Here is a 54,764-nt window from a genome sequence, read left to right as displayed (position 1 = left end):
CGCTGCAACAGATCATGGCGTCGATGCACGCGATCACGTCGGGCAATTACGATCGCGCCGTGCAGGGCACGTCAGCCAAGGACGAGGTCGGCGCGATGGCGCGCGCGGTGGAGGTGTTCCGCGAAAACGCCATCGCCAAACGCAAGACCGAGGACGAGCTGCGCGCGTCGAAGGAAAAGGCCGAGGGCGCGCTGCTGGAACTCAATGCCGCCCAGCAGAACCTGATCGACGCCGAACGGCTGGCGGCGCTGGGCGGCCTGGTTGCCGGCGTCGCCCACGAGGTCAACAACCCGATCGGCATCAGCCTGACGGTGGCATCGAGCTTCGCGCGCCGCGCGGAAATCTTCGAATCGGACCTGCGCACCGAGCCGCTGCGCCGCTCCAAGCTCGACGAGTTCGTCAAGAGCGCGCGCGACGCCGCCGGGCAATTGGTGGCCAATCTGCATCGCGCCGGCGAGCTGATCCAGTCGTTCAAACAGGTCGCGGTGGACCGCTCGCATGCCGAGCGCCGACAATTCAGCCTCAGCGAGGCCACCGACCAGATCGTCGCCAGCCTGCGCCCGGTGTTGAAGAAGGCGACGATCACGCTGTCGGTCGACGTGCCGGAGGGCCTCCTGATCGACGGCTATCCCGGCTCCTACGGGCAGATTTTAACCAATCTTTTCCTCAACGCCGCCAATCATGCCTTCGCCGACGGCCGTTCCGGGGCGATCTCGCTGTCGGCCCGGGCCCGCGGCAATGACGATGTCGAGATCATCTTTGCCGACGACGGGGCCGGCATGACGCCGGACGTCCAGCGGCAGGCGTTCGACCCGTTCTTTACCACGCGCCGCAACGAGGGCGGCACCGGACTGGGCTTGCATATCGTCTATAATCTTGTCACTCAACAGCTCGGCGGCCGGATGATGCTGGAGTCAAGGCTGGGACAAGGCACCACTTTCCGCATTATCATGCCGAGAATCGCCAAGGGCGGCACCCCGATCACAGAGCAAGCCACAGCCGACGGAACTCCTCAATGGCCGAACAGGACGATGTCCTCCACCTGATCGACGATTCCGAAGCCGTTCCGGAGGCTTCGACTGCCCGCAAATGGAAGATCGCCGTCATCGACGACGATCAGGCGGTGCATGAAGGCACCCGCTTCGCGCTGAGCGACTACAATCTGCAGGGCTCCACGCTGGAAATCCTCTCGGCCTATTCCGCGGCCGAAGGTCGCGTCCTGATGCGCGACAATCCGGATATCGCGGCCGTGCTGCTCGACGTCATCATGGAGACCGACGTCGCCGGCCTCGACCTCGTCGAATACATCCGCAACGACATCAAGAACGAGACCGTCCGCATCATCCTGCGCACCGGGCAGCCCGGCCAGGCGCCGGAGCGCCGCGTCATCGTCCAGTACGACATCAACGACTACAAGGCCAAGACCGAACTCACCGCCGACAAGCTGTTCACCTCGCTGACCGCGGCCTTGCGCAGCTACCAGCAGCTGGAGCGCATGGTGCAGACCCGGCGCGGCCTCGAAATCATCATCGACGCCGCCTCGACCCTGTACGACTTCAAATCGATGCAGCGGCTCGCCGAAGGCGTGCTGACGCAGCTGGCTTCGCTGCTCAACGTCGATTGCGCCGGCATACTGGTGCTGCGCGACGACGGCGCCGCCGGCAGCGAATTCTCCGTGCTGGCAGGCTCGGGCTGCTACAGCCGCTTCATCGGCACCACCAGCTCCAAGTCGCTCGATCCGGATTTGCGGCAGATGGTCGAAGACGCCTTCATGCGCCGCAAGAACGAATTCGCCGACCACCGCAGCGTGCTTTATCTGCGCACCGGCTCCGGCCGCGAGGTCGTGGTGCTGCTGCAGGCCGAGCGCCAGCTTTCCGACACCGACCGCGCGCTGGTCGAGATCTTCTCCAGCCGGCTGTCGATCGCGTTCGACAACGTGATCCTGTACCAGCAGCTGCACGCGGCCAATACCCAACTGGAAGACCGCGTCGCCCAACGCACCCGGGCGCTGATGCAGGCCAACCGCCGGCTTTCGGCGCAGTGGCTGCGGCTGCAGCGCGCCAACGGCTTCAAGAACGAAATCCTCGGCACCGTCGCCCATGACCTCAAGAATCCGCTCGGCGTCATCCTCGGCCGCACCGAAATGCTGACCGAACTGATCAGCGCCGGCTCGCCCAAGGAAAACGTCACCGCGCAGGTCGAACACATCCGCGACGCCACCAAGCGCCTGACATCGATGGTCGATCATCTGATCTCGGATGCGATGGCGGATGCCTTCGACATCACCATCCGCCGCGAGCCGGTCGATGTCGCGGCCCTGGTTTCCGAAGTCACCGACGCCAACCTGCCCTCGGCCGTCAACAAGCAGCAGATCATCAACGTCTCCGCGCCGCTGAACTTCGTCACCATGTGCGACGCCGACCGGATCCGCGAGGCGATCGACAATCTGGTCAGCAACGCCATCAAATATTCACCGATCGGCGGCAAGATCACGGTGGGGGTCACCCATGAGGGGGACAACACCGTCGTGCGGATCACCGACGAGGGCGCAGGGCTATCGCCCGAGGACCTTGGCCGGCTGTTCGGCCGCTTCCAGCGGCTGTCAGCCAAGCCGACCGCGGGCGAAAGCTCGACGGGCCTTGGTCTATCGATCGTCAAACGCATTATCGACATGCATGGCGGCCATGTAACCGCTGATAGCCCCGGCCCCGGACAGGGGTCGACGTTTACGGTTACACTGCCAGCAGCAGAGACGTCATGAGCCAGAACCCGCACATCATCATCGTCGACGACGAGGCGCCGGCCCGCGAAATGGTTGGCGATTACCTCAAAATGCACGGTTTCGCCGTGACGCTGTGCGACGGCGGCAAGAGTCTGCGCGGCGTGATCGAAACCAATGTGCCCGACCTTGTCGTGCTCGATCTCAACATGCCCGAGGAAGACGGGCTCTCGATCATCCGCGACCTGAAAAGCCGCATCAACGTCCCCGTCATCATGCTGACGGCGACCGCAAGCCCGATCGACCGCGTCGTCGGGCTCGAGCTTGGCGCCGACGACTACATCGCAAAGCCCTGCGAACTGCGCGAACTGATGGCGCGCATCCGCTCGGTGCTGCGCCGGAGCGCGCCGGTGAAGGCGGCGCCCGAGACCGCCAGCGCCAAGGCGGAAAAGGAACAGCTGGTGCGGTTCGGCACCAAATGGCTCGATCTCGAAGCCCAGGCGCTGCGCGACGACGAAGGCAACGAGCATCCGCTGACCGCGTCCGAATTCGGCCTGCTGAAAGTGTTCGCGGCCAACCCGAAGCGGGTGCTGTCGCGCGAGCGGCTGCTGGAACTGGCGAATGCGCGCGACGCCGAAGCCTTCGACCGTGCGGTCGATCTTCGCATCATGCGGATCCGGCGCAAGATCGAGATCGACCCAACCAAGCCCGCCGTGATCCGCACGATCAGAGGCGGCGGCTATTTGTTCTCGCCGACCGGCGAGAAGGGCTAGGCCAGGAGCCGCCACACCGCCGTAGCCCGGATGGAGCGCAGCGCAATCCGGGTGGCTTCATCCTGCGGATAATCCCGGATTTCGCTTCGCTCCATCCGGGCTACGTGCCGATTGTCCCTGCGACCCGTCTCCGCTGACAACAGGTCGGTGTGTTACAGTTTCGGCACGCCGCGCGGGCCGGGCAGCAGCTTTTCTTCCTCCTCGATAAGCTGGCGGTCCACGAGGCGAATGATGAACATCCTGTTCATCTTTCTCAGGGCTCCACTGTTGCCGTAATCCTTGTCGGTGATCTCTAGAAGCAAACCTTCACCGAGATTTAGCGGGGTATCCAGCTTGATCCGCGAGCATTCCGTCGTGAACTGAAGGCAAACGCTGTGAGTGACTTGATCCGCCGCCAGGTCGGATTCAATACGAGTCTCAATGTGCATAATCTTCTGGGAATGTGGGCCAGCGAGCAAGGAAAGTCGCTGGCCATCGCAGTACCGCCCCTCGCCGAAGATCTTTTCGCTCAATGGCCCGCCGCCGCCAACCCAAAGCTTCTTGCATGCCGACTGCGACGCGAATACGTCCGCTTCACGCCAGTCCATCCCTGTACGAAATCCCAGAAGGTCTCGTTTGAGCGTGCCAGCGTGAGTTGTCCCGGCAAGGGACATAACGAGAGCGCTTACAAGGATATATATGCGGATCATGCAAAGTCCCTCTTGGTTGGACAAATCTGATAAGAGTTGCAAGGCCCTATAGCAAGTTGGCGCCCTCTTGCGATTCCTGATGACCCACCAACTATCCACATGAAGACGTATTCGCGGTGGTCGAGAGAGCTTGAGCGGAATCTTTGTTCAGCATCGGGCGAATCGAGCCGACCTCCGGCCAGGCTTCTCAAGCCCGTTCGAATCAAACGAACCCTTTCAGCCTCCAACTTGAAGGCAATCTTGCATCGGCGCCGCCCAAAGCAGGCGTTGCAGCAGGACCCATCAGCTGGTTGTCTCAGGGGACCGCTTTGCTTGTTCGCAAGGACGCCGAAAAGGTCGGGCAAATAGGTAGCGAGTGAATGCGGGGCGCAATTCGGCCTGGTCGCTTCTCATCGAATGGTCATTGACCCCACAACATGGGGATATGAGGCCCGCCGGAGCTTTAGCGAAGGCGGCACGCAGGAACCATGCGCCGCGGCATTAATTATAGCGTGCTGTGGTAGTGACCTCGCCAAACAACAACGCCCTGTGGTTATGGGTCCCGGCTCAAGGCCGGGACGACGATGGTTTTGTAGCCCGCGGAACCATTCCCGCGCTGAAAGCCGCTAATTTTAGCCTCATTGAAATCATTGTTATTTTCGCCTCGTATGTTTCGTCGCGGCCGCTGCGACGAAACAATTCTCCGCAGCACGAAACCATTTTGCCCTTGGCGTGCAGACATCCCGAAACGTTCGTTAACTAGAAATCTCCCAACGACACGCCGCCGAGCGGCGAATTGGGAGTTTGTCATGACGAACGTGATTGCCATCAACGCCGCAGCCCGCAAGCACATCGCCGATGCCCGTGCGACATCGGACGAAGCGCTGCTCCAGAGCATTGCCAAGGGCGGGCGCACGGCGATGCATGTGCTTTATTCCCGTCATAACGTTCGGGTTTATCGCTTCATCCTGCGCATGGTGCGCGATACCACGATGGCGGAAGACCTCGTCAGCCAGGTGTTTCTGGACGTGTGGCGCACCGCCAGCCAGTTCGAAGGCCGCTCCCAGGTTTCCACCTGGCTGCTGTCGATCGCCCGCTTCAAGGCGCTGACCGCGCTGCGCCAGCGCAAGCATGAGGACATCGATCAGGACGACGTGCTGGAGATCGCCGACGAATCCGACACGCCGGAGGCGTCGCTCGACCGCAGCAACACCAGCGCCATCCTGCGCGCCTGTGTCGCCAAGCTGTCGCCGGCGCATCGCGAGATCATCAACCTGGTCTACTACCACGAGAAGTCGGTGGAAGAGGCCGGCGCGATCATCGGTATTCCCCAGAGCACGGTGAAGACCCGGATGTTCTATGCCCGCAAGCAATTGGCTGACTTGCTTAAGGTCGCCGGCATCGACAGCATCGCTGCGTAATTCGTAAGTATTTCAATCCGTTAGATTGGTATTGGAGGCAGAAACCGGGTCGATTTCGAAGCCAAAGATTAAAGGCGACGAAACAAATGAAACAATCGGCGACATCACCCGGAAAAACTCAGCCCCTATACCCATCATCAACAACGCAACGCCAACGCCGAACAGGAGAGCGAACATGCTGAAGCCGTCCTTCCGCTTTTTCATTATCCCGCTCGGCGCGGTCTGCACCCTGGCCTCACTGTCCGCCCAGAACGCCTCGCCCCGCGCCCAGCGCGATGCCGGATCGAGCGTGGTGCGCGAACAAGTGGTCGATTGCAGCACCAAGAGCGCCGCCGAGGTCTGTGTGATCCCGGACGTCGTTCGCTGACAAGTTTCTGACTGGCCGGCCAAGCTTCCACCGACCAAGGCTTAACCTCCCAAGAACCTCCAACGACCCGGCCGGGATGCCCCCCGCCGGGTCGCTTTGTATTTGGGATTGGTCAATTGGCCGGTATATTTGCAACTAATTCGCATTTGCATTATCATCAGGGCCGGACTTTATGAATTTTAGCAATCAGGGGGAGGCCACCATGTTCGTCTCGTATCGCGCGGCCATTGGCGCGTCAGTTTTGCTCGGCCTCGTCTCGGGCGCGGCGATCGCGGCTGGGGATTTGTCGCGGCAAACGCCGATCGAAGTCACAGTCACATTGGGCTCGCCGGGCAAGCATGAATTCGCGCCGAAGCAATTGAAGCTCGAGACCGGCAAGCTCTACAAACTGATCCTGCGCAACGACAGCAACGATCCGCATTACTTCACCTCGCACGCGTTCTCGCAGATGGTGTGGACGCGAAAGGTACAGGTCACGCAGCAGCGCGACGGCAAGAGCGTGACGCTGGCCGAATTCAAGGGCGCGATGCGCGAGATCGAGGTTTATCCGGGACACTCCGCCGAATGGTGGCTGGTACCGGTCGCCGCCGGCCGCGCCACCGACCTGCGCTGCGACATCAAGGGCGCCGACGGCAAGACCCATGCCGATCTCGGCATGACCGGCGAGATCGTGATCGAGTAATGTTGCACTTCTTGCTTGACGCAATCGAGCCGCTCGTGATGTTTGCCGCTGACAATGGATGCTGCGGCAAACCCGGATGAAGTTCGGCTGCGAAAGGGATCCTCGCTCAGGGAAAGATTTGTCCAGGCGGGCTCCGGCGCTGTAGTTTTGCTGATCCTTGTCCCGGGCCTGCTTACCTGGGCCTCGGGCGGTCGACCATTTCTTCCAGCGCTCTGGGCCCTGCCGATCGGATTGTTCGTGATCGGCGTTGCCGCCCTTAAGCGCAATGTAGCCTGGATCATTACGCAAGACGGCATCCTGATCGGCGAGCAGCGCCCGTTTGGACGGGTGCGCAAGCGAATGATCAGCAGTCACGACATTGCCGACGTCCGCGTCCGCGAACGGTTTAGCTACCCTGTTAGTTTCAGCCTCGTGTTCAGACTGACATCAGGGGATGTCTTGACCTCGCCACCGCTGCCGGACATCACGCGCGTTAACGAAACCACCGCAATTGTTACGGGATTGCTCGGCCTTCCCGATGCCGCACCCGTCGACAACCCGCTCGAGGCCGGCAACGCCGAGATCATCCTTGGCTCGCCGGTCAACCCCGATTTCGGTCGCGTGATTCGCATGACCGTGCCGGTTGTGGCCGGACTGTGCGCGCTGCCGTTCCTCATCGTATTCTGGATCGGCGACGCGGAACTGGCGCTCGGGCTCCTCCTGCCGCTCGGCTTTCTCGCTGCCTTTGCACTCTATCGCTACGCGTACCGATTGGCCGGCTCGTTCTGGATCATCGGTCGCGGCGAAATCCGCGTCGAGCGCCTTGCGTTGAACGGTGAGCCATCTGCCGAGACGATCAGAGCAGGCGATGTTGCAGCGATCGAGGTCGGCGAGCCCGATGGCGAGGACCGGACCTGCACCATCAGCATTCGGTTGCACACAGGCCAGACCTTCCGCTGCCCGACCAAGCAAGACGAAAATGGGGCACGCGCCCTGCGCGCAGAAATCATTCGGCGTCTCAATGCTGCTCCGGATGCCGGAACATTGTCCGGATAGAGGACCTCTGCTGCAAAAGCCGCGGTACTGTTATCGCATCCGGCATGATAGGATTCACGCCAGGTTAGCGACGATGGATGGTGCCGATGTTCGAAGGCTGGGATGCCGTTGTATTGGCCCGGGCGCAGTTCGCGTTCACGATGTCGTTCCACATCGTATTTCCCGCCTTCTCGATCGGGCTCGCCAGCTATCTCGCGGTGCTCGAAGCGCTCTGGCTGTGGACCGGGCGCGAAGTTTTCATCAATCTGTTCAATTATTGGCTGAAAATTTTCGCCGTCGCCTTCGGCATGGGCGTGGTGTCGGGCATCGTGATGTCCTACCAGTTCGGCACCAACTGGTCGGCTTTCTCGGACAAGACCGGCCCCGTGATCGGCCCGTTGATGGCCTATGAGGTGCTGACGGCGTTCTTCCTCGAAGCCGGCTTCCTCGGCGTCATGCTGTTCGGGCTCGATCGCGTCGGCCCAAGACTGCATTTTTTTGCGACCCTGATGGTCGCGGTCGGTACGCTGATTTCGGCGTTCTGGATTCTGTCCGCCAATTCCTGGATGCAGACGCCCACCGGTCACGCCCTCAATGCCGAGGGGCAGTTCATCGCGGCCGACTGGCTCAAGGTGATCTTCAATCCATCGTTCCCCTACCGTCTCGTGCACATGGTGCTGGCGGCGTACCTCACCACCGCGCTGGTGGTCGGCGCGGTCGGCGCCTGGCATCTGCTGCGCGACCAGCATCTGGCTGGCCCGCGCGTGATGTTCTCGATGGCGATGTGGATGGCAACGCTGGTGGCGCCGCTCCAGATTCTGGCCGGCGACCAGCACGGGCTGAACACGCTGGAGCATCAGCCGGTGAAAATCATGGCGATGGAGGGTCACTTCCAGAGCCACAAGGACGGCGCGCCGCTGATTCTGTTCGGCTGGCCCAATGAGGCCGCGGGCAGGATAGATTACGCGATCGAGGTGCCCAAGCTCGGCTCGCTGATCCTCAAGCATTCGCTCGACGCGCCGATGGCCGGGCTCGACACCGTGCCGCGCGAAAACTGGCCGCCGGTACCGATCACGTTCTGGTCGTTCCGGGTCATGGTCGGCATGGGGTTGCTGATGCTGGGGCTCGGCCTGCTCAGCTTGCTGATGCGCTTCCGCGGCACGCTGTACAGTTCGCGCCTGCTGCACATGTTTGCGGTCGCGATGGCCCCGTCGGGCTTCATCGCCGTGCTGGCGGGCTGGGTCACCACCGAGACCGGGCGTCAGCCGTTCACGGTGTATGGCCTGCTGCGGACGGTCGATTCGGCGTCGCCGCTGGCGGCGCCCGCGGTCGGCTCGTCGCTGATCGCCTTCATCATCGTCTATTTCGTGGTGTTCACCGCCGGCGTGATCTACCTGCTGCGCCTGATGGCGCAACCGCCGCATCACGGCGAGGAAGGTCCGCGCAGCGACCTGCCGGCCCGCGCCGCCGGCATCACGCCGGCCGCCGGCGTCGCCGCGGAGGGAGCGATCCGATGATCCCCATCGACCTTCCGACCATCTGGGCCTTCATCATTGCCTTTGCGGTGTTCGTCTACGTCGTGATGGACGGTTTCGACCTCGGGCTCGGCATCCTGTTTCCGCTGTTTCCGAAGAAGGCCGATCGCGACATCATCATGAACAGCGTCGCCCCGGTCTGGGACGGCAACGAGACCTGGCTGGTGCTCGGCGGCGGCGGCCTGATGGCGGCGTTCCCGCTGGCCTATGCAGTGCTGATGCCGGCGCTCTACACGCCGATGATCGTGATGCTGCTCGGCCTGGTGTTCCGCGGCGTCGCCTTTGAATTCCGCTGGCGCACCACGCGCGAACGCAACCGCTGGGACCTCGCCTTCGCCGGCGGCTCGCTGCTGGCGACGCTGGCGCAGGGCATTGCGCTCGGCGCCATCCTGCAGGGCATTCATGTCTCGGGACGGCAATATGCCGGCGGCTGGTGGGACTGGCTGACGCCGTTCAGCATCCTGACCGGCATCGCGCTCGTGATCGGCTATGCGCTGCTCGGCGCCACCTGGCTTGTCATGAAGACCGAAGGCGAACTGCGCGACCGCGCCTATCATCTGAGCTGGCTGCTGCTGGTCGCGATGCTGTGCGCCATCGGCATCGTCAGCATCGCGACGCCGTTCCTGCACGTGCAGTACACCCAGCGCTGGTTCGCCTGGCCCAACATCCTGCTGACCGCGCCGGTGCCGGTCGCGGTGGCCGGTGTCACCGTGTTGTTGCTGCGCAGCCTCGCCAACAAATATGACTATCAGCCGTTCTTCCTGACGCTGGCGCTGTTCGCACTGTCCTATGCCGGGCTCGGCATCAGCATGTATCCCTATATCGTGCCGCAAAGCATCACGATCTGGCAGGCGGCCTCGCCCGCGAACAGCCAGCTGTTCATGCTGGTCGGCGTCGCCATACTGATCCCGCTGATCCTCGGCTATACCGCGTGGGCCTATTGGGTGTTCCGCGGCAAGGTCAAAGCCGAAAGCGGCTATCACTGATGACCAAAGCGTTTTCCAGCGAAGTGGACGGCGGTTCGCGTCAGGACAACGCGCCAAATCCAGAATCCGGGGCGCCGTTCCGATCCGATCGGAACGGAAAAAGCTCCAGCGAGCCGCGGCCGCTGACGCAGCGCCTGCTCTGGTTTGCCGCGCTCTGGCTTGGCGGCGTCGGTACGGTTACACTGATCTCCTACGGCCTGCGGCTCTGGATCGCGCCGAAATGAGGCCTGTGTCATCATCGCCGGCGATGGCGATCAACGAAAATAGAAGCCATTCCAGCAGGATACCAACCCGCCTGCCCTAAACTTGCCATCAAGCTGGCCCTGAGATTTGATGGTTCCGCTGATTTGGCTAAAAGCCCCCAACCGATTGGCCAACGCGCCCGCAAGGAGAGCTCCGCAATGACGAAGTTTCGGCACCTGATCTGGATGTTGATCGCAACCAGCGGTCTGGTCCTTTCAGCCTCGCAGAGCAACGCGCAGATGCGGCAGCCCGATGTGGGCGACCAGCCGGGGCTGATCGCCGACGAATCCGTCCAGCTCGACCCGCAGTTCAAGAAGACGGCGGTGCTCTACCGCACCAACGAGGCGCCGGGCACCATCATCGTGGTCACCGCCGAGCGCCATCTCTATCTGATCCAGGGCGGCGGCCGCGCGCTGCGCTACGGCATCGGCGTCGGCCGCGAGGGCTTCACGTGGCAGGGGCTCGTCAACATCACGCAGAAGAAGGAATGGCCGGACTGGACGCCGCCGCCGGAAATGATCCAGCGCCAGCCCTATCTGCCGCGCTTCATGGCCGGCGGCCCCGGCAACCCGCTCGGCGCGCGGGCGATGTATCTCGGCACCACCGTCTACCGCATTCACGGCACCAACCGGCCCGACACCATCGGCACCGCCGTCTCCTCCGGCTGCTTCCGGCTCGTCAACTCCGACGTCGCCGACCTCTATGAGCGCGTCCCGGTCGGCACCAAGGTGATCATCCGGCAGAAGCCCGAACTGTAATTGCGACAGCGCCGTCTCTCCTCCGCAGATCTCTTGTCTGCAGATCTCTTGTCTGCAGATCTCGTCCGCAGATCCATTTCCCTGAAATTGGTGAGTTGAAAAATGCTACGTAATTTTCGAGGCGGCCTCCTCATTGGGCTGGCGGTCGCAACCGCGGTCGCGGCTGCCGCAATCACCTATGAACGCTATGACACCAAGACGCTGAAGCGGACGCTCAAGCGCGGCGAACTGCTGTGCGGCGTCAACAAGGGCCTGCCCGGTTTCTCGATCCCCGACGACAAGGGCGACTGGACCGGCTTCGACGTCGATTTCTGCCGCGCGGTGGCGGCGGCGATCTTCGACGATCCCAAGAAGGCGAAGTTCATTCCCCTCGACGCCAGCGAACGCTTCAGGGAACTTTCGAGCCGCAAGGTCGACATTCTCTCGCGCAACTCCACCTGGAGCATGTCGCGCGAGGTCAATAACGCGCTGTATTTCCCGGCCGTCGCCTATTATGACGGCGAAGGCTTCATGCTGCCGGCCTCGCGCAAGATCGATTCCGCGCTGGACCTGAACAACAGCAAGATCTGCGTGCAGGAAGGCACCACCACGCTGCTCAACGTCGCGGACTATTTCCGCGCCAACAACATGAAATACACGGAGATGAAATTCCCCAAGCTGGACGATGTCGTCAAAGCCTATAATGAGGGCAAGTGCGACACCCTGACCGCCGACGTCTCCCAGCTCTACGCGCTGCGCATCAACCTCTCCAAGCCGGACGACCACACCATCCTGCCCGACGTCATCTCGAAGGAGCCGCTGGCGCCCGTGGTGCGGCAGCGCGACGACGACTGGATGATGATCGTGAAGTGGACGCTGTATGCGATGATCAACGCCGAAGAACTCGGTATCACTTCGAAGAACATCGACGAAGCGCTGAAGTCGAAGAAGCCCGACGTGATGCGACTGGTCGGCACCGAAGGCGCCTACGGCGAGGACCTCGGCCTCACCAAGGACTGGGCCGCCCGCATCATCCGCCACGTCGGCAATTACGGCGAGATCTATGACCGCAATGTCGGCGCCGAATCCAAGCTGAAGATTCCGCGCGGACTGAACTCGCTCTGGAGCAACGGCGGCATCCAGTACGCGCCGCCGATCAGGTAGGCCCGAAAGCCCGCCGCACCCTCGACTGTCATCACCCGCGAAAGCGGGTGATCCAGTACGCCGCGGGCTGTCGGTTCTATCATCGGCGTCTCTGGATACTGGGTCGCCCGGTCAAGCCGGGCGATGACACTGATTTTTGCCGCGGCAGACGCGGCTCAATAACTCTTCAGCCGCGCCAGTTGATCGGCGTGGTAATTGCTGTCGCCGAACAATTCCTGGCAGACCCGCGCGCGCTTCATGAAGAAGCCGATGTCGAACTGGTCGGTCATGCCCATGCCGCCATGCATCTGCACGCCTTCCTGCACCGCCCGCGTCGCGGTGGTTCCGGCGCGCGCCTTTGCAACAGCGACCGCGGCACCGGCCTTGTCGAAATCGCCATCCAGCGTCTGCAGCGCCTTCAGCACGGCGGCGCGGGTGATCTCGATATCGATATAGAGCTCGGCGGCACGGTGCTGCAGCGCCTGGAATTCGCCGATCAGTTTTCCAAATTGCTTGCGCTCTTTCAGATACGTCACGGTGCGGCCGAACACTTCTTCGCTCAGGCCGACCATTTCGGAGGCGACCGCGCCGCGGCCGATGTTGAGCACGCCTTCGAGTAGCTGATAACCCTGATCGACCTCGCCGAGCACGCTGTCCGCATTGACCTCGACATTATCGAACTCGATCCGCGCTGCATTGTGCGAATCGACCATCGCAGTGCGCTCGACCGCAAGACCCCTGGTCTTGGGATCGACCAAAAACAGCGTCAGCCCGTCGCGATCGCCGGCGGCGCCACCGGTGCGCGCCGCGACGATCAGCAAATCGGCGGTATGGCCGTCGACCACAAAGGCCTTTGCGCCGCTCAGCTTAAAGCCGTTGCCGGATCGCACCGCCTGCAATTTGACCTGCAGCGGGCGATGTTTTGCGCCCTCATCAATCGCGAGCGCCGCCAGCAGCGAACCGTCCGAGATCTTCGGCAGATGCGCGGCCTTTTGCGCGTCGCTGCCGCCCCGTGTCAGCGCCGAGGCCGCCAGCACCGCGGTCGACAGGAACGGCGACGGCATCAGGGTGCGGCCGATTTCCTCCATCACCACGCCGGCCTCGACGGCACCGAGCCCGCTGCCGCCAAAATTCTCCGGCACCAGCAGGCCGGAAAAACCCATCTCGGCAAAGGCCTTCCAGAGTTCGCGGGAAAATCCCGTGGCGTCCTTTGCATCCCGGAGCTGTCGCAGGTGCGACACCGGCGCCTTGTCGCTGATAAGGCCGCGCGCGCTGTCGCGCAGCATGGATTGTTCTTCGGTGAGGACGAGGGCCATGGAGGGATTCCGGTTTCGAGGTGAATTAAGCTACTTGGTCGTCCCTGCGAACGCAGGGACCCATACGCCGCGGCCTATCGGATGGAAATGGAGCTGGCGTCACAACCAATACTCAGCAGCGGTGGCTATGGGTCCCTGCGTTCGCAGGGACGATAGAGTGAGGCTGAGAGACTAAGCCCCCGGCAGATCGAGAATCCGCTTGGCGACAATGCCGAGCATGACCTCGCTCGTGCCGCCTTCGATCGAATTGGCCTTGGTGCGCAGCCAAGCGCGCGGGCGGGCGCCGCCTTTCGAGCGCTCGCTTTCCCATTCCAGCGCGTCGACGCCGCCGGCCGACATCAGGATTTCGTAGCGGCGCTTGTTGAGCTCGGTGCCGTAATATTTCATCGCCGAGGAAAATGCCGGATGCGACTGGCCGGCTTTCGCCAAATCGACCGCGCGTTCCGCGGCTGCCGACAGCGCCGCCTCGTCGATCTCGAACGTCGAAATCTGGCCGCGCAGCATCGGATCTTCGAGCCGGCCCTGCTCGTCGGATCCGACCGAGTCAGCCGCGACCTGGCCGAGCGGACGGCCCACGCCGCGCTCGCCCATGCCCGAGATCATCGCGCGCTCGTGCTGCAGCAGATATTTCGCCACATCCCAGCCCCGGTTGACGGTACCGACGACATGCGATTTCGGCACCCGCACGCCATCGAAGAAGGTTTCGCAGAACGGCGAGGCACCCGAGATCAAGAGGATAGGTTTGGTCGTGACGCCCTTCGACGTCATGTCGAACAGAATAAAGCTGATGCCGTCATGCTTCTTCGCGGCGCTATCGGTGCGCACCAGGCAGAAGATCCAATCGGCGTAGTTGGCATATGACGTCCAGATCTTCTGGCCGGTGATGATGAAATCATCGCCGTCGCTCTCGGCGCGGGTCTGCAATGAAGCAAGGTCCGATCCGGCGTTCGGTTCGGAGTAACCCTGGCACCAGCGGATCAGGCCCGCGGCGATCTTCGGCAGATGCTCCTTCTTCTGCGCCTCGTTGCCGTACTTTAGCAGCGCCGGCCCGAGCATCCAGATGCCGAAGCTCGACAACGGCGAGCGCGCGCCCATCGCCGCCATCTCCTCGCGCAACACCTTGTGCTCGGCGCGATCAAGCCCTCTGCCGCCATATTCCTTTGGCCAATCGGGCACGGTCCAGCCCTTGTCGCGCATCCGCTCGAACCAGACGCGCTGCGGCTCGGAGGAGAATTTGGCGTTGCGGCCACCCCAGAACGTGTCGCTTTCCGAGGTCATGGGCTTGCGCATTTCCGGCGGGCAATTGGCCTCGAGCCAGGCGCGGGTTTCACGGCGGAATTGATCCAGATCGGACATGGTGCGTTTCCATATTGGACGGGTTGAAAAGACCTTAGTCGCCGCATCGAGGAATTCAATAACTCTCTGCACTACGCCATGCTTAGGCTGCCGTAGTCACGCGCGGGGATCGGGTGTATCGCAGAGACGGCAACGATTGAAAAACAAGAGGAAACCGACATGCGGCTGAAGTTGCTTTCGCCTGGCGAAATGAGCCCCGACCAAAAGGAAACCTACGACGAGTCGATTGCCGGCAAGCGCGGCGCGGCACCGGCGCCGATGATGGCCTGGCTCAACAGCCCGCAGATGGCCAGGCATGCCACGCGCCTCGGCGAGCAGCTTCGTTTCAACACGATCTTTCCGGCTAAGCTTTCCGAGATCGCGATCCTCGTCACCGCACGGCACTGGACCTCGCATTACGAATGGTACGCGCACAAGCGTCTGGCGCTGAACGGCGGCATGGATCCAAAAATCATCAATGATATCCGCGATCGCCGCACGCCTGATTTCGACGATCCCAAGGGCCAGATGATCTACGACGTCGCCAAATCGCTGCATGAGGGGCACGGCGTCTCGAAGCCGCTGTATGACGCGGCGGTGGAATTGCTCAGCGTGCGCGGCGTGACTGAGGTCATCGGCCTGTGCGGCTATTACACCATGGTCTCGATGACGCTGAATACGTTTGAGTTCGGGCTGCCTGACGGCGAGGTGTCGGATCTGGCGTAAGATTTGGAAACGCATGGTTTCCGAATTGCCGGTACCCGCTTCTGGGATCCTCCCTACTTTGAAATTTTAGCAAAGCAAACGGAGACATCGACATGCCCGATAACCCACCTATCATCGCAGGCACACGCATCGGGCATGTCCATCTCAAGGTCGCCGATCTCGAACGCGCGCTCGGGTTTTACTGCGGCGTGCTCGGCTTTGAGATCATGCAGCGGATGGGCTCGGCCGCGGCGTTCATCTCGGCCGGCGGCTATCACCATCACATCGGGCTCAACACCTGGGAAAGCAAAGGCGGCCATCCGCCGCCGCCGGGCACCACCGGGCTGTTCCACACCGCGATCCTCTATCCGACGCGGCCGGCGCTGGCCGATGCGCTGCATCGCGTGATGCAGGCCGGCATTGCACTCGACGGCGCCAGCGACCACGGCGTCAGCGAGGCGCTGTATTTGCGCGATCCCGACGAGAACGGCGTCGAACTGTACCGGGACCGACCCAAGGAAGAGTGGCCGCGCGCGGCGGATGGATCGCTGTCGATGTTCACGAAGCGGCTGGATCTCGAGGATCTGTTGAGACCGCGGCTGACTTAGTTCAGGTGCCTGACGACAAGACCGGCCACATACAGGCCGGCGCTGAAAATCAGATGCGTGACGATGGTTTGAATTCGGACAGCCGCTGCACGCGACGTGCGGCTGCCAGCTATGCCGGCGCCCATGCCCGGCTGCATCAGCAGAAAGGGAGCGGCGGTGCTTCCGATTCCGACGATGAGCGCCGGACCGATGGTGGGATGATGTGCCCAGTCGAGGCCCCACAGCACGAGCAGCGCCACCGCAAAGCCAATGCCGGTCAGATAATGCGCCGCCCATCCGATCGCGCGTTCGCCTCTCACGCTGCGCGAACTGGCAATGTGCTCATGGCGAAAACGTCCGCCTATCATGTGGCCGAGCCAACGGCCAAGCAGTGCGTAGTCGAGTCCGGGAATGCCAAGCAGCCGCGTCCGCGCAATGGCCCAGGCATCCATCAGCGCGGTGGCTCCAATTCCGATCGGGATGGCGTGTTTCAGATAATCTGATGCGTCAACCATGCGCGCGACCCGTCGATACGGCCTGCGCCCTGATCATCCAGCATGCAGCAGTGAAGCGAACCTCATTGTCGTGCACAAATGGCTCGAACCCGGCTCGCACCCGTTCTATCACCCTCGCGCGGGTTGGTTCATCTGCGTCCTGAAGGGCCAGGCCGACCGGGCCAAGCAGGTTGATGTAGCGATCCAGGGCCTGCGCTGGAAATGCGCAGGCAAGATCGCGCGCGGAAATATCGATGCCGGCCCAACCGGCCTGCCTGAGGATGGCGTCGACGCGATCCCGATCCGCAAAGCCGAACTGCCCCGGCGCGTTGGGCTGGCGCGCGGGCAGGTTGGGCAACAGCGGCCGTGCGGCCCGTTCAGCCGTCGTCATGAAGGGGTTTTCCGCCGCGCTGCGCCAGACAATGCAGCGAAGCGCGGCTCCGTCGCTGGCAGCCCGCCGCAGGTTTGCGAAGGCCGCAACCGGATTTTCGAAGAACATGACGCCAAGCCGAGACACGATGGTGTCGAGGCTTTCGGGCTCGAATGCGTAGTCCTGCGCGTCGGCGCAGACGAATTTCGCCCGCGAGCCCTCGCGCAAGGCATGAGCGCGGGCGGCTTCGATCAACGGATCCGAAATATCGATGCCGGTGCAAACGCCGTCCGGCCCGAGCCGCCCCGCGATAGCGCGGGCGATTCGCCCCGCTCCACAGCCGAGGTCGAGCACACGGAGATTCGAGCCGGCGGCAACCTCGCCGATCAGCAGTTCCTCGAACGGCTCGAACATCCGGTCGAGCACGTCCTGCGCTGTGACCCAGGCCCGGCCGGCATGGCCATTCCACAGCGCGCGTTGCTCGTCATTGCTCTTCGCCACGTTCATGAGTTGCTTCCTTTCACTTGCCTGCGCGATGCGCTAAGCCACTGTGCCAGTTCAAGCCGACTTGAGGTCAAGAGAAATGATGACAATGGACATCGTCGAGGTTGCCCGACGCTCGGGAGTTCCCGCCTCGACATTGCGCTTCTACGAGGAGAAGCGGCTGATCAAATCGATCGGAAGGCGCGGCATGCGCCGCGTGTTCGACGCCCCGGTCCTGGATCGGCTGGCGCTGATCGCGCTCGGGCGCGTCGCCGGCTTCTCGCTCGACGAAATCGGGCGCATGTTCGCGCCGGACGGTCGACCACGCATCGACCGACGGGCGCTTACCGCCAAGGCTAAGGAACTCGACGATACGATCCGCCGACTTGCTGCCATGCGCGACGGCCTGCGACATGCCGCCGCCTGCCCCGCACCGAGCCACATGGAGTGTCCAACCTTCCGCCGTCTTCTGCGTGCCGCGGCATCCGGCGCGCTGGGAGGCCAGGACAAGAAAGCGCCGAGCAAGAGGCGGGCTAGCGGCGCCCGCGAATCATGATCAGCACCGCCGCAATCAGCTCGAGACCGATGCAGCCATAGAACGGCAGCGAATAGCTGCCAGAGATATCGCGCAGCAGGCCGATCACGCCGGGGCCGAACGCGTAGGTGATCTGGTTGATCGCGGTGATCAGGCTCACCAGCACGCCAAACGAGCGCGGGTCGAATTCGCGCTGCACGATCAGCGCCGGCAGCGTGATCAAATTGCCGACCGAAAACCCGAACAGCGCGCAGGCCGCCATCAGCGCATAGTCATTGTGCACGTTGATCACGACCAGCAGCGCCACGGCCTGGCTGACGAACGACAGCGCCGAGGCCAGCCGCTGGTTCATCTGGTCGATCACGAACGAAAACAGCACACGGCCGACCACCGCCATCGCGGTCAACAGCGCCACCGCGATGGCCGCGCGCTCGCGCCCGATCACCGAATCCAGGAACGCGATCAGGTGCACGATGAAACCGACCTGCGCGAACAGCACCAGCGCGAAGGCGGACGACACCGAGAGGAAGCCGATATCGCGAAACGCCCGCGCGCGAATCTGACCAGGCGATGGCGCATCCACTTCGGTGACTGCGCCCCCGTTTGCGCTCGCATGGCCCGGCGGCCGTCCGACGTAGATCAGGATGACCGGCACCATCAGCACGACCATCACGACCGCAGCGGCGATCATTGCGCCCGGGAAGCCGAAATAGCCAATTCCCGCCACCAGCAGCGGCACGCCGGCGATGCCGCCAAAACTGGCGCCGTTCAGCGCCAGGCTGATTGCCATGCCCCGTTTCTTGTCGAACCAGAGGCCCAGCGTGTTGGTGATCATACCGAGGCTGGTGCCGGCCCAGCCAAAGGCGAGAAAACCATTGGCGAGATAGAGCTGCCAGGGTTCGCGTACCTGTCCGATGGTAACGGCAGCGATTGCCATCGTGCAGATGCCCGCGATCATGCAATTCCGCGGACCGAACCCCTTGATCGCCTCGCTGACAAAGGCAACCAGCGCCGCGCCGGACAGATAAAAGAACGTCGTGCCGAGCGAGATCAGCGAGGCCGGCCAGCCGTGCAGGCGCTGCAACTCGGCGACATAGACGCTCTGGCCGTAGAACCCGAGCCCCCAGCCGAAGGTCGCGAGCAGGAAGCACACCAGGACGATACGCCAGCCGTCATAGCGGAGCGAGGTTTCGTCGATGGTGGTGTGGATGGGACCCTTCAGCATTTTTCTTTTGTTGCTCTTGCACCGTCATGCCCGGGCACAGCCGTCTGAAGGACGGCGTCGCTTCCGCTCGCCTATGCCCGGGCATCCACGTCTTCTTCTTCGTGGAGCATCAAGCACGTGGATGGCCGGGACAAGCCCGGCCATGACGACGGTTAGCAGATCACAAAACAAAAAGCTTCGGCGCAGACCGAAATGTCAGCAGCTGTCATCAGGCCCTTTTCGGCGGCTCGTAGAAGAAGCGCTCGCGGAAAATCTTGTCGCCGCGCCATTCCTGCATCGCGACTTCGTCGATCCGCATCGTCTTGCCTGACGGATAGGTGAAGTCGAAGATCCAGTGGATCGCGACACGGTCACCATCGAGAACCGAGGACACGCAGGTCGTAACGACACTCGACACCCGCTCCAGCGTGGCGCGCTCCTGCCCCACCAGCACGTCGCGGCCGACACGCGGCGGGGCGCTGTTCTCCTGCATGGTGGCGTCTTCGGTGTAATAGCGCTCAATGGCGCCGGCATGGTCGCCGGAGACGACTGTTGCGATGAACTCGTCAAGACGCGCGCGTGAGGGCATGGGAGCCTCCAAATTGAGACTGAGATCAGATACTGGGACCGGGCATTTCGTCAACTTCGCGCAGCTTTGCCCGCCGCCGCGCAAACGACGCCAGCGACAGCACCGCCAGCCCGAGCAGCACCGGCGGGAACACCACCATGTTGACCATCGACCAGCCGTAATGCGCCAGCAACTGGCCGGACGAGAACGAGCCGATCGCCATCATTCCGAACACCAGGAAATCGTTGAAGGCCTGCACCTTGTTGCGTTCCTGCGGCCGATGCGTCTCCAGCACCAGCGCGGAGGCGCCGATGAAGGCAAAGTTCCAGCCGACGCCGAGCACGATCAGCGTCGCCCAGAAATGCATCGCGGTGATACCGGATAATCCGATCAAGGCGGCCGCGGCTTCGAGCAATAGACCCAGCGCCACGATGCGGGGCGCGCCGAACCGCGCGATCAGCGAGCCCGTGAAGAAGCTCGGGCCGTACATCGCCACGATGTGCCACTGAATGCCGAAATTGGAATCGCTGACGGTAAGCCCGCACATCTTCATCGCCAGCGGCGCCGAAGTCATGACCAGATTCATCATGGGGTAGGCGATCACGCCGCACAGCGCCGCCGCAATGAAGCGCGGCTGTCGCGCGATCGTAAACAACGGCCGGCCGCCATGCATGTCGGCGGCGGCAGGCCTCGGCGCATCGACGCCTGACAGCACCACCATCGCCACCAGCGCCACGACCGCTTGCGCCAAGAAACTAAAAGCAAACAGATAAGGCGACCAGATATCCATGGTCCATTGCACGAGCTGCGGACCGAGCACGCCCGCGAACACACCGCCCGCCATCACCCACGATACCGCCTTGGGGCGGAAGCCGACGCTGGCGCCGTCGGCGGCGGCAAAGCGATAGGATTGCGCGACCGCGCCGTAGAGTCCGCCGAAGAACGTCGCCAAACAGAACAGCCAGAACGATCCATACAGGATCGCGACCGCGCCGAGCGCGCCGGTGAGCATCCCGCAGCCGGTACCGATGATGAAGGCGACGCGGCGGCCATAGGCGCGCGAGATCGCGCCGGTCGGCAGCGTGCCGGCGGCAAGGCCCAGCACATACATCGAGATCGGCACCGTCGCGAGCGACACGTCGGGCGCCAGCGTCGCGCCGACGATCGAGCCGGTGGCGAAAATCACCGCTGAATTGGCGCCGGTCAGCGCCTGCGCCGCCGCGAGACGCAGCACATTGGCGCGCGCCCGCGCGTCATCGGCGACCTCAGTGGTAGCAGTGGTATCCAGCATCGGCATTCCCGCCCGGCAGGCCCCGGCGGGAGCCGCAATTCATTGGCCTGTTTGATTTGCGGCACTATGGAGTTGCGCGGCGGCGCGATCAACCGACGCAAACGGGCGCGCGCTATGCGCTGGGCTCACCCTTTGTCGATCGCGCGAACACCAGAATCATGTTGTTCGCCGGCATCGGCACGGTCTCGACCAGGGCGAGGCCGACGCCTTCGGCCAACCTCTCGACATCGGCGATATCGCGCACGCCCCATTCCGCGTCGCGGTCACGCAGGCTGGTGTCGAAGATGGCATTGCTCATCGCCGTGTGCTTGCCGTCGCGCTTGAACGGGCCGTAGAGAAACAGTCGCCCGTCGCTGCGCAAGTAACGCGCCGCGCCCGCGAACAACCCTTCCGCGACGCGCCACGGCGCGATGTGAATCACATTGGCGCAGAACACCGCCAGCAATTCACGAGGCCCGCTGCCGTCCTGCATCGCAGGCGACCATGCGGGATCGCTGAGATCGATCCGCATTTCGGGACGGATGTTCGGCAGGCCCGTATGCGCGCGCCACGCCGCGATGCTTTTCAGATGCGCGTCGTTGAAATCGCTCGGCCACCAGACGATGTCGGGCGCATGACGGGCGAAATGCACCACATGCTGGCCGGTGCCGCTGCCGGCCTCCAGCACGTCGCCAGATTTGCCAGCGAGGAATTTCTGCAGCACCGCCCAGATCGGCGCATGGTTGCGATGGAATGCAGCCGCGTCCAGCCGGCCGTCGGCCTCAATCGGCCGGCCATCCTTGCCAAACTCCACCACAAACTCAGCCACGGCGAAATCTCACTTCAAATCCCCGCAATAGATTTCTTTGAGCAGCTGCAGGACGCGCAGCGCGCGCTGATCGACCACGCGGTAATGCAGCGTCTGCGAGGCCCGCCGGAATTCGACCAGGCCATCGGCGCGCAATTTGGCCAGGTGCTGCGACAGCGCCGACTGACTGAGCTTGGCGACACCGACGAGTTCACCCACGGTCATTTCGCCACGCACCGCGAGAAAACACAGAACCAGCAAACGCTTTTCATGACCGAGCAATTTGAGCAGTTGCGCGGCCTCGCCGGCCTGTTTCGCCAGTTTGTCCAGTGACGCCTCGTCTTCAGCGGCGTTTCCCGCGGGTATCTTGTTGGCCGTTGCCGCTTCTGCTCTCATCGCTTCATATCCGGATCGGAAATCGGCGCCGACAAGGCGCGATGTAGCAGTTTATCGTGCCGACGGTTATTTAGCATTGACTAAATTAGTGAACGCCGATAAACCGGCAAAAAAGCAACAAATCATGCGGCCATGTGGCAGCAAGGGGAATGAAACGTGCGGCCTGATCTCTGGCGCAGCATATCTCTACTGTCGAGCACGGGCGCCCACACGCACCTTGGCCGGCGTTCCCTGCTGGGCCTCGGCGCGGCGCTGACCGGCAACCTCGCGCTCGGCGCCAAACACGCCCACGCCGAAACCTCTCCCGCCTCCCCGCCCGCCGACGCGCCATGGTCGCAATCGATCGGGCCCGGCGTGGTCGACCGGCCCTATGGCCGGCCCGCCGACACCGAGGCCGGCGTCATCCGGCGCAACGTGCCGTGGCTGACCGCCGGCACCGAATCCTCGATCAGCTTTTCGCCGCTGCAGGATCTGCACGGCATCATCACGCCGAACGGGCTGTTTTTCGAGCGCTACCACGCCGGGCGCCCGGACGTCGATCCGGACCAGCACAAACTCATGATCCATGGCCTGGTCGAGCGTCCGCTGCTTCTTTCCATGAAGGACATTGTGCGTTTTCCGCAGGTCACGCGGATCCATTTCATCGAATGCCCGGCCAATGGCGGCATGGAATGGCGCGCCGCGCAGTTGAACTCGCTGCAGTTCAATCACGGCATGATCTCCTGCGCGGAGTGGACCGGGGTGCGGCTCTCCACGCTGCTGGAAGAGGTCGGCATCAAGAAGGAAGCCAAGTGGGTGATGGTCGAGGGCGCCGACGGCGCGCACATGAACCGCAGCCTGCCGCTCGACAAGTGCCTCGATGATTGCCTCGTGGTTTACGCGCAGAACGGCGAGGCGCTGCGGCCGGAACAAGGCTATCCGCTGCGGCTGGTGGTGCCGGGCTGGGAAGGCAATGTCAGCATCAAATGGCTGCGCCGGATCAAGCTCGGCGACAAACCCTGGCATTCGCGCGAAGAGACCTCGAAATATACCGACCTGATGCCAGACGGCACCTCGCGCGGCTTCACCTGGCTGATCGACGCCAAATCCGTCATCACCTTCCCCTGCCCGGAAAAGCCGCTGGATCGCCCCGGCCTCTATGAAATCAGGGGATTGGCGTGGACCGGCAACGGCAAGGTCAGGCGCGTCGACGTCTCGACCGACGGCGGCGTCAACTGGCAGAGCGCGCGGCTGCATGAGCCGGTGCTGTCGAAGGCGCTGACGAAATTCACGATACCCTGGCGCTGGGACGGCGGGCCGGCGCTGCTGGAATCCCGCGTCATTGACGAGACCGGCTATGTGCAGCCGACCATCGCGCAACTGCGCAAACAGCGCGGAACCAATTCGGTCTACCACAACAATTCGATCCAGACCTGGCAGGTGAAGGGCGACGGGAGCGTGTTCGATGTCCAGCTCGGCTAGGCGCCTCGCGCTGCTCTGCGCCGGCATGGTAGTCGTGGCCGGCAGCATCGCCTGCGCCGCCGAGCCCGGCTATTACGGCTATGGCGAGCGGGCGACGGCCGAGCAGATCTCGGGGTGGGATATCGATGCGCGGGGCGAGGATGGCGTGGGCCTGCCCGCGGGCCGCGGCGGCGTGCACCGGGGCGCGGAGGTCTATGCCGAGCAGTGCGCGGCCTGCCATGGAACTTTCGGCGAGGGCGAAGGCCGGTTTCCCAAACTCGCCGGCGGCGCCGGATCGCTGAGGGATGACCGGCCGGAGCTGACAGTGGGCAGCTACTGGCCGTTCGCGCCGACCCTGTGGGACTACATTAACCGCGCCATGCCGATGGCCGCACCGCACACATTGTCAGCCGATGACGTTTATGCTTTGACCGCCTATATTCTGAACTTGAATGACCTCGTTCCCAGTGAATTCGTCGCCGATCGGGAAAGTCTGCCGAAAGTCAAAATGCCCAATCGCGACAATTTTCTCTGGACCGATCCCAGGCCCGATACGGCGGCGAAACCGTGCATGAGCGCATGCGTTGACCCCGCCGGCGTTAAAATCGTGTCTTCGGCGGAAGGCAAGAACCTGACGCCGCGCACGACCGGACCACTCGACACGATGCAAGCTAAGTAAGATTGGCAGGCTAAGTAGAACTGGCAAGCCGCGTAGAATCGGCAAGCGAAATAAGATTGGCAACCGAATTGAATTACGGGAAACGTCCTTGACCAACATTTCTTCGAGGAAAACCGGCCTGATCCCGGCGATGGTGCTGGCGCTGTCGATCGGCGCGGCCGCGGGTCCTGCTGCTGCCCAGTCCGCGACGGCGGAAGGCCAGAAACTGGCGTTCGACCGCGGCAAGGGCAATTGCCTGACCTGCCACGCCATCAAAGGCGGCCAGTATCCGGGCACGCTCGGCCCCGAACTGGTCGACATCAAAAGCAAATACCCCAATCGCGACGAACTCGTCGCCATTATCTACGACGAAACCAAGCGCAATCCGCTGACGGTGATGCCTCCGTTCGGACGAAACCGGATTTTGACCGACAAGGAAATCAGCGCGGTCGTGGATTTTCTGCAAACCTTGTGACGGCGCCTTTTCAGGAGACTTTCGGATGACAAATACTGACAATGGATTCTTGGCCGCGCGCCGCCTGATCCTGCAAGGCGCGGGCGCCGTGGCGCTGGTCGGCCTCGGCAATCTTCCCTTTGGTCTTGCGCCGGCATTCGCTGCCGCCAACGACAAATATCCGGAAGAGGCGTTCAAGCAAAAGAACGAAGCCGACGCGATCAAGTCGCTCTACGGCAAGACGGCGGAGGCTTCCGACAAGGTAAAGATGGACGCGCCCGAGATCGCGGAAAATGGCGCGGTGGTGCCGGTATCGGTTACCACGACGCTGCCGGATGTGACCTCGATCTCGTTCCTGGTGGCCGAGAACCCGGTGGCGCTGGTGGCGTCCTACAAGATTCCAGCCGGCACGATGCCTGGTGTTGCCAACCGCATCAAGATGGCGAAGACCAGCAATGTGATCGTCGTCGTCGAAGCCGGCGGCAAGCTCTACAGCGCCACCAAGGAAGTCAAAGTCACCGTCGGCGGTTGCGGCGGTTAATTAGGGAACATCACCATGGCATCGACCATTCGCGTGCGCGCCACATCATCCGGCGAGACCACCGAAGTGCAGGCGCTGATCCAGCACCCGATGGATTCCGGCTTCATCAAGGACTCCAAGGGCGAACTCATTCCGCCGCATTTCATCCAGCAATTGACCTTCGAATATGCCGGCAAGCCGGTATTCACAGCCGATTGGGGCGGCGGCGTCTCCAAGGACCCCTATGTCAAATTCGCCTTCAAGGGCGGCAAGAAGGGCGACGAGCTGAAAGTGAGCTGGACCGACAACAAGGGCGGCAGCGACACCACCACGGCGAAGATTCAATGAAGCAGGGATACGCGATCCAGTTTGCGGCGGCGGCGTTCGCGCTGGCCGTGCTGGCGTTATCAGCCCCGCCTGCGGTCTCCGCCGACAAGGTCGATCCGGTCGCCGACGAAAAGGCATTCAAGAAATTCTTCTACGACAAATTCCCCAAATTGAAGCCGGAGGATTTCGTCAACGGTCCCTATTCGATGGACGCGGACCTGTACAAGCAATGGCAGGAGAAGGAGCAGTTCCCGCCCTACGAGTTCTCGCTCGAACTGGGTAAGGAGTTGTTTTCCAAGCCGTTCAAGAACGGCAAGACTTATGGCGACTGCTTCCCCAACAAGGGCATCGGCGTTCGCCAGGACTATCCCTATTTCGACGAGAAGGAAGGCAAGGTCATCACGCTGGAGCTAGCGCTGAACCGCTGCCGCGAAGCCAATGGCGAGCCGCCGATCTCCTATGTGCGCGGCGACGAGATGGCGGCGCTGACCGCCTACATGGCCTTCACCTCCCGCGGCAAGCCGTTCGCCATCAAGGTTCCGAACGATCCGCGCGCGCTGGCGGCTTATGAAAACGGCAAGGAATATTTCTACACCAGGCGCGGCCAGCTCAATTTCTCCTGCGCCACCTGCCATGTGCAGAGCCCGGGCGAAAAGGTCCGCACCGAAGTGCTGGCCCCGGCGCTCGGCATCCTCAACGCGATGCCGATCTATCGTTCCGAATGGAGCGGCATGGGCACGACGAGCCGGCGCTTCACCACCTGCAACAGCCAGATCCGCGGCGTGCCGCTGACCCCGCAGGACGATGAATACCGCAACGTCGAATACTACCTGTCCTATGTCAGCAACGGATTGCCGATTTCGGGTCCGGGAGCGCGGCCATGAGGATCACGACACTCACATCGATCGCGGCATTGCTGCTGACGGGCGCGACATCGGCGCTCGCCGCAGGCGAAGACGACTACAAGGCCGCCTACGCCGCCGCCGAAGCCGCCAACAAGCAGGCGGCGTCCCTGCGCAATCAATGGACCACGACGGCCTCGACGCTGGCCGCGGCCAAGAAATCGGCGGAGACCGGCGATTTCGACAAGGCCACCGCAGCCGCCAGGGAAGCGGAAGCGCTGGCGAAAGCTTCGATCTTCCAGGCCACCAGCGAAAAGGAACGCTGGCGGGATCTGGAAATTCGCTGAGCATGATCCGGACAAGTGGAAGCCGGTTTTCCGACAAGATCATGCTCGAATAGAACAGCGCGTTTTGCGATGCGCGGAGATTAGCATGACGATCCGCCGCCGGGAGTTTCTGACGCTGGCAGGCGCGGCTGCCCTTTCGGGCAGCCTGCCCCGCCGCGCGCGCGGCGCCGACAGCGTCTACGATCTCGAACGCTTCGGCAACGCGCGGATCCTGCACATGACGGACACGCATGCGCAGCTGAGGCCGGTGTTCTTCCGCGAGCCCAGCGTTAATCTCGGCGTCGGCGCGATGCAGGGCAACCCGCCGCATCTGGTCGGCAAAGCCTTCCTCGACCGCTTCGGCATCCGTCCCGACAGCGCCGACGCCTATGCCTTCACCTGCATCGAGTTCGAGAAAGCCGCGCAGCGGTTCGGCAAGCTCGGCGGCTTCGCGCATCTGAAGACGCTGGTCGATCGCCTGCGCAGCGATGTCGGCGCAGGCCGCTCGCTGCTGCTCGACGGCGGCGATCTCTGGCAGGGCACGGGACTTGCTAACGTCATGCAGGGCGCCGACATGGTCGCCGCCTCGAACCTGCTCGGCATCGACGCGATGACCGGCCATTGGGAATTCACCTACGGCGAGAAGGCGCTGCGCAGCAATCTGGAGCGCTTCAAGGGCGAGTTCCTGGCGCAGAACGTCTTTCTGACCGAGGAAGCCGCCTTCAACGACGCCAAGGCGTTCGATCCGGCCTCAGGCCGTGTCTTCAAGCCATGCACGATCAAGGAGATCGGCAGCCGCCGGGTCGCCGTGATCGGACAGGCCTTTCCCTACGTGCCGATCGCGCATCCCAAGCGCTTCACGCCGGACTGGAAATTCGGCATTCGCGACGAAGAGCTGCAGAAGCTGGTCGATCGCCTGCGCGATACCGACAAGGTCGACGCGGTGGTGTTGCTGTCGCATAACGGCATGGACGTCGATCTCAAGCTCGCCAGCCGCGTCACCGGCATCGACGTTATTCTGGGCGGCCACACCCACGACGCGGTGCCGCAGCCGATTGCCGTGACCAATCCGGGCGGCGTCACGCTGGTCACCAATGCCGGCTCGAACGGCAAGTTCCTGGCCGTGCTCGATCTCGACATCGGCAAGGGCAAGGTCGCGAACGTGCGCTACCGGCTGTTGCCGGTGTTCTCCGAATTGCTGAAGCCGGATCCGGCGATGCAGGCGCTGATCGACAAGACCCGCGCGCCGCATGCGGGCGACTGGGGCGACAAGATCGCGTCCGCCGATCGCCTGCTCTATCGCCGCGGCAATTTCAGCGGCAGCATGGATCATTTGATCTGCGACGCGCTGCGCGGCGAACTCGATGCCGAGATCGCGCTGTCGCCGGGTTTCCGCTGGGGCACCACGACGCTGGCCGGCCAGCCACTGACGATGGAAGATTTGCTGGCGCAGACCGCGGTCAGCTATCCCGAGACCTACGTCGTGACCATGACCGGCGTCCAGATCAAGGACGTGCTGGAAGACGTCTGCGACAACCTGTTCAATACCGATCCCTACTACCAGCAGGGCGGCGACATGGTCCGCCTCGGCGGCCTCGCCTATGCCTGTACGCCCGCCGAGTCCGTCGGCAAGCGGATCTCCGAATTGACGCTCGACAATGGCAGCCCGCTGCAAGCCGCCAAAAGCTACAAGGTGGCGGGATGGGCCTCCGTCAACGAACAGACCGGCGCGCCGGTCTGGGAGGTGGTGGCAAAACACCTGAAGTCAGGCAAACCGTCCAACCGATCGGCCCCGGGCGTGACGCTGAAGGGCGTTGAAGGCAATCCAGGCATTTCGAAACAGGTATGACAGGCCTTTCCACCATCCTGCGCGTCATGACCGCGGCGTTGCTGATCGCGGCCGCCGCGCCGGGCGCGCGTGCGCAACAGGCACCGTTGCAGGACAAGCCGTTCGCCGAGCACAAGATCGTGCTGCAGCTCTCCGACAATGATGCGCGCAAGCAGGGCCTCGTGCTCAGCGTCGCCAGCAACCTGATGAAGCACTACGACCCCGACAAGGTCGCGATCGAGATCGTGGCGTTCGGCCCCGGCATCGAGTTGCTGCGCCCGGAAAATCTCAACCGCAAGATGGTCGAGAGCCTGGTCGCCCAGGGCGCGCGGTTCGATATCTGCATCAACACCGTCGACACACTCGAGCGCGACAGCGGCAAACGCCCGGAATTCATCGCGGCCGCCACGCCGGTCCAGGTCGGCGTCGCGCAAATTCTGTTCCTGACTGAGAACGGGTATACGCTGGTGCGGCCTTGAGGGAGCAAAAACTACCTCGACAAGGCCGCCCAGCCGAGACGAAAGACGTTTGAGAAGGCGGCCAGAATAGAATAATATCCTCCGCGAGACTCCAATAGAGAACGCGGCAGCGATCATGATCTTTCGTCAGCTCTTCGACAGCGTTTCGGGCACCTACAGCTATCTGCTGGCCAGCCGCGCCGGCGGCGAGGCGCTGATCCTCGATCCCGTGCTGGAGAAGGCTGATCGCTATTGCCAGCTGCTGCGCGAACTGGACCTGCGGCTGGTCAAGGCGGTCGACACCCATCTGCACGCCGACCACGTCACCTGCCTCGGCGAACTGCGCGACCGCACCCAGTGCATCACCATCATGGGCGAACAGAGCAAGGCCGACGTGGTGTCGATGCGGGTCTCCGACGGCGACAAGGTGATGATCGAGGGTTTGAGTCTCGACGTCATGTACACGCCCGGCCACACCGATGATTCCTACAGCTATCTGATGGGCGACCGCGTCTTCACCGGCGACACGCTTTTGATCCGCGGCACCGGCCGCACCGATTTCCAGAACGGCAGCGCGCGGGCGCAATATGATTCGATCTTCAACCGGCTCATGAAACTGCCCGACGAGACCATGGTCTTCCCCGCCCACGACTACAAGGGCGACACGGTTTCCACCATCGGTGAGGAACGACGCTACAACCCGCGTCTGCAGGTCCGCGGCGTCGATGAATATGTCGAGCTGATGAACAATCTCAAGCTGCCGAATCCAAAACTGATGGACGTGGTGCTGCCGGCCAACATGCATGTCGGCCTGCACCAGGATGATCTGGCCAAGCAGGGCCTCGCGCTGTCCGCGCGCGCCGCGATCGACAGCATCGGCAAGCCCGACATCCTGCTGGTCGATCTGCGCGAGGCTAGCGAACGGGCCAAGCACGGCACACTCTCGGGCGCGCTGCATGCGCCGTATCCCGGCATCGCCGAAAGCTTAGCGCCGGGCGGCATGCTGCGCGAAGTCGCCGCCGCAACCGGACGCCGTGTGGTATTTTTCTGCGCCTTCGGCGAGCGCTCAGCGATGGCGGTCACCGCCGCCAAGAACGCGGGCCTAGCCAACACCGCCCACATCGAAGGCGGCATCGACGCCTGGAAGAAAGCCGGCGGCCCGGTGGTGATGGGGTAAAAGGTGTCGTCCCTGCGAACGCAGGGACCCATACGCCGCGGCCTATCGATTTAAGCTCCGCGAGTAGATGCCTTCTAACAACAAACATCGGTGGCTATCGGTCCCTGCGTTCCGCAGGGACGACGGAAGAATGTAGGGTGGGCAAAGGCGCGCTTGCGCCGTGCCCACCATCTATCCGCATTCCACTGAATGGTAGGCACGCGGAGCCTGTCATCGGGCGCGCATTCGCGCGACCCGTTGGCTTTGGCCACCCTACGATTCTCTATTGCTGTCGTCCCTGCGAACGCAGGGACCCATAACCACCAGCGGACATTGGTTTGACGCGCTGGTCGTTGTCTTTCTTTTTCAACAAAATCGGCCGCGGAGTATGGGTCCCTGCGTTCGCAGGGACGACGGAAGTGTTTACCGCCCCACCCGCTTCAATTCCGCGGTCAGCACATCCAACGCTTCGGCCAGCATCACGCCGCCGCATTCGGTCAGCCGTTCCGGAATCACGATGCGTTTTTCCGGCGGATAGAACCGCGCCAGCGCCGGATGCAGCAGAAACGCCTGGCCGTCGTCGCGCGCGAAATCGCCGGCCTGCGACACCAGCAGCAAATCCGGCTTCTGGCTCACGATCGCCTCGAGCGAAGCAAAACCGCCGAAATTGAAGCCGAGATCGCCGGCGGTGTTGAACAGCCCGGTCTCGGCCAGCAGCGAGCCGACAAAGCTGTCGCTGCCCGCGACCCAGCCGCGCCGCGACAGCGGCAGCACGCGATAATGTTTGGCCGCAACAGCCTGGCGCGCCCGTGCCAGCGCCGCATCAAGCCGGGCGATCTGCTGCGCCACGCGATCGGGATGGCCGACGATGTCGCCGAACTCGCGAATCTGGTCCTTCACCTCGGGCAGGGTTTTCGGCACCGGAAGTTCGGCGAGATGCAGTCCATGCGCTTTCAGCAATTCCCGCGTCGAACGCTTGTCGTACAGATTGGCGACGACGATGTCGGGCTTGAGCACCATGACGTCTTCCGCGCCGCCCGACAGCCTTGGATAACGCCCGACGTCACCGACCAGCCAGGCATCGCGCGAAAACCGCGAAAGCCCCAGGATCTGCTCGGGGTCGGCCAGCGACAGCAGCAATTGATCGCTGCAGACGTTCATCGACACGACGCGCGGCAGGTTAGCGGCCAGCGTCGCGCCCGGCAGCACCAGCGCCGCAACCGCCAGCAGCACGGCAAGCCGGCGGCGCATCACAAATCCGCCCAGGGTACGATCACGGCCTCGCGCTGGTATTCGGCGCGGTAGGCGCTGATCCGGAACACCTCCGCGATCACCTGTTCCGACAGCGCCTGCGCCGGTGCGCCCTGCGACACCAGCCGGCCTTCCTTCAGCACCAGCACATGATCGGCGAAGCGGGCGGCCAGGCCGAGGTCGTGCGTCACCACGATGACCAGCACGCCCTTGTCGGCAGTGGTCCGCAGATTCTTCATCACGTCGATCTGGTGTCGCGGATCGAGCGAGGCGGTCGGCTCGTCGGCCAGGATGACCGGCGCTTCCACCGCCAGCACACGCGCCAGCGCGACGCGGCTGCGCTCGCCGCCGGACAATTCCGTGACGCGGCGCTCGCTGAATTCCACCACATCGACCGCCTGCATCGCGCGCAGCACGGCGTCGGCATCTGTCGGCGACAGGCGTGCCGGATCGGTCGCGCCGTGCGGATAGCGGCCGAGCGCCACGATGTCGCGCGCCGGCAGCGGCCAGTGCACGATATGCCCCTGCGGCAGGTAGGCAAACCGCTTGGCGCGCTCGCGCAACGGCAGGGCCGACAGCGCATCGCCGCCGATATGGATATCGCCGCCGGACGGCAATAGCCCCGACAATGCGCGCAGCAGCGTGGTCTTGCCGGCGCCGTTCGGCCCGACCAACGCGACCAGATGACCCGCGGTCAGCGACAGCGAGACATCGCTGAGCACATGGCGACCGGCCAATGTCACGTTGATACTCCGGGCGGTGAGAAGCGCCGTGTCGCTCATGCGACGCCTCCGCCGAGCGCGCGGCGTTCGCGCGCGATCAGATAGAGGAAGAACGGCACGCCAATGATCGAGGTCAGCACGCCGACCTTGATGTCGCTGGTCGAGGGAATGATCCGCACCGCGATGTCGGCGGCGAGCAGCAGCGCCGAGCCTGCGAACGCACTCGGCACCAGCAGCCGCGCCGGATCGTGGCCGATCAGGGGCCGCATCAAATGCGGCGCGACCAGGCCGATGAAACCGATGGTGCCGGTGACCGCGACGGCGCCGCCAACCCCAAGCGCCACGCCCGTGATCACGATCAATCGCAGGCGTCCGACATCGACGCCGAGGCTCTGCGCGGTTTCCTCGCCGAGGCTCAAGGTCCGATAGGCGTTGCGCTGGCTGAACAGGATGATGCCACCGGCGACGATGAACGGCAGCGCCAGCATCACGTGCTGAAAACTGCGATCCTCCAGCGATCCGAGCAGCCAGAACGCGATTTCGAGCACCACGAAGGGATTGCTGGAGAGGTTCATCACCAATGCGGTGGCGGCGCCCGCCAGACTCGAAATCGCAAGGCCCGCCAGGATTAGGATCAGCAGCCCGGCATTGCGGCCGGCGATCGTCAAGAGCACGAACACCGAGCCGAACGCCGCCATGATCGCCACCACCGGCAGCGCATAGGAGCGCACATCGGCCCACCCCAGCGCGATCACCAGCACCGCGCCGAACGCCGCCGATTGCGGCGCGCCGAACAGCGAGGGCGAAGCCAGCGGGTTGCGCAACAGGCCTTGCAGCGACGCGCCCGACATTCCCAGGATGGCCCCGATCGCCAGCGCCAGAATGGTCCGCGGCAGCCGGATTTCCCGCACGATCACCTGCGCCACGTCGCTGCCGCCACCGAGCAGGGCTTCAATCACAGCCAGCGGCGACAGCCGCACCGGCCCGATGCCGAGCGAGATCAGCACCAATAGCCCGACAAGGCCGGCAAGCGCGGCCGTCACGCCAATCCGGCGCCGCGCGGCCTCCTCGTTTGCAGCAATGATGGCCTCAACACTCATCGATCGTTCCCGGACGGTCAGCCCGTACCGCACTATGCATGCGAGCGGTACTGCTCATGCGACAAAAAAGACGCACTCGTCCAGCGAGGATCGCAGGCGGGGCCGAATGGGATTGACTCTGTCTTTGACAAATTTCTACCATATTTTTTCGACGGTTCCCGTTTTGGGGATCAAAAGGGAATGCGGTGCGGGGAAAATCCCCCAATTCCGCGGCTGCCCCCGCAACTGTAAGCGGTGAATCTTTTGTCCAACGCCACTGGGAATCTCGGTCCTGGGAAGGCGACGAAAGGTAACGACCCGCAAGCCAGGAGACCTGCCGTCAGCCGTGGTCACACGCGAAGATGTCGGTCGGGGAGTACAGGCATTAGCTTCACCAGCGCTGCTTACAGCACACTGGTGGCGCTTGGTTCGCTGTGACGTGCCACTGACGTCATACCGAGGCCTGAACCATGTCTTCCATCACGCTAGGTGCCAAGCGGCGCCGCCATCTTTTGCTGACGTCGAGTTTTCTGGCGCCGATCATGGCGCTCGGCATTGCTGGCGCGCACGCCCAGCAGACCGCCGCGGCCGGTCAATTGCCCGCGATCGAGGTCAACCCGCCCGGCGACCAGAACCGCACCCGCGCAAAACCCGCTTCCGATGAAGGCTCGGGACCGCGCCGCATCGCCGCGCCCAGTCCGAGGCCGTCAAGCAGCGCGACCCCCGCGCCGGGGACCGGCGCCAACGTCGCTTCGCAAGGTGGAGGCCAAGGCGGCGGCGGAGCGCCGGTGCGGCAATTCGCCGGCATCGTCGGCACGGCGGCGACCGTCATCACGGCTGAAGAAATCGCGCACTCACCCGCACAAACCTTGCAGGAAATCATCGCGCAAACGCCGGGCGTGCAGCTCACCAGTCTGTTTGGCGGCGTCAACGGCGTGAAGACCAGCGTCGATCTGCGCGGCTTCGGCGCGTTTGCGACCTCCAATACCCTGGTGCTGATCAACGGCCGCAGGCTCAATGACATCGATATGGCCGGCGTCGATTTTTCGACCATTCCGCGCGATTCGATCGAACGCATTGAAATCACCCGCGGCAACAGCGGTGCGGTGCTGTACGGCGACAATGCCGTCGGCGGCGTCGTCAACATCGTCCTGAAGAACGGCGTCGGCGGCCCGCCGGTCGCGATCCGCGGCGAGGCCGGCGTCGGCTCCTTCAACCAGCGCATGGCGTCGGTCTCGGCCGCGACCAATTTCGGTCCGTGGTCGACCTCGTTCTACGGCAACGCCATCAAGTCCGACGGCTATCGCGTCAACAACGCGCTCGATCAGCGCAACGGCGTCGGCAACCTCAACTACACCACGCCCGGGCTCAGCGCGTTCGTGACCGTCACCGGCGACGACCAGAAGCTCGGCTTCCCCGGCGGCCGCATCGTCGATCCCTCGATCGGCGTCAACGAACTCGTCACCAACCGCACCGGCACCAGCACGCCGCGCGACTACGGCAACCAGCAGGGCGCCAGCGCCACCGCCGGCTTCACCAAGACGCTGTGGAACGGCGTCGATCTGATCATCGATGGCGGGGTGCGGGACAAGAAGCAACAAGGCGCGTTCTTCAATCCGTTCGCCAACAGTTACGTCGACAGCCATCTGCAGACATGGTCGCTGACGCCTCGCTTGAGCGTCAAGAACGTGATGTTCGGGCTGCCCTCTTCGATCCTGACCGGCATCGATTATTACGATGCGACGTTCCATCAGGAGCGGCCGGAATTCAAGGGCACGCCGCCGATCCATACCTATGACCTGTCGCAGCGAACGCTTGCCGGCTACTGGCAGCAAACCCTCGGGCTGCTGCCGACGACGGATTTCGCGTATGGTGCGCGAATCCAGAACACCGCGCTGAGTGCGAGGGACCGTCTCAACGATCCGCCGAATTGCGCCTTGTTTTTTTCCTGCGGCGCCCAGAACCTGCCGCTGGATAGCAGCGAAATGCAGTACGCGCTGCATATCGGCCTCGAACATCGCTTGAATAATATCGTCTCGGTGTTTGGCCGGGCCGCCCGCGCCTTCCGTACGCCGAACGTCGACGAGAGATTGTCCTCCGGACCCGCCTTCGATCCTGTCTTCTTCACCCCGATTCCGCAGACTTTCCTGCTGAAAACCCAGACCTCGCACGACGTCGAGGGCGGCTTCCGCATCAGATCGGGCGGGTTCCAGATGCAGTCGAGCATCTACAACATGGACCTCGAGAACGAAATCCATTTCAACCCGGAGCTGTTCTATAACACCAACCTCGATCCGACCCGTCGCTACGGCTCCGAAACCAGCGCCTCGCTTCGGATCAGCGACAGCGTGCTGCTGCGCGGCGGCATGGCCTACACCCGTGCGGTGTTCCGTGAAGGGCAATTCGCCGGCAATGACGTTCCGCTGGTGTCGCGCTACACCGCCAGTGCCGGCGTGACCTGGAACATCTGGCAGAACTATCTGGTGGCAGACGCCACGGTGCGCGGCTGGAGCGAGCGCTACATGGACAACGACCAGAAAAATACCCAGCGCCGCATTCCGGCCGATGCCACCATCGACTTCAAGCTGAGCGGGGCATATCAGCACTTCTTCTGGTCGGTGAGCGTCAACAACGTGCTCAACGCGCTGTATTACGATTATGCGATCGCAAGCTCGATCACCGATGGCCGCTTCAGCGCCTATCCGCTGCCGGGCCGGACCTACATGGTGAAGGCCGGCGCGACATTCTGACCGCTTGGCCGGTTCGGAGCCCGCTCCGGACCGGCTTGTCGTGAGCTGACAAGCCGGTATTCTCTTCGGTCCCGAACCGCAAGAGAATGCCGATCCATGCCTGATGCTGCAGCCGGCGCCGCGATCGATCTGCTGCAGCGGGAAATGGCCGATCCCGACACGCAATGGAGCCTCGGCACGTTCGGCGCCATCGCCGAATTCGCGCGCGACCGCGACGAACCGGTGTGGCTGACCCAATCGGAAAACGCCATTGCAGCGGTGACGCCGCGCGGCGGCATTGCGCTGAAACCCGACGGCGGCAGCCGGGCGTTCGCCTCCGAGGGCATCACCAAATCAGGCTGGAGCCAGCGGATCGCGCTATGCCTGCCGTCGGGCGATTGCGCGATGAGCGGCCGCAACGCGCTGACGGAAATTGGCGCCGACCGCGACGCGCTGCGGCCGGAGGACCGCGAATCGATCCTGTTCGATCTCGGCCTCGGCGCCGTGCAGGCGGATTTTTGTGTGCGCATCGGCGACCACGATCTTGCCGCCCGTCTGCGCGAACTCTCCGGCCGCGCCATCTTCGAACACGACAATCCCGCGATGGGGATGATCCTTGGCGCGAACCCGCATCGTGTCTTCATCAGCCGGCTTGGCCGCATCGAGGTCTATCAGACGATCCCGCCGCCCTCAGGCAAGAGCCCGGAAGGGCCGCATACCCATGTGCTGCCAAAACTGCTGAAAAGCGGCCGAACCCATGCGGCGACCGAGCCGGTACCCGAGGGGTGGATCCCCTGCGCGCACATCTATCCGCCGCATCCGGCCCGTGACGGCATGGGCGAGGCCCGGCGGTTCGACCCGGCACGCCATCAGAATTTTCAACGGATCATGGCGGCGTGCGGCGATCCCAAGACGCTCGCGCTCAAGCGGCGCGTCGTCGACGCCGTGCAAGCCGGGGAACCGCCGATGGCGATCGGCGCCGATCGTCACGGCCGCGCCGGCATCCGCATTGCGCTGCGCCAGATGAAGGCCGAAGGACCGGCGTCAACGGCACTGGTGGCCTGGCTGGCCGCTTTCGACCAGAGCAGTCCTGAAGACGGCGATGACGACGCCCCTCTTCACTATGAAGGCTGATTCAGGGCGATAACGGCGCGTTTTCGGCCCAAATTCGCGCCCTCACGGGCGCAATCCATGGTATTACCGCCGAAAGACCGCCCGACGGCATGCGTCGCGGTTCCAGAGGTAGATGATGAACGACGACGAACCGAAGAGTCCGGCCGAAATGAAAGAGCTTCGGCTGCACCGCAAGCGGACCCAGGAGGTCGAGGGCATCAAGGCGATGGCCGAGATCGCCGCGGCCGACATTGCAATTCGCAAGCGGACCGAGAAATTGCGCGCGCTGCGGCTGGCCAAGGAAGCCGCCGATGCCGCCAATCCGCCCGAACCAAAAGCCAAGCCCAAAGCAAAAACCAAAACGGCGAAGAAGGCTGACGTAAAATGACCAAAGAAGATCGCGATCGCGCCCAGGCGCGTCTGGATAAAACGACCCGGGCAGCTCAGGACGCGCGAACCGGCAAGGCCGACCGGGATGCCAGCTCGAAGGCGGTGCTCGACAATATGGCGAAGCTGAAGGCGTTGCGGCTGGCCCGCGAAGCCGCCGCACCTCCGGCTCCGGTCAAGGCAAAGAAGGCCGCGGCCAAACCGAACAAGCCGGGCGAGAGACGCCCGGCCCCGGCATTGGGCGATTGGCTGGCGAGCCAGCAAAGCGGCGGACGGCGGACCTGAGCCGCATCAAGCCAGGCAGTGCGCCAGGCTTTTGAGCTGAGCTCTTTGAGCTCAGCCTTGAACTTCAGCCGTAAGCTTCAGCCTTGATGTTCCATCTTGAGTTCAAGCCTTGGCGCGTTACGCCGGTGGCCAATGGATCATCGAGCGGGTCTTGGTCTCGGCGTCATAGACCTGCACTTGCAGCATCTGGAATTTGTTCTTCAACGCCGTGCCCGCCTCCTCGGCGGCTTCGACCGTGTCGTGGTGCGACTTGAAGTGGCCATCCACGACCAGCGAATATCCGTTGGTCGGCGCCTTGTCGGCGCGAATGATCTTGCGTGGCTGCTGTTCTTCGGTCTCGATACGTGGCTTCTTCATTTTGGCTCCGTGTGATTGCCCCGTTTGAAGCAATATCGGCCAAAAGGGCAAGGAAAATTCGTGTTGCTGACGCTAGTATGTGGCGCAAAATCGGGCGGATTGCGCTGAAAGCGTCATTTCGGCCGGATAAAGCCGGTTGTGCCGGCGAAAAGGAACAATATGGCTGGAAACGGCAAAAAGAGCGAGCCTCCGAAGCAGGACAACGACAAGCCCAAGATTCCAAAGCGCCCGCCTGTCGAGGACGACGATTACGAGGATGGTGACATCGCCACGCCAAAGCGTGACCGCCATGGCAATGACGACGAGCCGCTGTAGATGTTCTCGCGTCGTCCTGCGAACGCCGGGACAACGCGAGATCTAACCAAACTCATCGCTCTCGATTCTCCGGATACTCGCGAGATCGAGCAGATGGTCGCCAAAACCGCCGCGCGCCAGCTTGATTGCCGACTGCGGTGAGGCCAGCAGAAATGCCGCGGTCATCATCAGCGGCACGGCGCTCAGCCAGTCCAGCCGCACCGGCGTGAGTTCCTCGCTGCTGCCGGCGTAGGGTCCGCTGCCAGAAAACACCCGCCCGCATTCCCTGACAATATCGCCCCGCGTGCCGCCGCGCGACGCGCAGCCGAGCAGCGCCTGCATCGCCAGATGCGTGAGCACGCCCTCACGGCTATCGGGCATTACGCCCGGCGTCTCGCCTTGCGAAACGCGCAACAACAACCCGACGAGATCGACGCCGGCGCGATAGGCATTGACAGGCTCGACCAGCCGCGGATTGCAATCGATCAGGAGCGGCGCCGTGCCATCGTCGGGCACGATGAAATCGACCGACAACCCACCGTGCCAGCCGAGATGCGCGCCGATCTTCTCGAGATGGGCGCGCACTTGCGGCCGCCCGACGCTTTGCTTGATCGCCTCGCCGCCGCCGACGCCGGCCGCAATTTGCCGGTAGGCGTGAAAGCCGATCAGCATTCCCCGGCAAAACACCGACTGCGCCTTCTCGGTGGTGCCGGCGATGAGATCCTGCACCAGCACCTCGCCCGCGAACGCATCGCCGGCGCCCAGATCATGCAGCGCGATTTCGAGATCGTCCGCATTGCGCACGAACCAGATGCCGCGGCTTGCAGTTCCGATCGAGGTTTTGACCACGACGGGAAAGCGGACGGCGTCGCGCAGCTCGCTTGCAGAATTCACGATCCGCGTCGGCGGCTCCGGCAGCTTCAATCGATCGAGCAGCCGGCTGAAGCCGGCCTTGCTGTGCACAGCACGATAGCTCTCGAATGAAGGCAGCGCCAAGCCGACCCGGCCCTCCAATCGCTCGCGCATCCGCGCAAACAGAAATCCCTGTTCATGGGTCGGCAGCAGCACATCGAAGCGCCCGCGCGCCAGCAGTTGCTCGACAAACGCCAGATATCCGGCGGGGTCGCTGCGCAGCCCCGGACAGCGGTGAAACTTGCGGACGAAGCGCGAGAACCGCGCCAGGCAATGGGCGGAGGGATCGCAAACCTCGACATGATGACCCGACAGGCCAAGTATCGTGATGGCCTCGCGGGCCGAGGTGCTGGAACCTTCTGACACCAGCACCCGGAGCGGCTTTACCGGATCGAACATGCCGGATCATTGCCGCGCCAGCCGACTTTGTCCCTGAACTTTTTGACGCATTTGGCCCCTTCCACAGCCTGCGCCGGGGCAGCCATGCAGCGGCATTCATGGACAAATAACCGCCAGCCCCTATTTTCGGCGGACCATTTTTCGAAGCCTTTTGCCGGGCCGTGGATCGAGACGGGGTTTGACGCTGATATGGTCGATGTTCTGACTGCACCGCAGCACGTGAAAGCGGACAGTTCGCTGCGCACGCTGGCGGCGATTTCGGTGGCCCATTGGGTCAGCCATTTCCATATCTTCGTGCTGCCGATGCTGTTTCCTTATCTGAAAGTGCAGCTCGGCGTCGGCTATATCGAGCTCGGCTTCGCGCTGACCGTGTTCGGCCTGGTATCGGCCCTGACCCAGGCGCCGATCGGCTACCTCGCCGACCATATCGGCGCGCGCAAGGTGCTGTTGATCGGCCTTTGTGTCGGCGGCCTCGCGCTGATCCTGCTCGGCATGAATCTGAGCTACACCTCGCTGATCGTCTGCGCCGCGCTGCTCGGCCTCGCCAACAGCGTCTATCACCCCTGCGACTACGCCATCCTCTCCACCCATATGGATGAAGCGCGGATGGGCCGCGCGTTTTCGATCCACACTTTTGCCGGCTTCCTCGGCGGCGCGGTGGCGCCCATCATCATGGCCTCCCTGGTCACGATGCTCAGCGGCCTCGGTGCACTGATCGTGGCCGGCGCGGTCGGCCCCGTGGTGGCGCTGCTGTTGATCGTCGTCGGCATTCCCGATGCAAGCTCGGCGGATCGCAAGACCGACGGCGCGCCAGCGCCGCAGCAGAGCGTCATCACGCCGGCGATCATCATGCTGATGTTCTTCTTCATGCTGCTCGGCCTGTCGAACGCCGGCATCAGCAATTTCGGCATTGTCGCGCTGATGAGCGGCTATGGCGTGACCTTCTCGGCCGCCAACATCGCACTAACAGCGTTTCTTGGCGCCAGCGCGGCCGGCGTGCTGGCCGGCGGTTATCTCGCCGACCGCACCACACGGCACGGCCAGGTCGCGGCCGCCTGCTTTGGCATCAACGCGCTCATCATGCTGGTGATTGCGACCACCACCCTGCCCTCGGTGGTGCTGACCGCAGCGATGGGCATCGCCGGATTCCTCGGCGGCGTGATCGCGCCGTCCCGCGACATGCTGGTGCGCAACGCCGCACCTCCGGGGGCGGCCGGCCGCGCGTTCGGCATCGTTTCCACCGGCTTCAATTTCAGCGGCATTTTGAGCCCGCTGTTGTTCGGCTGGATCATGGACCAGCAGATGCCGCATTGGGTGTTCGGCGCCTCCGTCGCCTTCATGGTGCTGACCGTGCTGCTGGCATTGATCACCGACCGGAAACCGAAAACCCGGTCGGAAGGCCCGGTCGCCGGGTTAGAGCCTCGGTTCTGATTGCATCAGAACCGAGACTCTAGCTTTTGTTTTGACGCGTTTTCTTTACGCGAACCGGTATCCACTTCGCTCGAAAACGCTCTGTTGCATTCCTGAGCCTCAATCCCGGCGGTTGACTGCATCGGGGGATATCCGATGATCCGGCAACAACAACACACCAGGGATGAATCGCCATGGCCAGTTCCCATGACCTCGTGATCCGCGGCGGCAACATTGCCGATGGCAAGGGCGGCGACCTCTACGAAGCCGATGTCGCCATTTCAAGCGGCCGCATCACGGAGGTTGGCAAGGTCGCTGGCAGCGGCAAGGAAGAGATCGACGCCCGGGGCAAGCTGGTCACGCCCGGCTTCGTCGACGTCCACACCCACTACGACGGCCAGGTCACCTGGAGCCAGGACATCACGCCGTCGTCACAGAACGGCGTCACCACCGCGATCATGGGCAATTGCGGCGTCGGCTTCGCGCCATGCCGGCCGAGCGACCACATCCGGCTGATCCAGCTGATGGAAGGCGTCGAGGATATCCCGGAACCGGTATTGAGCGCCGGCATTCCCTGGGCCTGGGAAAGCTTTCCGGATTACATGGAATGGTTGTCCAAGCGAAACTTCGACATGGATGTCGGCGCGCAACTGCCGCACGCAGCCTTGCGCGTCTATGTGATGGGCGATCGCGGCGCGCGCCGCGATCCCTCCACGCCCGACGATAACAAGGCGATGGCGGCGCTCGCCGCCGACGCCGTGCGCGCGGGCGCGCTCGGCTTCTCGACCTCGCGCACGCTCAATCACCGCACCTCGACCGGCGACTACACGCCGACCTTGAAGGCCGGCGAGGATGAACTCACCGCGATTGCCGCCGCGATGCACGGCCAGGGCCGCAGCGTGCTGCAGTTCGTGCTCGACCTCTCCACCATCGACGAGGATCTGCCGATGATGCTGCGGGTGGCCGAGAACACCAGAATCCCGGTGTCGTTCTCGATCACGCAGAACGACAAGGCGCCGCAGCGCTGGCGCGAGACGCTTGATACGATCAGGGACGCTTCGGCGCGCGGCCTGTCGATCACCGCGCAGATCGCCGCCCGTCCGGTCGGGCTGATGCTCGGCCTCGAATTGTCGCGCAACCCGTTCCAGACCCATCCGAGCTATCAGGCGATCGCCAAACTGCCGCTGAAAGAACGATTGACGCGTTTGCACCAACCGGAAGTGCGCGCCGCGATCCTGAGCGAGCACGCCACCGCGACCGACGATCCGCTGTTCTTCCGCCCGAACTACGACAAGATGTATCTGCTCGGAAATCCCCCCGATTACGAACAGCCGCCGGAAAATACCCTGGGCGCGCAGGCCCGCCGCCACGGCAAGCAGGCCGAAGAACTGGCGTACGACGCGATGCTGACGGACGACGGCCGCGGCATGCTCTACGTGCCGTTCCTCAACTATGCCGACGGCAATCTCGATGCGACGCGCGAGATGCTGCGCGATCCGAATGCGGTGCCCGGCCTTTCCGACGGCGGCGCGCATTGCGGCATCATCTGCGACGCCAGCTTCCCGACTTATCTGTTGACGCACTGGACCCGCGACCGCACCCGCGGCGAAAAGCTCTCGATCCCGTTCGTGGTGGCGGCGCAGTCGCGCAAGACCGCATTGTCAGTCGGTCTCTACGATCGCGGCGTGATCGCCGCTGGCTTCAAGGCCGACGTCAACGTCATCGACTATGACAAATTGCATCTGCATCCGCCGAAGGTGCATTACGATCTGCCGGTCGGCGGCCGCCGGCTGATGCAGCAGGTCGACGGCTACGACGCCACCATCGTCTCCGGCGTGCTGACGCAGCGTGGCGGCAAGGCCACCGGCGCGCGCCCGGGCAAACTGGTGCGCGGCGCGCAGGGTAGCCAGCCGAAGTTTGGCGCGGCGGCGAGCTAGAACGTAGTCAACTTTTGCCGAAGCCGACCGCGTGACCGCGCTTCGTTGCCAACGTCGCAACGGCCGCCGCCGTGTCGCCACGGCTCAGGCGCCGCCAAACTTCGATGGATCGTTGTAGCTCGGGGTCTGGTCGCGGAGCACCGGCGGAAACCGCGGGTCCACGGGCTGGACGGGGACGGGACGGACGATGATATGCCGCGGCTTGGCGTGATGCGCCTTCTTTGCGGCGCTGGCAGGCGCACTGATGGTGATCAAAAGGCCCAGGGCCAAAATAAAACGCATCGCATTTCCTTAAAATCAACCAACCCTGCCTGCCATGTGTAGCGCGTACCGCACCGCCGCAATCTGGTGCGGCTTCAAGATCGCTCAAATCGGGGTGATCGCAAGGCACAGCCACACGCCCTGGTAAACCGGGGCGCGGGCGCGCAAGGATTACAATCGAAGTTTAGCGCCGCGAGCTAGGCTTTGGTCGCAGTCTGGGCCACGAATTGATGGCCGACCCACCAAACGGGCTGGCGCGGATTCAAAGCCTCATGCAGCATGGCGTAACCGCAGGCCTTGAACACGATTTCACTTAGCGCCGCCGTGAGCAGTTTGCGGCCGTCCTTGTGCATATCGATAATTGTTTTCGAAGTGGCGTGCATCAACTCCATCTGCTCGGGAGCATTGTGCTGCGGCCATTGTTCGAACATGGTCCAGCGCTGAATAATGTCTGAACGGAAATAATTGTCGGTGAGTTCGATCAATTCCTCGAGCGTGTGTTCGGGTTTCAGCAGGTCAGCACATTCCGCCAGCAGCTTTTTGGTGATCGGATGATCGGACGCCTCTTTCTTGAACGCCGCGAGCAGCGGATAGAGAGCCACTTCAACGCCCAGAAATATCGAGCTCGAATTGGTCAGGATTTCCGGCGCATTGAAGACACTCGCCTTGACGCCACTTTCGCTCGCGCGCCGTGCGATATTCTCGAGTTCGAGTTTCGCGAAACCCTGCAGGTAGGGTGAATAGCTTTGCCAATGATACTCACCGGCAATCAGGATCTCGGTGCCGTGATAGCCATAGGCCACGTAAGAAACCTGGCCGCCGCCTTTGGCGACCTTCTCGCGCAGGCTTGAGCTCAATTCGATCAGGTCCGCAAGACTGTTCGCGCTCACGTCCATAAAGCTCATTTCGCAAAGACGTCCGAGGTCGCCTTGCCAAAATTCCCTCGAAGGGGTTGCGGTCCCTTTGAAGACCCGGTTCATGACAGGCATCATGATCTTCGCGCGCGGAACGCCGCCGGCCATGGTGTGCGCGATCAGAACCTTGGCGCCATCCGGAATCTGCTTTTGCAACTCGGCCAGATATTGCAGCACGCGTGCGCGAAAATCCTCGCGGCCGGCTTTGCGCGACTCTTCCACTTGCGCAAGATCAAGCGTGGCCTTGTCCCACTCGCTGAGTTTTAAACCCTTGAGCTGGTCGCCTGGGCTGAGACCCTTGCTGGATTTTGCCAGATCGAATCCGCATTCCAGCGGAACATTCACCAGCGGCTGATCCTTCTCGGCCAACTCTTCCGCCGTCAGGGGGCGCAGCTGCTCATTTTCATCGCGGCGCCCGACCGTGCCATAAATGACGGTCATCCCCGCCTTTTTGGCTTCATCGATCAGGCCGTTGACGTAACCCCGGGCAAAGACTTCGCCGAAAACGACCAGAACGTCGTTTTTGCCGTAGCCTGAAACAGGGTTGACCTGGCGAAGCGGCTCGAACTTTTGCACGCGGATATCCTTAAGCTGGAGAAGATTCGAATATTAACAAATTGACCGGTACCAAGTACATCGGTTCCATCCTGGACCCAAGTGTTCTTGACTCAAGTGTTCTGGACCCAAGTGTTCTGGGCTCAAGTCCTGGTGCCAAGTATCGCACCTAAGTATCGGACCCAAGTATCGCGCCGCGCTGGCGTTCCATATACCTGGAGGGTATATTTCAGGGGAAGTTTGGCAGTGCATGCGGATGTCCATTTCTCGAGGCAAATTAGGTCTCGCAATCGTCCTGGCGGCGCTCTGTCTGGGCGGGCGAGCGGCCCATGCCCAGGCCGCACCCGTGCCATATTGGGGCTCGGGCTGGCCCATTGGCTTTGGTGGCGCGTTACCCGCCGACCAGAACTCTGACGGTTCGAGCAACCTTCCAGGCTTTGACGGCATCGCCGCCCCAGGCACGCGCACCAATTTTTCGAACGGCATGTTTATCGGCGGCACCAGCAGCAGCGCAGGCGTCGGCTGGAACGGCATCAACCAGAGCGGCGCGTTCGGCCATTTCGGCCCGCTCCGGTACGAGGGCATGCAGGCCGGCTACAATTTCGGAAGCGCGGGCGGGCTACCCATTACGGTCTATGCCGGCTTCGACAGCCTGAAATATGATGGCGGCGCCGGCGGCCCGTTCGCGCCCTTCGACACCAAACCCGGCACCCTGCCGGGCTATCGCGCGCATGCCGGCGTCGAATTCCAGCCGGCGCCGAATGTCAGCCTGTCACTCGGGTTTGGCTTCACCCAACAATCCGGCGGCCTCCCGGTCGACAGCGAGATCCATTCGCTGCCCGGCGCTTCTTCGATTATCCCCAGCGGTCGCCGCTAACGCGCGCTTATCGAGTTGACGACGTCGCTGCGCGATCAGAGCGGACCGAGGATGCCCCATCGACGATCGCAGAATTCCTTGATGGCCGTCGCCACAACGCTGCTGATGATGTCCCGGCGTTCGGCTGAGTCCATCATGAGCTCTTCGTCCCGGTTGATGATCGAGCCCGCCTCCAGCAGCACCGCAGCCATTTTGGTCTTCTTCAACACGATGAGCTTGTCGTAGCTGTAGACACCGGTTTCCCTGTTCAACAGCGGATGCTGGTATTTGCCCATGATGGGTTGCGCATATTGCTCGGCATATTTCAGGCCCTGGGCCTTCATTTCCTTCGCCAGCAGTTCGGCGATCGAGAGGCTCGCTCTGTACTCCGGATTGTTGCTGGAGACGAAAACCGAATAGCCGCTGAAGCGGTCGCTGAAACGGCTTTTCCTGCCCCCGAATTCCCAGTCCTCGAGGAACTTTTTGGGCACGGAGTCGTGATGGATCGACAGGAACAGGTCAGCGGGCAGGTTGTTGGCCGCGGCGACCCGCTTGACCAGGCTGGCCCTCGCCTTGCCTTCGGTCAGCAGCAACCGCGTCTCGGCAAAGCCTTCGGCCTTCAACTTCTCCTCGATCCGCTGCGTCAGCCGCAGATTGTAGACGAACTCGGAAACGTTGCGGGCACTGATCGCGCCTTCCGATTGCGCGGTATGCCCCACATCCAGAACGATGCGGAACTTTGCCGGCTCGCAGGTGGCCGCGACCGTTTTCGAAACCGGCGCCGCCACCGCCTTCGGGGTGACACGCTTAGCCGTACGGCGCTTGGGCGAGGCGGCAGGCTTCGCCACCGTGACTGGCTTTGACGACATGGCCGGCTTTGTCGGGGCCACGTGCTTTGGCGATGGACTTCGCTTGGGCGCCTGGCCCTGCTTCGATGTGCCTTTGAAGACGTCCGACAGCCAGCCGGCATCGCTGACTTCGATCGGCAGAAGGGCCAATGCGACCACCGCGGCAACGACCGTGCGGCAGCGGAACCAGCCGCTAAAGCCTGACCGGGCGAATTTTTTCCCTGACGACAGCAATCCCCACTATCCCCCGGAGTGACCTTCTATTCCCGCTTCACGATCGCATTTAGCAACATAACCAGGGAGTATGAACCATGAGTTGCCGGTTGCAAGATTGCAGCTGCCGGCTTCAAAGCTTTTGCCCCGCCTTGATCTCCCCGAATCTGGCAAGCGCTTGCTCGAATTTGGCATTGAACAGCCACATCGCATCGAGAATTTCGCGCATGGTTGCAGATGTCCTTGCCCGGTCGGCCTGTCCAAAGGTGAAAACGCTGTTGTTCCGCAAGAATCCCATGATCCTTGGATCGGAAATCCGGTAGTTAAGTAAATTGCCTGACTTGAGCGCGGATTTGGTCGGCGCGGGAATAATCTGGATCAGCTCAAACAGCTTCATCTGATCAATCGGATCCGGCAGCGTTTTCACGATCGCCGGAACCTGCGGGAACACTTCCGCATGGGCGTTCATCAAGGCATTGCGCACCGAGGTCCAGTGGTTGAACCGGCGATCCAGATTGCCGGCCCGTGCCTCCTCTTTGTCATCGCGCCGGATCAGCGCAGGATCAAAGGCGGCGATCAGCGGCTTTATCGCCGCCCACTTCCTGCCGCCGTTCAGATCCTCGGATGTACCGGTCTGCAGACTTCCCTTGTACTTGTTCGAGCGCGCGTTGCCGATGGTTTGATTGCCATTGGTCTCGGCAAAGAACAGCCCAAGGGTGATCCGGCCTGCCGCTTCGGCATTGACGGCATCAAGACCTTTGGCCCGCGCAATCGCTGTTCCCAGACCGACCACGTCCTTGAATGGGGTATCCGATTTCTGCGCGCTGGCGGGCGGCGCCTGCATCACATCGAAGAGCTTCCTGTACTCGTCGAGCAGCGGCTCGGTAGCGGCGTTGAAATATGCCGGAGGGATTTCATATTTGTTGGGCCCGCCGATTTTGGACGGCAGCGCGTCGGTGAGGTCCTTGTAGGTGCTCAGCATGTTGTTGCGGGCCAGATAGAGTGCCTGTCCCGGCAGGTTCGGCAGCGGTTGCCTGGCATCGATCTGCGCGCGCCGCTGTCCCAGGATCGCCTCGAAGTTTTTTACCGCCGCGTTGTACGCGTTGAGCGCGTCGGATTGTTTCTTCGTGAGTGCGCCCTGCGCCATCGCCGGCGACGTGAAGCCGGGATTGCCGATGGCAACCGGCAGCGCCAACACCAGCGCGAGCGCTGCCACGGACGCGCCGCTAAAACTTCTGATCCCCATGGCCGTCTCCCGCCGCCCGCTATGCCGGCCGGATCATCGTCAATCGCGGATCCGATCCCACCGGCATCAGATCGTAAGGCGGCTTCCAGCCCGGCAACGCGGCGAGGCGCTGACGCCAGGCATCGAGTGCGGGATAGTCAGCCGCGATGTCGAAGCCGGTCTCCTCGGGGGGATAATAGACATACCCTGCGAGCGAAAAATCCACGATGGTCGGCCGGTCGCCGAGCATGAAGGCGCGATCCCTAAGGTGATTCTCGGCGACCGCGAAGCTGGCCTCGGTACGGCCGCGCAGGAATGACAGGATCGCCGGATGCACCGGCTCCGGCATGAATGAACGCTGAAACCGGTACATCGCATGGTTGTTGGTGAACTTGTGATTGTCGAACAGGATCCAGCGCAGCGCCTCGTAGCGCTCGCTTGCCGCGGGCGCGAAATGGCCGGTGGTTTCCGCGAGCCAGATCAGGATCGCGCCCGACTGCGACATCAGCTGCCCGTCGACTTCGAGCACCGGCACCTCGCCCATCGCGTTGGTGCCGGCGCGCCAGTTTGGATCGCGGGTCGCGCCGCCGGCAAAGTCGACGCCGACCGGCTCCCAGTCGAGGCCGGCGCAGTTCATGTACAGCGCCAGCTTGTAGGAATTGCCTGACGCGCCGATGCAATGGAGCTTGTAGCGGGCCATTGGCTCACGCGAACTTAGGTTGCGTGGACTGGGCCAGCAGCCGTGCCCGCTCGCTATTGGGCCATAGCAGCAACAGGCCGAGCAGTCCCGACGACACCATAACGACTGCGTTGATGGTGAAGCCGGTCAAATAGCCTTCGAGCGGCGTCGCCGCGTGCTTGATCACGCTGCCCATCACCAGGGGCGCGATGATTCCCGCCAGCGTGTAGATCGCACCATAGATCGCGATCACGGCGCCGCGCTGCTGCACTGGCGTGAACTCGCCCAGCATCGGCGGACAAACGACATAGATCGCGCCGCACAGTCCGGAACCGATCACGAGCAGCGCGATCATCATTCCATCCGGCGCGGAATAGCGCATCGTCGCGAGAATCAGGCCGCCGATGATCAGCGGCACCGACCCAAGCACGCCGCGCGCGCCGCGGGTGGTAAAGCCCCGCGTCAGCATCACCTGCGAGATCCAGCCGGTAAGCAGCACGATCACCGCGCCGAACACCCAGGGCAGCACCGAAACCCAACCCGCATCCTTCTGCGAAAAGCCGAGCCCCTGCACGATGAAGGGCGTGAACCAGGTAAGACCGAGCGACAGCGCCCAGTACGCGCCGAAGGTCGCGGCGCAGCAGCCGATGAAGGTGCGCGAGGTCAGGAGCTGGAAATAGGGCACGCGCGGATCGGCGGCGGCCATCGCGACCGTCTGCACCAGCGGACCTTCCTTGCCCATGATCAGCCAGGCCACCACCCACATCAGGCCGACCACGCCGAGCGCGCCGAACGCATAATGCCAGCTGTGATTGACGATGATCCAGTTCAGCGCGGGCACCGCGAGGATCACGCCGAAAGCCGAGCCCTGCGACAGGATCGCGGTCGGCAGCGTGCGCTTCTCGTCGGGAAACCATTTGTAGATCGCATGCACCGCCACCGAAAACGCCGGGCCCTCGCCGGCGCCGAGAATGATGCGGCAGATCAACAGCGTGGTGAAGCTGACGGTACCGACCATCGGGAATTGCGCCACCGACCAGACCACCGCCATCGCCAGCAGCACCCAGCGGGTTGGGACGCTGTTGACGATGAAGCCGACGACGATCGCGGAGATCGAAAACAGCAGGAAGAACGACGAGCCGAGCGTGCCGAACTGCTCCGCGTCAAGCTTCAGCTCGGTCATGATCGGCACGCCGGCCAGACCGACCACGATCTTGTCGGCAAAGTTGACCAGCATGAACAGAAACAGCAGAAACGTGATTGTCCATGCGCCTTTTGGCGTCGCATGTTCAGTCATGGCTGCTACCCCCCAATTTGTCGTTGCTGATTCTGTGACATCGACTTTGTCGGATGCTAGCCGTGGCTTCCCGGGCAAGGCAACTGCGTATTTTGACCGGAAGGCGTGCCCTGCAACTCCGCGCGGCGCGGTGCGCGGCCTTACAACCGGATCACGATCCCGTCGTCCCTGATATTGAGGCCGTGATCTGCTATCGCGGTCCTGATATGTTGCAGAGGTCATCACGTCAGGGAAGTTTCATGGTCTCATCCGCCGATCGCCTCGTCAACATGCTGGCCCCGCCTGCCTTCCCCAACACGGCGGAAGCCACTGTGACCAGCGCATGACCAGCGGCAATCCCATTGTCCTCACCGTCAACGGCCTGACCAAGAGCTATCGCGCCGCCGGCGAGGAAGTCGCGGTGCTGCGCGGCGTGAATCTTTCCGTCGCGGCCGGCGAGAGCGTTGCGCTGACCGGTGAATCCGGCAGCGGCAAGAGCACGCTGCTGCACCTGATCGCCGGCCTCGACGCCGCCGACGGCGGCGCGATCAGGCTCGATAACGCACTGGTCTCCGAGCTCACGGATGCCGACCGCGCCGAATTGCGCAGGGATCGCCTCGGCCTCGTGTTCCAGCAATTCAACCTGGTCCCGAGCCTGACCGTCGAAGACAATCTGGCGTTCCAGTCACGCATCGCCGGACGCCACGATGATGCCTGGCACCAGGAGTTGGTGGAGCGCCTGGGCTTGAAGAATTTCCTCAAACGCTATCCCGAGCAACTGTCCGGCGGCCAACAACAGCGCGTCGCGATCGGCCGGGCGCTGGCAGCAAGACCGCTGCTGCTGCTCGCGGACGAGCCGACCGGCAATCTGGATGAAGCGACCGCCGACGAAGTGCTGGCGCTGGCGCGCGACCTCGTGGCGCGCAGCGGCTGCGGCTTTCTGATGGTGACGCACAGCGCGCGGCTCGCCGCCACGCTCGATCGCCAGGTCCATCTGCACGCCGGGGTGATTGCGTGAAACGGGCGCTGTGGACGCTCGCCGTTCTGCTGAGCCATTGGCGGCGACATCCGATGCAGCTCGCGACCTTGCTGATCGGGCTGATCTCCGCGACGGCGCTGTGGAGCGGCGTACAGGCGCTCAACCAGCAGGCGCGCACTTCCTATGACCGCGCCGCCGCGACGTTTGGCGGGACCCGGACCGCGATGCTGGTCGGCCGCGACACTCCAACCTTTCCGCAGCAGCTGTTCGTCGACCTGCGCCGCGCCGGATGGCCGGTATCGCCGGCGCTCGAAGGCCGCATCCAGATCGGCGGGCGTTCGTTCCGCTTGCTCGGCATCGAGCCGGTGACGTTGCCGCGCGAGGTCGGCAGTGCGCCCGGAATCGAAACCGCCAATCTGCAGGCCTTCATGACGCCGCCCGGACAGATGCTGGTGGCGCCGGAAACGCTGTCCGATCTCAAGCTCGCTGAGGGCGCCACACCTGTCACCAATGGCGGCGTGGCACTACCGCCGCTGCGCGTACAGACGCAGCTGGTGCCCGGCGTACTCATCGTCGATATCGGCATCGCGCAAGATCTTTTGAAAATGCCGGATCAGCTTTCCCGCCTGCTAATCGGCAAAACCAAAGGCAAACACCCGCCGCTGGAAAATGTCGTCGGCGACAAACTGCGCCTGGTTGCGCCGGATGCCGAGAGCGACCTCGAACGGCTGACCGACAGCTTCCATCTCAACCTCACCGCATTCGGCCTGCTGTCGTTCTTTGTCGGCCTGTTCATCGTCAATTCCGCAATCGGGCTCGCCTTCGAACAACGTCTGCCCACCTTGCGTACGCTGCGCGCCTGCGGCGTGTCGGCGCGGATGTTGAACAGCGTGATGGTCGTCGAACTGGTGTCGCTGGCGCTGCTCGCCGGCCTGATCGGGCTGGTCTGTGGCTATTTGATCGCGGCAACACTGCTGCCTGATGTCGCGGCATCGTTGCGCGGACTCTATGGCGCGCAAATTCCGGGGCAATTGACGCTGAAGGGCGAATGGTGGCTCGCCGGCATCGCCATCAGCATTCTCGGTGCGCTCGCCGCCGCAACGACCAGCCTAACCAAGGCGCTTCGCTTGCCGCTGCTCGCCACCGCACAGCCCTATGCCTGGCAACAGGCACAGCGCCGCTGGCTCAAGGTCCAGAGCGCGGTGGCGCTCGGCGTATTCGCCGCGGCCGGCGCGTTTCTGGTGTTCGGCGATTCGCTCGTTTCAGGCTTTGCCGTGCTCGCGGCCTTGCTGCTCGGCGCGGCGCTGATCCTGCCGATGCTGTTGGAAATCGTACTCGCGTTCGGCCAGCGGCATGCGCGTGGTCCGCTGAGCACATGGTTCTGGGCCGACAGCCGCCAGCAGCTTTCGGGATTGTCGCTGGCGCTGATGGCGCTGCTGCTGGCGCTCGCGGTCAATGTCGGCGTCGGCACCATGGTCGGCAGTTTCAACCGCACCTTCCTGGTCTGGCTCGACGGCCGGCTGGCGGCGGATGTCTATATCAGCGCAGCAAGCAACGCGCAGGCGGCCGAGATCAGTGCTTGGCTGCGCGAGCGCCCCGAGGTCGAGGCGATCCTGCCCGGCGGCCGTGCCGACACGCAATTGTCAGGCGCGCCGCTGGAGGTGCTGGGCCTGCCCGACCACACCACCTATCGCGAGAGTTGGCCACTGCTCGAGTCCGCACCGAACGCCTGGACCAAACTTCGGCCCGGCACGACCTGCCTCGTCAGCGAACAATTGGCGCGGCGCCTGAAATTGTCGATCGGCGATCGCATCGACATTCCGGCATCGGGCGGCAACTGGACGCTGGAAATCGTCGGCATCTATGCCGACTACGGCAATCCCAAGAACCAGGTCGCGGTCAACTACGCCGCGCTGACGCGGCGTTTTCCGGAAACTCCCCTGACACGGATGGGCTTGCGGGTCGCGTCCGGACAGATTCCAGCGCTGATCGCGGCACTGCAGGAAAAATTCGGACTCGACGATCGCAGCGTCGCCGATCAGGCGACGATGAAGGCGGAATCGAAACGCATCTTCGACCGCACCTTCTCAGTGACTGCGGCGCTCAACGCCTTCACGCTCGGCGTCGCCGGCATCGCGCTCCTCACCAGCCTGCTGACCCTGAGCAATTCGCGCCTGCCGCAGCTGGCGCCGCTATGGGCGATCGGCATCACGCGGCGCAGGCTGGCCGCGATCGAGCTTCTCAAGACGATGTCGGTCGCGCTGATCACGGCGCTGTTCGCGCTGCCGCTCGGCCTCTTGGTGGCCTGGTGTCTGCTGGCGATCGTCAACGTCAAAGCCTTTGGCTGGCGGCTGCCGTTCCAGGTCTTCCCGGCGCAATTGCTGTGGCTGGTCGGCGTCGCGATGGCGGCGGCGTTTTGTGCGGCAGCGCTTCCGGTCATGCGACTGGCGCGGATGCAGCCGGCGAGCTTGATCAGGATCTTTGCCAATGAGCGGTAGCGGACTCTTGGTCAAGAGCGGTAGCGGATTGATATCCCGCCGCGGCTTTACAAGCGGCATCCTCCTCGCTTCGCTCGGCGGCAAGGCGCTGGCGCAGGGCTTTGCCGGGCTCGGCGATAACGCCAGCGGCTACGCCGCCGTCATCCCCGGCAGGACATTTTCATTTCCGGCCGATCACGGCCCGCATCCGGAATTCCGCATCGAGTGGTGGTACGTGACCGCCAATCTCGCCGATACCAACGGTGTGCCCTACGGCGCCCAGTGGACCCTGTTCCGGCAGGCGACAAAGCCGGGCATGCAACAGGAAGGCTGGGCCAATCAGCAGCTCTGGATGGGCCATGCCGCGGTGACGCGCGCCGACACCCATCGCACCAGCGAGACCTTTGCGCGCGGCGGCGTCGGTCAGGCCGGTGCTGAAGCGACCCCGTTTCGCGCCTGGATCGATTCCTGGGAAATGCGTGGGGCTAGCACCATCGATGCGACCAACATGGCGCCGCTCGAACTCAAGGCGTCGGGTGCCGATTTCAGCTATACGCTGCGCCTCGATACTGACCGGCCGCTGCTGCTGCAGGGCGAGCGTGGCTACAGCCGTAAATCGCTGCGTGAACAGGCCTCCTATTACTACAGCCAGCCGCACTTCTCGGCGCAGGGCAGCATCACCATCGACGACAAAACTGTCGATGTCACCGGGCAGGCTTGGCTCGACCGCGAATGGAGCAGCCAGCCGCTGGCCTCCGACCAGAGCGGTTGGGACTGGCTGTCGCTGCATTTCAAGACCGGCGAAAAGCTGATGCTGTACCGGATGCGCCAGACCGACGGCCAGCATTACGGCTCGGGCAAATGGGTTGCGCGTGACGGCAACATCGAACAGCTCGCTTCAGCGGATATCAGCTTCACGCCGCAGGCCGTCACCGAGATCGCCGGCCGCAAGATCCCGACCTCCTGGCGCATCGCCATTCCAAAGCTGGGCGTTACGATCGACTGTGCCCCGCTCAATGCGAAGAGCTGGATGGGAACGAGCTTTCCCTATTGGGAAGGCCCAATCAGTTTTGGCGGCAGCCACAGCGGACTAGGCTATCTGGAGATGACGGGGTATTAGGGGCGACCAACTCCGTTTGATGTTAGTTATCCGTCATCCTGAGGTGCGAGCATCGCGAGCCTCGAAGGATGAACGGCCCGTGGCTGTCGCCCTTCGAGGGCCGCGCTACGCGCGGCCG

At 63.2% G+C, this 54,764-nt stretch carries 58 protein-coding genes and 1 riboswitch (1 of these 59 running past the window's edge); of the genes, 36 read left to right on the top strand and 22 right to left on the bottom strand.

The window, feature by feature from the left end; translation table 11 throughout:
• The 3 genes in view from ACSQ84_RS27880 to ACSQ84_RS27870 are tightly spaced (each overlapping or abutting the next) and all read left to right on the top strand, a layout consistent with a single transcriptional unit that may run on beyond the window.
• A protein-coding gene (locus tag ACSQ84_RS27880) for an ATP-binding protein (protein WP_436215149.1) crosses the window boundary here: on the top strand, positions 1–1,046 show its 3' portion. 988 nt of this gene lie to the left of the window's left edge; 1,046 of the gene's 2,034 nt are visible here — the last part of the coding sequence; its start codon lies beyond the left edge, outside the window; the stop codon is at positions 1,044–1,046.
• Positions 1,016–2,761 carry an ATP-binding response regulator gene (locus ACSQ84_RS27875; RefSeq protein WP_436214937.1) on the top strand — a complete coding sequence of 582 codons (1,746 nt, stop codon included), beginning with the start codon at positions 1,016–1,018 and terminating at the stop codon, positions 2,759–2,761. Before ACSQ84_RS27880 ends, ACSQ84_RS27875 begins: the two co-directional genes overlap by 31 nt.
• The gene (locus ACSQ84_RS27870; RefSeq protein WP_436214936.1) at positions 2,758–3,492 is read left to right on the top strand and encodes a response regulator; all 735 of its coding nucleotides are present in this window, start codon (positions 2,758–2,760) and stop codon (positions 3,490–3,492) included. Before ACSQ84_RS27875 ends, ACSQ84_RS27870 begins: the two co-directional genes overlap by 4 nt.
• A 152-nt stretch (positions 3,493–3,644) precedes the next feature.
• Here ACSQ84_RS27870 and ACSQ84_RS27865 read toward each other — a convergent pair whose 3' ends face one another.
• Positions 3,645–4,079, bottom strand: coding sequence for a hypothetical protein (locus ACSQ84_RS27865; protein WP_436214935.1), 435 nt, complete (start codon positions 4,077–4,079; stop codon positions 3,645–3,647).
• An 890-nt stretch (positions 4,080–4,969) separates the two neighbouring features.
• On the opposite strand from ACSQ84_RS27865, the gene ACSQ84_RS27860 reads away from it, so the two are divergent.
• Positions 4,970–5,581: a sigma-70 family RNA polymerase sigma factor gene (locus ACSQ84_RS27860; RefSeq protein ID WP_436214934.1), complete on the top strand. Its 612-nt coding sequence runs from the start codon at positions 4,970–4,972 to the stop codon at positions 5,579–5,581.
• Positions 5,582–5,593: 12 nt separating this feature from the next.
• On the opposite strand, the gene ACSQ84_RS27855 is transcribed toward ACSQ84_RS27860, so the two are convergent.
• The gene (locus ACSQ84_RS27855; protein ID WP_436214933.1) at positions 5,594–5,758 is read right to left on the bottom strand and encodes a hypothetical protein; all 165 of its coding nucleotides are present in this window, start codon (positions 5,756–5,758) and stop codon (positions 5,594–5,596) included.
• On the opposite strand from ACSQ84_RS27855, the gene ACSQ84_RS27850 reads away from it, so the two are divergent.
• The 8 genes from ACSQ84_RS27850 to ACSQ84_RS27815 all read left to right on the top strand — a co-directional run bounded on the left by ACSQ84_RS27850 (position 5,757) and on the right by ACSQ84_RS27815 (position 12,309).
• On the top strand, positions 5,757–5,948 hold the full coding sequence (locus tag ACSQ84_RS27850) for a hypothetical protein (RefSeq protein WP_436214932.1): 192 nt from the start codon (positions 5,757–5,759) through the stop codon (positions 5,946–5,948). The genes ACSQ84_RS27855 and ACSQ84_RS27850 overlap by 2 nt on opposite strands.
• 202 nt (positions 5,949–6,150) lie before the next feature.
• Positions 6,151–6,630 carry a hypothetical protein gene (locus ACSQ84_RS27845; RefSeq protein WP_436214931.1) on the top strand — a complete coding sequence of 160 codons (480 nt, stop codon included), beginning with the start codon at positions 6,151–6,153 and terminating at the stop codon, positions 6,628–6,630.
• 237 nt (positions 6,631–6,867) lie between these two features.
• Positions 6,868–7,665 carry a hypothetical protein gene (locus tag ACSQ84_RS27840; protein ID WP_436214930.1) on the top strand — a complete coding sequence of 266 codons (798 nt, stop codon included), beginning with the start codon at positions 6,868–6,870 and terminating at the stop codon, positions 7,663–7,665.
• A gap of 86 nt (positions 7,666–7,751) precedes the next feature.
• Positions 7,752–9,161, top strand: a complete 1,410-nt coding sequence (locus ACSQ84_RS27835; RefSeq protein ID WP_436214929.1) for a cytochrome ubiquinol oxidase subunit I — start codon at positions 7,752–7,754, stop codon at positions 9,159–9,161.
• Entirely contained in the window at positions 9,158–10,165 is a 1,008-nt protein-coding gene (gene cydB / locus ACSQ84_RS27830) for a cytochrome d ubiquinol oxidase subunit II (protein ID WP_436214928.1), read from the top strand. The genes ACSQ84_RS27835 and cydB overlap by 4 nt, the downstream gene beginning before the upstream one ends.
• 122 nt (positions 10,166–10,287) lie before the next feature.
• The gene (locus tag ACSQ84_RS27825) at positions 10,288–10,389 is read left to right on the top strand and encodes a DUF2474 domain-containing protein (protein ID WP_192735727.1); all 102 of its coding nucleotides are present in this window, start codon (positions 10,288–10,290) and stop codon (positions 10,387–10,389) included.
• A gap of 177 nt (positions 10,390–10,566) precedes the next feature.
• On the top strand, positions 10,567–11,166 hold the full coding sequence (locus ACSQ84_RS27820) for a L,D-transpeptidase (RefSeq protein WP_436214927.1): 600 nt from the start codon (positions 10,567–10,569) through the stop codon (positions 11,164–11,166).
• A 102-nt stretch (positions 11,167–11,268) separates the two neighbouring features.
• Complete coding sequence (locus ACSQ84_RS27815) at positions 11,269–12,309, top strand: amino acid ABC transporter substrate-binding protein (protein ID WP_436214926.1); 1,041 nt, start codon at positions 11,269–11,271, stop codon at positions 12,307–12,309.
• A 155-nt stretch (positions 12,310–12,464) separates the two neighbouring features.
• Here ACSQ84_RS27815 and ACSQ84_RS27810 read toward each other — a convergent pair whose 3' ends face one another.
• Together ACSQ84_RS27810 and ACSQ84_RS27805 are read right to left on the bottom strand one after the other, a co-directional pair.
• Positions 12,465–13,604 (bottom strand): acyl-CoA dehydrogenase family protein, encoded by a 1,140-nt coding sequence (locus ACSQ84_RS27810; RefSeq protein WP_436214925.1) that lies wholly within the window; start codon positions 13,602–13,604, stop codon positions 12,465–12,467.
• 171 nt (positions 13,605–13,775) lie between these two features.
• Positions 13,776–14,960: an acyl-CoA dehydrogenase family protein gene (locus tag ACSQ84_RS27805; RefSeq protein ID WP_436214924.1), complete on the bottom strand. Its 1,185-nt coding sequence runs from the start codon at positions 14,958–14,960 to the stop codon at positions 13,776–13,778.
• A 159-nt stretch (positions 14,961–15,119) separates the two neighbouring features.
• Here ACSQ84_RS27805 and ACSQ84_RS27800 point away from each other — a divergent pair, with 159 nt between their 5' ends.
• Complete coding sequence (locus ACSQ84_RS27800) at positions 15,120–15,665, top strand: carboxymuconolactone decarboxylase family protein (protein WP_436214923.1); 546 nt, start codon at positions 15,120–15,122, stop codon at positions 15,663–15,665.
• Positions 15,666–15,757: 92 nt separating this feature from the next.
• Positions 15,758–16,252: a VOC family protein gene (locus tag ACSQ84_RS27795; RefSeq protein ID WP_436214922.1), complete on the top strand. Its 495-nt coding sequence runs from the start codon at positions 15,758–15,760 to the stop codon at positions 16,250–16,252.
• Here the strand turns inward: ACSQ84_RS27795 and ACSQ84_RS27790 are convergent.
• Both ACSQ84_RS27790 and ACSQ84_RS27785 read right to left on the bottom strand, forming a co-directional pair.
• Entirely contained in the window at positions 16,249–16,746 is a 498-nt protein-coding gene (locus tag ACSQ84_RS27790) for a DUF2938 domain-containing protein (protein WP_436214921.1), read from the bottom strand. The two genes, ACSQ84_RS27795 and ACSQ84_RS27790, sit on opposite strands and share 4 nt — an antisense overlap.
• On the bottom strand, positions 16,739–17,602 hold the full coding sequence (locus ACSQ84_RS27785) for a class I SAM-dependent methyltransferase (RefSeq protein ID WP_436214920.1): 864 nt from the start codon (positions 17,600–17,602) through the stop codon (positions 16,739–16,741). The genes ACSQ84_RS27790 and ACSQ84_RS27785 overlap by 8 nt, the downstream gene beginning before the upstream one ends.
• A 76-nt stretch (positions 17,603–17,678) precedes the next feature.
• Between ACSQ84_RS27785 and ACSQ84_RS27780 the strand changes: the two genes are divergently transcribed.
• On the top strand, positions 17,679–18,134 hold the full coding sequence (locus tag ACSQ84_RS27780) for a helix-turn-helix domain-containing protein (RefSeq protein WP_436214919.1): 456 nt from the start codon (positions 17,679–17,681) through the stop codon (positions 18,132–18,134).
• Here the strand turns inward: ACSQ84_RS27780 and ACSQ84_RS27775 are convergent.
• From ACSQ84_RS27775 to ACSQ84_RS27755, 5 genes are all read right to left on the bottom strand, one after another.
• Positions 18,112–19,338 (bottom strand): MFS transporter, encoded by a 1,227-nt coding sequence (locus ACSQ84_RS27775; RefSeq protein WP_436214918.1) that lies wholly within the window; start codon positions 19,336–19,338, stop codon positions 18,112–18,114. The genes ACSQ84_RS27780 and ACSQ84_RS27775 overlap by 23 nt on opposite strands.
• 208 nt (positions 19,339–19,546) lie before the next feature.
• On the bottom strand, positions 19,547–19,906 hold the full coding sequence (locus ACSQ84_RS27770; RefSeq protein ID WP_436214917.1) for a nuclear transport factor 2 family protein: 360 nt from the start codon (positions 19,904–19,906) through the stop codon (positions 19,547–19,549).
• Between the two features lie 25 nt (positions 19,907–19,931).
• Positions 19,932–21,176: an MFS transporter gene (locus ACSQ84_RS27765; protein ID WP_436214916.1), complete on the bottom strand. Its 1,245-nt coding sequence runs from the start codon at positions 21,174–21,176 to the stop codon at positions 19,932–19,934.
• A 112-nt stretch (positions 21,177–21,288) separates the two neighbouring features.
• Positions 21,289–21,984: a DUF938 domain-containing protein gene (locus ACSQ84_RS27760; protein WP_436214915.1), complete on the bottom strand. Its 696-nt coding sequence runs from the start codon at positions 21,982–21,984 to the stop codon at positions 21,289–21,291.
• Between the two features lie 9 nt (positions 21,985–21,993).
• The gene (locus tag ACSQ84_RS27755; protein ID WP_436214914.1) at positions 21,994–22,359 is read right to left on the bottom strand and encodes an ArsR/SmtB family transcription factor; all 366 of its coding nucleotides are present in this window, start codon (positions 22,357–22,359) and stop codon (positions 21,994–21,996) included.
• A 180-nt stretch (positions 22,360–22,539) separates the two neighbouring features.
• Between ACSQ84_RS27755 and soxC the strand changes: the two genes are divergently transcribed.
• From soxC to ACSQ84_RS27705, 10 genes are all read left to right on the top strand, one after another.
• Entirely contained in the window at positions 22,540–23,820 is a 1,281-nt protein-coding gene (gene soxC / locus ACSQ84_RS27750) for a sulfite dehydrogenase (RefSeq protein WP_436215148.1), read from the top strand.
• A 25-nt stretch (positions 23,821–23,845) separates the two neighbouring features.
• Entirely contained in the window at positions 23,846–24,478 is a 633-nt protein-coding gene (locus tag ACSQ84_RS27745) for a c-type cytochrome (protein WP_436214913.1), read from the top strand.
• 130 nt (positions 24,479–24,608) lie between these two features.
• Entirely contained in the window at positions 24,609–24,932 is a 324-nt protein-coding gene (soxX, locus tag ACSQ84_RS27740; protein WP_436215147.1) for a sulfur oxidation c-type cytochrome SoxX, read from the top strand.
• Between the two features lie 25 nt (positions 24,933–24,957).
• Complete coding sequence (soxY, locus tag ACSQ84_RS27735) at positions 24,958–25,452, top strand: thiosulfate oxidation carrier protein SoxY (RefSeq protein WP_436214912.1); 495 nt, start codon at positions 24,958–24,960, stop codon at positions 25,450–25,452.
• A 15-nt stretch (positions 25,453–25,467) separates the two neighbouring features.
• Positions 25,468–25,779 (top strand): thiosulfate oxidation carrier complex protein SoxZ, encoded by a 312-nt coding sequence (soxZ, locus tag ACSQ84_RS27730; RefSeq protein WP_436214911.1) that lies wholly within the window; start codon positions 25,468–25,470, stop codon positions 25,777–25,779.
• On the top strand, positions 25,776–26,642 hold the full coding sequence (gene soxA, locus ACSQ84_RS27725; protein WP_436214910.1) for a sulfur oxidation c-type cytochrome SoxA: 867 nt from the start codon (positions 25,776–25,778) through the stop codon (positions 26,640–26,642). Before soxZ ends, soxA begins: the two co-directional genes overlap by 4 nt.
• A complete protein-coding gene (locus ACSQ84_RS27720) occupies positions 26,639–26,947 on the top strand; it encodes a hypothetical protein (protein ID WP_436214909.1) in 309 nt (102 codons plus the stop codon). The genes soxA and ACSQ84_RS27720 overlap by 4 nt, the downstream gene beginning before the upstream one ends.
• An 85-nt stretch (positions 26,948–27,032) precedes the next feature.
• On the top strand, positions 27,033–28,775 hold the full coding sequence (gene soxB / locus ACSQ84_RS27715) for a thiosulfohydrolase SoxB (protein ID WP_436214908.1): 1,743 nt from the start codon (positions 27,033–27,035) through the stop codon (positions 28,773–28,775).
• Positions 28,772–29,233, top strand: coding sequence for a DsrE family protein (locus tag ACSQ84_RS27710; protein ID WP_436214907.1), 462 nt, complete (start codon positions 28,772–28,774; stop codon positions 29,231–29,233). Before soxB ends, ACSQ84_RS27710 begins: the two co-directional genes overlap by 4 nt.
• Positions 29,234–29,348: 115 nt before the next feature.
• The gene (locus ACSQ84_RS27705; RefSeq protein WP_436214906.1) at positions 29,349–30,389 is read left to right on the top strand and encodes an MBL fold metallo-hydrolase; all 1,041 of its coding nucleotides are present in this window, start codon (positions 29,349–29,351) and stop codon (positions 30,387–30,389) included.
• 402 nt (positions 30,390–30,791) lie between these two features.
• On the opposite strand, the gene ACSQ84_RS27700 is transcribed toward ACSQ84_RS27705, so the two are convergent.
• The 3 genes from ACSQ84_RS27700 to ACSQ84_RS27690 are packed head-to-tail and all read right to left on the bottom strand — an operon-like array spanning position 30,792 to position 33,441.
• On the bottom strand, positions 30,792–31,619 hold the full coding sequence (locus tag ACSQ84_RS27700) for an ABC transporter substrate-binding protein (RefSeq protein ID WP_436214905.1): 828 nt from the start codon (positions 31,617–31,619) through the stop codon (positions 30,792–30,794).
• A complete protein-coding gene (locus tag ACSQ84_RS27695; protein WP_436214904.1) occupies positions 31,619–32,401 on the bottom strand; it encodes an ABC transporter ATP-binding protein in 783 nt (260 codons plus the stop codon). The genes ACSQ84_RS27700 and ACSQ84_RS27695 overlap by 1 nt, the downstream gene beginning before the upstream one ends.
• Positions 32,398–33,441: a FecCD family ABC transporter permease gene (locus ACSQ84_RS27690; protein ID WP_436214903.1), complete on the bottom strand. Its 1,044-nt coding sequence runs from the start codon at positions 33,439–33,441 to the stop codon at positions 32,398–32,400. Before ACSQ84_RS27690 ends, ACSQ84_RS27695 begins: the two co-directional genes overlap by 4 nt.
• A gap of 135 nt (positions 33,442–33,576) precedes the next feature.
• Positions 33,577–33,776, top strand: a riboswitch (cobalamin riboswitch).
• 114 nt (positions 33,777–33,890) lie between these two features.
• Between ACSQ84_RS27690 and ACSQ84_RS27685 the strand changes: the two genes are divergently transcribed.
• From ACSQ84_RS27685 to ACSQ84_RS27670, 4 genes are all read left to right on the top strand, one after another.
• On the top strand, positions 33,891–36,170 hold the full coding sequence (locus ACSQ84_RS27685; RefSeq protein ID WP_436214902.1) for a TonB-dependent receptor: 2,280 nt from the start codon (positions 33,891–33,893) through the stop codon (positions 36,168–36,170).
• Positions 36,171–36,266: 96 nt separating this feature from the next.
• Positions 36,267–37,283, top strand: coding sequence for a DUF6925 family protein (locus ACSQ84_RS27680; protein WP_436214901.1), 1,017 nt, complete (start codon positions 36,267–36,269; stop codon positions 37,281–37,283).
• A gap of 115 nt (positions 37,284–37,398) precedes the next feature.
• Positions 37,399–37,650: a transcriptional regulator gene (locus ACSQ84_RS27675; protein WP_436214900.1), complete on the top strand. Its 252-nt coding sequence runs from the start codon at positions 37,399–37,401 to the stop codon at positions 37,648–37,650.
• Positions 37,647–37,934: a hypothetical protein gene (locus tag ACSQ84_RS27670; protein ID WP_436214899.1), complete on the top strand. Its 288-nt coding sequence runs from the start codon at positions 37,647–37,649 to the stop codon at positions 37,932–37,934. Before ACSQ84_RS27675 ends, ACSQ84_RS27670 begins: the two co-directional genes overlap by 4 nt.
• 117 nt (positions 37,935–38,051) lie before the next feature.
• Here ACSQ84_RS27670 and ACSQ84_RS27665 read toward each other — a convergent pair whose 3' ends face one another.
• A complete protein-coding gene (locus tag ACSQ84_RS27665; protein WP_212267341.1) occupies positions 38,052–38,291 on the bottom strand; it encodes a hypothetical protein in 240 nt (79 codons plus the stop codon).
• Positions 38,292–38,450: 159 nt separating this feature from the next.
• On the opposite strand from ACSQ84_RS27665, the gene ACSQ84_RS27660 reads away from it, so the two are divergent.
• The gene (locus tag ACSQ84_RS27660) at positions 38,451–38,606 is read left to right on the top strand and encodes a hypothetical protein (RefSeq protein WP_436214898.1); all 156 of its coding nucleotides are present in this window, start codon (positions 38,451–38,453) and stop codon (positions 38,604–38,606) included.
• A gap of 42 nt (positions 38,607–38,648) precedes the next feature.
• Here ACSQ84_RS27660 and ACSQ84_RS27655 read toward each other — a convergent pair whose 3' ends face one another.
• Positions 38,649–39,896 carry an ATP-grasp domain-containing protein gene (locus ACSQ84_RS27655; protein ID WP_436214897.1) on the bottom strand — a complete coding sequence of 416 codons (1,248 nt, stop codon included), beginning with the start codon at positions 39,894–39,896 and terminating at the stop codon, positions 38,649–38,651.
• A 189-nt stretch (positions 39,897–40,085) separates the two neighbouring features.
• On the opposite strand from ACSQ84_RS27655, the gene ACSQ84_RS27650 reads away from it, so the two are divergent.
• Both ACSQ84_RS27650 and ACSQ84_RS27645 read left to right on the top strand, forming a co-directional pair.
• The gene (locus ACSQ84_RS27650; protein WP_436214896.1) at positions 40,086–41,327 is read left to right on the top strand and encodes an MFS transporter; all 1,242 of its coding nucleotides are present in this window, start codon (positions 40,086–40,088) and stop codon (positions 41,325–41,327) included.
• 173 nt (positions 41,328–41,500) lie between these two features.
• Positions 41,501–43,243, top strand: a complete 1,743-nt coding sequence (locus ACSQ84_RS27645; RefSeq protein WP_436214895.1) for an N-acyl-D-amino-acid deacylase family protein — start codon at positions 41,501–41,503, stop codon at positions 43,241–43,243.
• 84 nt (positions 43,244–43,327) lie between these two features.
• Here the strand turns inward: ACSQ84_RS27645 and ACSQ84_RS27640 are convergent, their stop codons facing one another.
• Together ACSQ84_RS27640 and ACSQ84_RS27635 are read right to left on the bottom strand one after the other, a co-directional pair.
• Positions 43,328–43,525: a hypothetical protein gene (locus tag ACSQ84_RS27640; protein WP_436214894.1), complete on the bottom strand. Its 198-nt coding sequence runs from the start codon at positions 43,523–43,525 to the stop codon at positions 43,328–43,330.
• A gap of 176 nt (positions 43,526–43,701) precedes the next feature.
• The gene (locus ACSQ84_RS27635; protein ID WP_436214893.1) at positions 43,702–44,994 is read right to left on the bottom strand and encodes an enoyl ACP reductase FabMG family protein; all 1,293 of its coding nucleotides are present in this window, start codon (positions 44,992–44,994) and stop codon (positions 43,702–43,704) included.
• 235 nt (positions 44,995–45,229) lie between these two features.
• On the opposite strand from ACSQ84_RS27635, the gene ACSQ84_RS27630 reads away from it, so the two are divergent.
• Positions 45,230–45,850, top strand: coding sequence for a hypothetical protein (locus ACSQ84_RS27630; RefSeq protein WP_436214892.1), 621 nt, complete (start codon positions 45,230–45,232; stop codon positions 45,848–45,850).
• A gap of 35 nt (positions 45,851–45,885) precedes the next feature.
• Here ACSQ84_RS27630 and ACSQ84_RS27625 read toward each other — a convergent pair whose 3' ends face one another.
• From ACSQ84_RS27625 to ACSQ84_RS27610, 4 genes are all read right to left on the bottom strand, one after another.
• Positions 45,886–46,911: an N-acetylmuramoyl-L-alanine amidase family protein gene (locus ACSQ84_RS27625; protein WP_436214891.1), complete on the bottom strand. Its 1,026-nt coding sequence runs from the start codon at positions 46,909–46,911 to the stop codon at positions 45,886–45,888.
• A 112-nt stretch (positions 46,912–47,023) separates the two neighbouring features.
• On the bottom strand, positions 47,024–48,136 hold the full coding sequence (locus tag ACSQ84_RS27620; protein WP_436214890.1) for a hypothetical protein: 1,113 nt from the start codon (positions 48,134–48,136) through the stop codon (positions 47,024–47,026).
• A gap of 19 nt (positions 48,137–48,155) precedes the next feature.
• Positions 48,156–48,815, bottom strand: a complete 660-nt coding sequence (locus tag ACSQ84_RS27615) for a glutathione S-transferase family protein (protein WP_436214889.1) — start codon at positions 48,813–48,815, stop codon at positions 48,156–48,158.
• Between the two features lie 4 nt (positions 48,816–48,819).
• Positions 48,820–50,091 carry an MFS transporter gene (locus tag ACSQ84_RS27610; RefSeq protein WP_436214888.1) on the bottom strand — a complete coding sequence of 424 codons (1,272 nt, stop codon included), beginning with the start codon at positions 50,089–50,091 and terminating at the stop codon, positions 48,820–48,822.
• A gap of 322 nt (positions 50,092–50,413) precedes the next feature.
• Between ACSQ84_RS27610 and ACSQ84_RS27605 the strand changes: the two genes are divergently transcribed.
• Genes ACSQ84_RS27605 through ACSQ84_RS27595 form a run of 3 tightly spaced genes read left to right on the top strand, consistent with a single transcriptional unit; the run spans position 50,414 to position 54,646 of the window.
• Positions 50,414–51,088, top strand: a complete 675-nt coding sequence (locus ACSQ84_RS27605; RefSeq protein ID WP_436214887.1) for an ABC transporter ATP-binding protein — start codon at positions 50,414–50,416, stop codon at positions 51,086–51,088.
• Positions 51,085–53,547 (top strand): FtsX-like permease family protein, encoded by a 2,463-nt coding sequence (locus tag ACSQ84_RS27600; RefSeq protein ID WP_436214886.1) that lies wholly within the window; start codon positions 51,085–51,087, stop codon positions 53,545–53,547. Before ACSQ84_RS27605 ends, ACSQ84_RS27600 begins: the two co-directional genes overlap by 4 nt.
• The gene (locus ACSQ84_RS27595; RefSeq protein WP_436214885.1) at positions 53,537–54,646 is read left to right on the top strand and encodes a lipocalin-like domain-containing protein; all 1,110 of its coding nucleotides are present in this window, start codon (positions 53,537–53,539) and stop codon (positions 54,644–54,646) included. Before ACSQ84_RS27600 ends, ACSQ84_RS27595 begins: the two co-directional genes overlap by 11 nt.
• Positions 54,647–54,764: the final 118 nt, after the last annotated feature.

It is taken from the genome of Bradyrhizobium sp. LjRoot220, from assembly GCF_964252915.1.
In the GTDB taxonomy this organism is placed as follows: domain Bacteria; phylum Pseudomonadota; class Alphaproteobacteria; order Rhizobiales; family Xanthobacteraceae; genus Bradyrhizobium.
Note: the sequence above shows the minus strand (reverse complement) of the source record. Positions and strands in the feature narration are given on the sequence as shown.

What these genes read in the sequence shown, in the direction of transcription:
- ACSQ84_RS27710 (WP_436214907.1), top strand. Translation starts at nt 28,772, where the DNA reads ATGACAGGCCTTTCCACCATCCTGCGCGTCATGACCGCGGCGTTGCTG.
- ACSQ84_RS27820 (WP_436214927.1), top strand. Translation starts at nt 10,567, where the DNA reads ATGACGAAGTTTCGGCACCTGATCTGGATGTTGATCGCAACCAGCGGT.
- ACSQ84_RS27680 (WP_436214901.1), top strand. Translation starts at nt 36,267, where the DNA reads ATGCCTGATGCTGCAGCCGGCGCCGCGATCGATCTGCTGCAGCGGGAA.
- ACSQ84_RS27865 (WP_436214935.1), bottom strand. Translation starts at nt 4,079, where the DNA reads ATGGACTGGCGTGAAGCGGACGTATTCGCGTCGCAGTCGGCATGCAAG.
- ACSQ84_RS27860 (WP_436214934.1), top strand. Translation starts at nt 4,970, where the DNA reads ATGACGAACGTGATTGCCATCAACGCCGCAGCCCGCAAGCACATCGCC.
- ACSQ84_RS27850 (WP_436214932.1), top strand. Translation starts at nt 5,757, where the DNA reads ATGCTGAAGCCGTCCTTCCGCTTTTTCATTATCCCGCTCGGCGCGGTC.
- ACSQ84_RS27720 (WP_436214909.1), top strand. Translation starts at nt 26,639, where the DNA reads ATGAGGATCACGACACTCACATCGATCGCGGCATTGCTGCTGACGGGC.
- ACSQ84_RS27705 (WP_436214906.1), top strand. Translation starts at nt 29,349, where the DNA reads ATGATCTTTCGTCAGCTCTTCGACAGCGTTTCGGGCACCTACAGCTAT.
- ACSQ84_RS27630 (WP_436214892.1), top strand. Translation starts at nt 45,230, where the DNA reads ATGTCCATTTCTCGAGGCAAATTAGGTCTCGCAATCGTCCTGGCGGCG.
- ACSQ84_RS27655 (WP_436214897.1), bottom strand. Translation starts at nt 39,896, where the DNA reads ATGTTCGATCCGGTAAAGCCGCTCCGGGTGCTGGTGTCAGAAGGTTCC.
- soxZ (WP_436214911.1), top strand. Translation starts at nt 25,468, where the DNA reads ATGGCATCGACCATTCGCGTGCGCGCCACATCATCCGGCGAGACCACC.
- ACSQ84_RS27790 (WP_436214921.1), bottom strand. Translation starts at nt 16,746, where the DNA reads ATGGTTGACGCATCAGATTATCTGAAACACGCCATCCCGATCGGAATT.
- ACSQ84_RS27815 (WP_436214926.1), top strand. Translation starts at nt 11,269, where the DNA reads ATGCTACGTAATTTTCGAGGCGGCCTCCTCATTGGGCTGGCGGTCGCA.
- soxX (WP_436215147.1), top strand. Translation starts at nt 24,609, where the DNA reads ATGGTGCTGGCGCTGTCGATCGGCGCGGCCGCGGGTCCTGCTGCTGCC.
- ACSQ84_RS27745 (WP_436214913.1), top strand. Translation starts at nt 23,846, where the DNA reads ATGGTAGTCGTGGCCGGCAGCATCGCCTGCGCCGCCGAGCCCGGCTAT.
- ACSQ84_RS27650 (WP_436214896.1), top strand. Translation starts at nt 40,086, where the DNA reads ATGGTCGATGTTCTGACTGCACCGCAGCACGTGAAAGCGGACAGTTCG.
- soxY (WP_436214912.1), top strand. Translation starts at nt 24,958, where the DNA reads ATGACAAATACTGACAATGGATTCTTGGCCGCGCGCCGCCTGATCCTG.
- ACSQ84_RS27810 (WP_436214925.1), bottom strand. Translation starts at nt 13,604, where the DNA reads ATGGCCCTCGTCCTCACCGAAGAACAATCCATGCTGCGCGACAGCGCG.
- ACSQ84_RS27870 (WP_436214936.1), top strand. Translation starts at nt 2,758, where the DNA reads ATGAGCCAGAACCCGCACATCATCATCGTCGACGACGAGGCGCCGGCC.
- ACSQ84_RS27835 (WP_436214929.1), top strand. Translation starts at nt 7,752, where the DNA reads ATGTTCGAAGGCTGGGATGCCGTTGTATTGGCCCGGGCGCAGTTCGCG.
- ACSQ84_RS27800 (WP_436214923.1), top strand. Translation starts at nt 15,120, where the DNA reads ATGCGGCTGAAGTTGCTTTCGCCTGGCGAAATGAGCCCCGACCAAAAG.
- ACSQ84_RS27755 (WP_436214914.1), bottom strand. Translation starts at nt 22,359, where the DNA reads ATGAGAGCAGAAGCGGCAACGGCCAACAAGATACCCGCGGGAAACGCC.
- ACSQ84_RS27595 (WP_436214885.1), top strand. Translation starts at nt 53,537, where the DNA reads ATGAGCGGTAGCGGACTCTTGGTCAAGAGCGGTAGCGGATTGATATCC.
- ACSQ84_RS27615 (WP_436214889.1), bottom strand. Translation starts at nt 48,815, where the DNA reads ATGGCCCGCTACAAGCTCCATTGCATCGGCGCGTCAGGCAATTCCTAC.
- ACSQ84_RS27665 (WP_212267341.1), bottom strand. Translation starts at nt 38,291, where the DNA reads ATGAAGAAGCCACGTATCGAGACCGAAGAACAGCAGCCACGCAAGATC.
- ACSQ84_RS27765 (WP_436214916.1), bottom strand. Translation starts at nt 21,176, where the DNA reads ATGCTGGATACCACTGCTACCACTGAGGTCGCCGATGACGCGCGGGCG.
- ACSQ84_RS27780 (WP_436214919.1), top strand. Translation starts at nt 17,679, where the DNA reads ATGATGACAATGGACATCGTCGAGGTTGCCCGACGCTCGGGAGTTCCC.
- ACSQ84_RS27610 (WP_436214888.1), bottom strand. Translation starts at nt 50,091, where the DNA reads ATGACTGAACATGCGACGCCAAAAGGCGCATGGACAATCACGTTTCTG.
- ACSQ84_RS27660 (WP_436214898.1), top strand. Translation starts at nt 38,451, where the DNA reads ATGGCTGGAAACGGCAAAAAGAGCGAGCCTCCGAAGCAGGACAACGAC.
- ACSQ84_RS27690 (WP_436214903.1), bottom strand. Translation starts at nt 33,441, where the DNA reads ATGAGTGTTGAGGCCATCATTGCTGCAAACGAGGAGGCCGCGCGGCGC.
- ACSQ84_RS27675 (WP_436214900.1), top strand. Translation starts at nt 37,399, where the DNA reads ATGAACGACGACGAACCGAAGAGTCCGGCCGAAATGAAAGAGCTTCGG.
- soxB (WP_436214908.1), top strand. Translation starts at nt 27,033, where the DNA reads ATGACGATCCGCCGCCGGGAGTTTCTGACGCTGGCAGGCGCGGCTGCC.
- ACSQ84_RS27845 (WP_436214931.1), top strand. Translation starts at nt 6,151, where the DNA reads ATGTTCGTCTCGTATCGCGCGGCCATTGGCGCGTCAGTTTTGCTCGGC.
- ACSQ84_RS27695 (WP_436214904.1), bottom strand. Translation starts at nt 32,401, where the DNA reads ATGAGCGACACGGCGCTTCTCACCGCCCGGAGTATCAACGTGACATTG.
- ACSQ84_RS27805 (WP_436214924.1), bottom strand. Translation starts at nt 14,960, where the DNA reads ATGTCCGATCTGGATCAATTCCGCCGTGAAACCCGCGCCTGGCTCGAG.
- ACSQ84_RS27795 (WP_436214922.1), top strand. Translation starts at nt 15,758, where the DNA reads ATGCCCGATAACCCACCTATCATCGCAGGCACACGCATCGGGCATGTC.
- soxA (WP_436214910.1), top strand. Translation starts at nt 25,776, where the DNA reads ATGAAGCAGGGATACGCGATCCAGTTTGCGGCGGCGGCGTTCGCGCTG.
- ACSQ84_RS27875 (WP_436214937.1), top strand. Translation starts at nt 1,016, where the DNA reads ATGGCCGAACAGGACGATGTCCTCCACCTGATCGACGATTCCGAAGCC.
- ACSQ84_RS27645 (WP_436214895.1), top strand. Translation starts at nt 41,501, where the DNA reads ATGGCCAGTTCCCATGACCTCGTGATCCGCGGCGGCAACATTGCCGAT.
- ACSQ84_RS27640 (WP_436214894.1), bottom strand. Translation starts at nt 43,525, where the DNA reads ATGCGTTTTATTTTGGCCCTGGGCCTTTTGATCACCATCAGTGCGCCT.
- ACSQ84_RS27700 (WP_436214905.1), bottom strand. Translation starts at nt 31,619, where the DNA reads ATGCGCCGCCGGCTTGCCGTGCTGCTGGCGGTTGCGGCGCTGGTGCTG.
- ACSQ84_RS27770 (WP_436214917.1), bottom strand. Translation starts at nt 19,906, where the DNA reads ATGCCCTCACGCGCGCGTCTTGACGAGTTCATCGCAACAGTCGTCTCC.
- cydB (WP_436214928.1), top strand. Translation starts at nt 9,158, where the DNA reads ATGATCCCCATCGACCTTCCGACCATCTGGGCCTTCATCATTGCCTTT.
- ACSQ84_RS27670 (WP_436214899.1), top strand. Translation starts at nt 37,647, where the DNA reads ATGACCAAAGAAGATCGCGATCGCGCCCAGGCGCGTCTGGATAAAACG.
- ACSQ84_RS27785 (WP_436214920.1), bottom strand. Translation starts at nt 17,602, where the DNA reads ATGAACGTGGCGAAGAGCAATGACGAGCAACGCGCGCTGTGGAATGGC.
- ACSQ84_RS27855 (WP_436214933.1), bottom strand. Translation starts at nt 5,758, where the DNA reads ATGTTCGCTCTCCTGTTCGGCGTTGGCGTTGCGTTGTTGATGATGGGT.
- ACSQ84_RS27605 (WP_436214887.1), top strand. Translation starts at nt 50,414, where the DNA reads ATGACCAGCGGCAATCCCATTGTCCTCACCGTCAACGGCCTGACCAAG.
- ACSQ84_RS27620 (WP_436214890.1), bottom strand. Translation starts at nt 48,136, where the DNA reads ATGGGGATCAGAAGTTTTAGCGGCGCGTCCGTGGCAGCGCTCGCGCTG.
- ACSQ84_RS27685 (WP_436214902.1), top strand. Translation starts at nt 33,891, where the DNA reads ATGTCTTCCATCACGCTAGGTGCCAAGCGGCGCCGCCATCTTTTGCTG.
- ACSQ84_RS27775 (WP_436214918.1), bottom strand. Translation starts at nt 19,338, where the DNA reads ATGCTGAAGGGTCCCATCCACACCACCATCGACGAAACCTCGCTCCGC.